The following is a 56509-nucleotide window of genomic DNA, read 5'->3' on the forward strand; positions in this document are numbered from 1 at the left end:
CAGACGCCGACGGATTTCTTGCCCGGCTCGACGCCCGGGCCTTCATAGACGTCGAAGACCTCGGCGTCCGTAACGAGGGTCTTTTCGGCGCCGAGCGCCGCCCTCAGCACCTCGGCGGCGGGCGTCGCCTTTGCGACCACGAAGGCGAAGTCGCGCCGCACGGGCATCAGTTCGGCGAGGTCGAGCTTCGGTCTGGCCTTTGTCGGCTTCGATTTGGGCGAGGGTATGTCATCGAGCAGAAGCTCGAAGGCGACGATCGGCCCCTCCGCGCCAAGCGCCTCGAGCACGCGCGGATGCAGTTCGCCGAAATGGCCGAGCTTCGCCTTCGGGCCGAACTGCAGCGTGGCGCTGCGCCCGGGATGCAGAAACGCCGGGCCGCCCGGGACGGTCTGCAACCCGCCGAGCGGGGCGCCGAGCGCCGAAAGCAGCGCCAGCGCGTCGGCCTTGGCGTCGAACACGTCGACCTCGCCCGCGCCGCCGGCCCAGCTGCGCCCCGCGCCCGAAACCTTGGCCGAGCCCTGACGCAGCGCGGCGGCGGCGGTCTTCTGGCCGCGCTCCGAGGCGTCCCTGAAAATCTGCCCGACCTCGAACAGGGCGACGTCGCCAAAGCCCCGGTCGGCGTTGCGCCGGGCCGCGGCGAGAAGGCCCGGCAAAAGGCTCGGGCGCATGTCGGAAAGGTCGCTCGAGATCGGATTGGCGAGGCGCAGCCCGGCCGACCCGCCGCCGAACGCCTCGGCCTGCCGGCGCGAGACGAAGGACCAGGTCACCGCCTCGACGAGGCCCGCGGCGGCGAGCGCCCGGCGCGCCGTCTTGACGCGTCGTTGCGAAGGCGTCAGCGCCGGCGCCTCGACGCCCGGCTGCTCGCGCGCGAAGGGGCGCGCCGTCACGCGGTCGAGGCCGGCGATCCGGGTGATCTCCTCGACGAGGTCGGCCGGGCCCTCGACGTCCGGCCGGAAGCTCGGGACCTTGACGATGACGCGGTCGGAATTGCCGGGCGAGCCGCCGAGCTCGAAGCCGAGATGCTCCAGAATCCGCGTCATCTCGCCCTGTTCGAGATCGAGCCCGGTCAGCCGCGCGACCTCCGACAGAAAGAACTCGATGCGATGGTCGGGCTGCGGGATCTTGCCCGAGAGCGCGGCCGCGGAGGCCTCGCCGCCGCAGAATTCAAGGATCATCCGCGTCGCAAGGTCGAGCCCCGGCATGAGGAAGGCCGGATCGACGCCGCGCTCGAAGCGGTAGCGCGCGTCGGAGTTGATCCCGAGCCTTCGGCCGGTGCGGGCGATGTTGACCGGGTCCCACAGCGCCGCCTCGATCAGGACGTCGGTCGTCCCCTCGTCGCAGCCCGACGCCGCCCCGCCCATGATTCCGGCGAGCGACAGCGGGCCGCCTTCATCGGCGACGACGATCGCCTCGGGGTCGAGCGCATAGGTCCGGCCGTCGAGCGCGGCGAGCGTCTCGCCCGCGGCCGCGCGGCGCACCGTCAGCGCGCCTCTGACCTTGGCGGCGTCGAACACATGCAGCGGGCGGGCGCGGTCGAAGCTCAGATAATTGGTCACGTCGACGAGCGCGTTGATCGGCCGCAGGCCGATCGCCTTGAGCCGCCGGCGCATCCATTCCGGGCTCTCGCCGTTCCGCACGCCGCGCACGAGGCGCAGGGCGAAGGCCGGGGCGAGCCGGGCGTCTTCGGCCGAAAGCTCGATCCGCGCCGCCTCGGGCGCCGCAAGGCGCGCCTCGACCGGCCCGATCCCGCGCCCCTTGAAGCGCCCGAGGCCGGCGGCGGCGAGGTCGCGCGCGACGCCCTCGACCCCCATGGCGTCCGGCCGGTTCGGCAGCAGGTTGAAGTCGACGACCGGATCGGCGAGGCCCGCGACCTCGGCGAAGGCGGCGCCGACCGGCGCGTCCCCGCCAAGCTCCAGAATGCCCTCGGACTCGGCCGAAAGGCCAAGCTCGGCCCCCGAGCACAGCATGCCGTTCGACTCGACGCCGCGGATCACGCCCTTCGCCAGCGTGACGTTCCTGGCCGGAATGACGGCGCCGGGCGGCGCGAACACGGTCTTGAGGCCGGCGCGCGCGTTGGGCGCGCCGCAGACGACCTGAACCGGCTCGCCCGCGCCGACGTCGACGCGGCAGACCTGCAGCCGGTCGGCGTTCGGATGGCGTTCCGCCGCCACGATCAGCGCGACGCGGAAATCCTTCAGCGCCTCGGCCGGATCGGCGACATGCTCGACCTCGAGGCCGATGCGGGTCAAAGCCCCGACGACCTCGTCGAGCGAGGCCGCGGCGTCGAGATGGTCCTTGAGCCAGGAGAGCGTGAATTTCATGTGCGTTCCGAATGCCGCGCGGCGCGGGCCCAGATGCGCCGCGCCTCAAGTCAAAGTCCGGTCTTCTCTAGCTTCTTCGGACGCCGTCAGGAAACCCCCGCGCGCCGGCCATGGCGCGCGGGGCTTGCGAAACCCTGGTTTTGCGGGCAATCCTGCGCGCGCCGCGCCAGAGCTTCAGCCCGCGGCGACGAAAGGCCCGACATGACCCGCGCTCCGCTCAAGGCCCTGCCGCTTCTGGCCGTTTTCGCCATGGCGACGTTCGCCGGCGCGGCGCGGGCCGCCGATTATTCGGCCGCCCCGGGCGCGCCGCAGGAGGGCGTGCCCTGCTCGATCGGCCAGCCGTTCTGGGAGCCCTCGAAGGCGACCGCGCAGGAGCTCGCCGAGCGCGACGGCTGGCCCGCCGTCTATTACGGCCATTTCTCGGGCGGGCGCCCCTATCAGGACGCCTCCGGCCAGAACCTCGTCGACTGGCGCGACGAGCACATGTGCTTTCCGTCGAGCCGCCAGTGCCAGGACTGGGTCAGATCGTCCCATGCGAGCCATCATGACCCCGAGGGCTGGCGCGGCTGCCTGCTGCTGCGCTGAGCGCAAGGCGGCCGCTCTCAGAAGTTTGATCGCGCGTGGTTAACAGGACATTTACCCTACGGGCGCCAAGGTCGGGCGACGTCCGCAGGAACCGAAGCCATTGCCCCAGACCGACGATTTTCGCGCCGCCGCCCGTCCCGTCACGCTCGTCACCGGAGCGTCCGGCGGCATCGGGGCCGATCTCGCGCGGGTGTTCGCCGAAAAGGGCCATGACCTCGCCCTTGTCGCGCGCGGCGCGCCGGCGCTCGAGGCGGTCGCCGCCGAGATCGAGGCGACGGGGCGCCCGCGCCCGCTGACCTTCGCGCTCGACCTCGCTGAGGCCGACGCCGTCGACCGGCTCGAACGCGCGCTCAGGGGCGCCGGCGCGCGCGTCGAAATTCTGGTCAACAACGCCGGATTCGGCCTCGTCGGCGAGGTCGCCGAGCTGTCCGAGGCCGGGCAGCTCGCCATGATCGACCTCAACGTCAGGGCGCTGACGCAGCTTTGCGTGCGCTTTCTCGCCGACGTGAAGGCCGCGCGCGGCAAGATTCTCAACGTCGGCTCGGTCGTGTCCTATTTTCCCGGCGGGCCCGGCATGGCCGTCTATTACGCCTCGAAAGCCTATGTGCTGTCCTTCACCCGGGGGCTGGCGCAGGAATTGCTTGGCACGGGCGTCACCGTGTCCGCGCTCTGTCCCGGCGTCACGCCGACGGGGTTTCAGGCGCGGGCGGGCTTCGCGTCGGGCCAGCTCGACCGGATCCCGGCGACCTCCTCGCGCAGCGTCGCCGAGGCCGGCTATGGCGGGCTGATGCGCGGGCGACGCGAGATCGTCCCCGGCGCCTTCAACCTGATGGGCGCCTGGCTCATGCCCTTCGCGCCGCGCGGCGCGCTGTTGCAGGCGGTGCGGCGCGCGCAGATGGGGCGCCGCTGACAGGAACAGGACCACAGACCCTTTCAACGAGGCGCGTATTTCCGACGATGGCCATAGCGCACCGACCCAAAGCCGAACCTTCTCCGCGCAAAGCTGAAGCAGCTCCGCGCAAGGTGCTGGTCGTCCTGCACCAGCAGTGCTCGAGCCCGGGCCGGATCGGCCGCCTGCTCGGCGGCTTCGGCCATGAGCTCGACATCCGCCGCCCGCGCTTCGGCGATCCCCTGCCGAAAAGCCTCGCCGACCACGCCGGCGCGATCATCTTCGGCGGGCCGATGAGCGTCAATGACGAGGACGACTGGATCCGCCGCGAGATCGACTGGATCGGCGTGCCGCTGCGGGAAGAAAAGCCGTTCATCGGCGTCTGCCTCGGCGCGCAGATGCTGGCGCGCCATCTCGGCCATCGCGTCCGCGCCCATCCGCAGGGGCGCGTCGAGGTCGGCTATTACCCGATCGACCCGACCGAGCACGGCCATCTGCTGTGCGAGCGCCGCTTCCCGGACCGCGTCTATCAATGGCACCGCGAGGGCTTCGACCTGCCGAACGGCGCGACCCTGCTCGCGCGCGGCCATGATTTCGAGGCCCAGGCGTTCCGCACCGGCCCCTGCGCCATCGGCCTCCAGTTCCACCCCGAGGTCACCCTGCCGATGATCTGCCGCTGGTCGGCGCGCACGCAGGAGCGGCTCGACGCGCCGGGCGCGCGGCCGCTGCACCGCCATTTCGGCGGCTGGCTGCGGCACGACCGCGCCATCTCGCGCTGGTCCTCGGCCTTTCTGCGCCGCTGGATCGACGGCGCGCCGCCCGAGCGGCCGAAAGCGCAGGGCGCCGAAGCCTGCGCCCTCTCCTGAGCCCGGCCGGGGCGTTTTGGACGCCTTCGCGCGATTCCGTGCGATAGCGCACGGCGCCGAATCGGACCTTCGCGCGTTAAGCGTGGCCAGGGCGCGGCGGAAGGCGCCGCGCCCGGCCAAGCTCAAGGACCGTCACATGGGCATGTTCAGCAACATCATGTCGAAGCTTTTCGGCCATTCCTCCGCCCAGGCCGCGCCGGCTTCGGGCGGCGCGCAGGCTCCAGATCCCGCCGGCGCGGCCTCGACCGGCCCGGCGGCGACCCCTGCGGCCGGCGGCGTCGCCGCCTCGCCGACCGCCCTCGTCGACGTCGACGTCGCCCAGATTCTCGACGGCCTCGTCGCCCAGCATGGCCAGAAGCTCGACTGGCGCCATTCGATCGTCGACCTTTTGAAAACGCTCGACCTCGACTCGAGCCTGTCGGCGCGCAAGGAGCTCGCCCATGAGCTTGGCTACACGGGCTCGACCGACGACTCGGCCACGATGAACGTCTGGCTGATCAAGGAAGTTCTGAACAAGCTCAAGCAGAACGGCGGCAAGCTGCCGGCCGATCTCGTCAGCTGACCCTTCGCGCCTCGCGCGCGCGCCCTCCCGCAGCGCGATAAAAACATTCAGGCTGCGCGGATTTCATTCAGTCTGACGCGGCGCCGGTCAGATCCTGCGCCGCGTCGCCGCGCGCCGGCCGCGCGCGGCGCTGGAGCGGCTTTTGCAGGGCGGGCCCCCGTTCCCCACCGGAGGCCCGACATGGATTTCGTGAAACCCGGCGACATGGTCAACGCCATGGCCGATTCCGGCGCGACGCGTTCGCGCCTCAGCGTTCAGGACCTTCTGATTCGCGGCATGGTCGCCGGCGGCCTGCTCGGCATCGCCACGAGCCTCGCCGTCACCGGCGCGGTCCAGACCGGCGTCGCCTTCGCCGGCTCGATCGTCTTTCCGGTCGGCTTCGTGATGATCGTCTGCCTCGGGCTCGAACTCTCGACCGGCAATTTCGCCATTCTCGGCGTCTCCTCCCTCGCCGGCCGCAACGGCTGGGGCGCGACCTGGCGCAACTGGGGCTGGAGCTTTTTCGGCAATCTCGTCGGCAGCCTGATCTTCGCGCTGCTGCTCGCCGTCGCGCTGACCAACGCCTGGAGCACGCCGCCCGCCGGCGTGGCGCAGCGCATCGTCGAGATCGCCCAGGCCAAGACCACGGGCTATGCGGCCTTCGGCGCGGCCGGGCTCGTCACGGTCTTCGTCAAGGCCATGCTGTGCAACTGGATGGTGTGCATGGGCGTGACCATGTCGATGATGTCGACCTCGACCTTCGGCAAGATTTTCGGCGCCTGGCTGCCGATCTTCATCTTCTTCGGCCAGGGGTTCGAGCACGCCGTCGTCAACATGTTCGTGATCCCGGCCGGCATGCTGATGGGGGCCAAGGTGACGGTCGGCGACTGGTGGCTGTGGAACCAGATTCCGGTCACGCTCGGCAATCTCGTGGGCGGGCTCGTGTTCGTCGCCCTGCCCTGGTTCGCGACCTTCCGGCCGACCGCCGCGCCGCGCCCCGCCCCCCGCGAGATGGCCGCCTCCCCGGCCGAATGAGCGGTCAGCCGTCGCCGAGCGGATGCAGGTCGCGCACCATGGCCTTCATGCGCTCGTCGAGCACATGGGTGTAGATCTGCGTGGTGGCGATGTCGGCGTGGCCGAGCAGCTCCTGCACGGCGCGAAGGTCGGCGCCGTTCTGCAGCAGATGGCTGGCGAAGGCGTGGCGCAGCACATGCGGGCTCACCTTCGCCGCCGGCAGCCCGGCGGCGGCGGCGGCGCTCTTGAGCTCCCGCGCAAACGCCTGGCGCGTCAGATGGCCGCTTTCGCTGTCGGCCGGAAACAGAAACGGGCCGGCGGCGGCCGAGGGCCGCAGCCGCTCCAGCGCCGCGCGATAGGCGCGGATCTTCTCCCGCGCCCGCGTCGAGATCGGCGCGAGCCGCTCGCGCCCGCCCTTGCCCCTGACCGCGATCAGCGGCTCGCGCCCGCGCGCGACCGACTTCGGCAGCGCCACCAGCTCCGACACGCGCAGCCCCGTGGCGTAGAGAAGCTCGGTCAGGCAGGCCAGACGCAGGCGGCGCAGCGCCTCGCCAGGCCGGGCGTCGTCGGGCGCGTCAGCCTCGGCCGCGCCAAGCAGCCGGTCGACCTCGGCGACCGACAGGATCTTCGGCAGGGCGCGGCCGCGCCGCGGCCCGTCGACGATGGCGCAGGGGTTGTCGGCGCGCAGCCCGTCGGCCACGAGAAACCGGTGCAGCTGGCGCACCGCCGAGAGCTTTCGCGCCGCCGACGAGGTTTTGAGGCCCTGCGCCTCCAGCCTTTCGAGAAAGGCCGAGACGTTTTCGCTCGCGGCGTCGAGCGGGGTCTTTTCGCTGCGCGCCAGATGGCGGGCGTAATCGTCGAGGTCGCGCGCATAGGCGTCGAGCGTGTTCTTCGCCGCGCCGCGCTCGGCCGCGGCCATGTCGAGAAAGGCGTCGATCAGGGATTTGGAGCGGGCGAGCGGGGTCATCGCGCCTTTGTGCGCGCGGGCGGCTTAAAGGCCGGTGAAGGCTCTACCGGTTGAGCCGCTGCGGCGGGATCGTCTGCACGATCTCGCGCGGCTCGGGCTTCACCAGAACGACCAGCGCATACATGCCGGCGAAGGCGAGGCCCGCCAGAACCGCGACGACCGCGAGGAAGCGCAGAAGCGTCGGCATCAGCCTTCCCTTCCGCCGGCCGCGCCGAACGTCTCGCCTGAAACCGTCTCGCCCGAAAGCGTCTCGCCCGAAAGCGTCTCGCCCGAAAGCGCCTTGCCCTCGTCGCGCAGGGCCAGAAATTCGATCATGCGGCCGGGCGGCGCCCCGGGCGTGCGAAGAAGCGTGAAGTCGGCCGCCCGCGCATGGCCGCCGCGCTCGGCAAGCGCCGCAAAGCGGGTTCCGATCTTTTGCGCATGACGGCGCGCGAGCGCCTCCGCGCCTTTTTCGCGCAACCGCGCGGCGCGCGCCCTGGCTGCGGCCGGGTCGGTCTGCGGCATGCGCGCCGCGGGCGTCCCCTCGCGCGGGGAGAACGGAAAGACATGCAGGTAAGTCAGGCCGCAGTCCTCGACGAGCGCCAGCGTGTTGCAAAACTGCGCCTCGGTCTCGGTCGGAAAGCCGGCGATGAGGTCGGCGCCGAAGGCGATCTCGGGGCGCAGCCGGCGCAGCGCCGCGCAGAATTCGACCGCCTCGGCGCGCGAATGGCGCCGCTTCATGCGCTTTAAAATCAGGTCGTCGCCCGATTGCAGCGACAGATGCAGATGCGGCGCAAGCCGCTCCTCCTCGGCGAAGGCCGCGAACAGCTCGGCGTCGGCCTCGACGCAGTCGATCGACGAAAGCCGCAGGCGGTCGAGCCCCGGCGCGGCCCTGAGGATCGCCCGCGCGAGCCCGCCGAGCCGCAGCCCGCCGCAGTCATAGGAGGTGAGGTCCACGCCGGTCAGCACGATCTCGCGGAAGCCGCGCGCCGACAGTTTTCGCGCGGCGTCGAGGATTTCATCGGGCGGCGCCGAGCGCGACGGCCCGCGCGCATAGGGAATGACGCAGAAAGTGCAGCGATGGTCGCAGCCCGTCTGCACGGCGAGAAAGGCGCGGGTGTGGTCCTCGACGCCCTGCGCGAGCGGGAGCGGCGCGGCCGGCCGCTCCATCACGCCGGGCGCGGCGGCGTCGCGCCGCGACCAGACGACGGGGTCGGATTTGGCGGCGTTGCCGAGCACGCGCGCGACCTCGGGCATGGCGCGGAAACGGCCGGGCTCGACCTCGGCGGCGCAGCCCGTCACCACGATCTCGGCGCCGGGGTTTTCACGGGCGAGGCGGCGGATCGTCTGGCGCGCCTGCCGCGTCGCCTCGGCGGTGACGGCGCAGCTGTTGACGATGATCAGGTTTTCGCGCCCCGCCGCCAGCGCCGCGCGGCGCATCGCCTCGGATTCGACGAGATTCAGCCGGCAGCCGAAGCTTTCGACCCGCACGCCGAACGGCGTTTCGGCCGGCGCGCTCACGCCGCCTCGCCCTCGAACGTCGCGGCGTCGAGCACGGCCTCGAATTCGAATTCGACCGGGCCGGTCATGACCACGCAGTCATCCGCGCGCCACACGATCTCGAGCTCGCCGCCGGGCAGCGCCACGGTCGCGCGCCGGCCGGTGAGGCCGCGCCGCGCGGCGGCGACGAGCGTCGCGCAGGCGGCCGAGCCGCAGGCGAGCGTCAGTCCCGCGCCGCGCTCCCAGACCCTGAGCTCGACGCGCTCCGGCGACACGACTTTCGCGAGCGAAATATTGGCGCGCTGCGGAAACAGCGGGTCATGTTCGAGCTTCGGCCCGACCGCCGCAAGGTCATAGGGCGAAAAATCCGCCACGAAGAAGATCGCGTGCGGATTGCCCATGTTGACCACGGCGGGCCCGCTGAGCGGCGGCGCGCCCGCGACCTCGAGCGCGAGATCGACCGCGCGCGTGTCGGGCGCCGGCCGCGACAGCGGGATCTCGGCGGCCGCAAGGCGCGGTCGGCCCATCTCGACCGAAAAACGCGTCGGCCCGAGCCGCCGGCAGGCGAGCCGCCCGGCCGAGGTCTCGACCTCGACGGCGTCTTCTTCGGCGCCGCGCAGCAGCGCGAAGGCGACGCAGCGCGTGCCGTTGCCGCAGGCCGCCGACTGCGAGCCGTCGGCGTTGAAGATGGTCATGAACGCGGCCGCGCCCGGCGCGCGCGGGTCTTCGAGGACCATGAGCTGGTCATAGGAGAGGCGCGGCGCGGCGGCGAGGGCGCGCGCGTCCTGCGGCCGCACGCGAAGATTTGACCCGCGCAGGTCGAGAACGAGAATCTGGTTGCCGGCGCCGTTCATCTTCCGGCCGCGCCGGCCGGCGAGGGGTGACTGCATGGATCGTCTTGCTGGCGCGGGCGCGGGACGCGCCGCCGCGATGGAGAAAGCCGCTTCTGATATAGGAAAACCGCGCCGCCGCGGCCATCGTTTTATCGGCCGGCTCATCGGCGCGTGCGGCGGCGCCGCGACGCCGCTTGCGGGCGTGCGGGCGCCGGTTTAATCCGGTCTTGCCGGACGGCCGAGGGGCCGCGGGCTGCGAGCGGGGTCGGCCATGGTCATGTGCGGTCGGGTTCAACGGTTTCTTGCGCTGTCCCTTGTCGCCGCCGCGGCGCTGTTCGCAGGCCCTCATTTCGCGCCGACGACGGCGCTGGCCGCGGCCCAGGGCGAGCCGGCCGCGCCCGCTCCGCCCGCGGCGTCAAGCCCGCCCGCGGCGCTTCCCGCCGAGCCGGCCTCGCCCGACGCCGACGCGACGGCCCCGGGGGTGGCCGCCGACGCCGCCGTCGAGACCGTCGACGTGCCGCCCCGCCCGGTCGCGCTCATCGCCGGCGACGCCAAATGGGCCGAAGGGTTCCACGCCATCAGGGGCGCGATCGAAACGGTCAAGGCGGCGATCGCCGCGGCCGGGCTGAAGCAGGCCGGGCCGCCCTTCGCGGCCTTTCTGTCGACCGACGACGAGAGCTTCCATTTCGAGGCGATGGTGCCGCTCGCGGTCAAGCCCGAAGGCGTCAGCGACCTCAAGGACGGGGTCAAGCTCGGCTCCTCGCCCTATGGCCGCGCGATCAAGTTCATGCATCGCGGCGCCTATGACGACATCGACTCGACCTATGACCTCATCACCGCCTATCTCGACGAGAAGGGCCTCGATTCGCGCAATCTGTTCATCGAGGAATATCTGACGCCGACGACCGACCCCGACGACGCCGCGCTCGAGGCCGACATCTATGTGTTCCTGAAATAGCCCGCCTTGTTCGCGCCCGATTCAGCCGCAAAGCGGAAAGGCCGCGCCTTGCGGCCGCGCCGCCAGGGTCCCTATCGTCGGCAGTCGGGCCGGCCTCGGGCGCGCGGCCCCGGGCGCCGAACCGCCAATCTTCCGCGCCGCTCCCGCCGCGGCGCTCACGGAGCGACGTAATGAGCCATCTGCCCGCGGCGCGCGCCCTCGCCTTCGCCGCCGCCTGCGCCCTTCTTCCCGCCGCCCTTCTTCCCGTCGCCGCTGCGGCCGAGAGCGCCGCGCCCGCCCGCCCGCCGCAGTCGCCGGCCGAGCTGCGCCTGTCCTTCGCGCCCGTGGTCCGGAAGGCCCAGCCGGCGGTCGTCAACGTCTACGCCTCGCGCGTCGAGAAGCGTCCGCGCAACCGGCTGTTCGACGACCCGCTGTTCGAGCGCTTCTTCGGCGGCGGGCCGGGCGGCGGGGCGGCGCGCTCGCTCGGCTCCGGCGTGCTGGTCGACCCGTCGGGGCTCGTCGTCACCAATTATCACGTCATCGACAACATGACCGACGTGAAGGTGGCGCTCGCCGACAAGCGCGAATTCGACGCCGACATCGTGCTGCGCGACCAGCGCAGCGACCTCGCCGTGCTGCGCCTCAAGGGCGGCTCGCATTTCCCGGCGATCGAGCTTGGCGACTCCGACGCGATCGAGGTCGGCGACATCGTGCTCGCCATCGGCAACCCGTTCGGCGTCGGCCAGACGGTGACGCAGGGCATCGTCTCGGCGCTGGCGCGCACCCAGGCCGGCATTTCGGATTCGGGCTTCTTCATCCAGACCGACGCGGCGATCAATCCCGGCAATTCGGGCGGCGGCCTCGTCGACATGCAGGGCCGCCTCATCGGCGTCAATTCGGCGATCTTCTCGCAGACCGGCAGCTCGGTCGGCATCGGCTTCGCCATTCCCGTCAACATGGTCAAATCGGTGATCACCGCGGCCAAGACCGGGCAGAAGCTGCGCCGGCCCTGGCTCGGCGCGAGCCTGCAGGCGGTCTCGCCCGAGATCGCCGAGTCGCTCGGGCTCGACCGGCCCTCGGGCGCGCTCGTCGCCGAGGTGGTCAAGGGCGGGCCGGCCGACAAGGCGGGGCTGAAAAACGGCGATCTCATCATGGCCGTCGACGGGCGCCCCGTCGACACGCCGGAGTCTCTCGGCTACCGGCTGTCGTCGCGGCCGGTCGGCGAGACCGCCGCCCTGTCGCTGACCCGCTCCGGCAAGCCGATGACGCTGAAGCTCGACCTCGTTCCGGCGGCCGAGATTCCGCCGCGCGACACGGTGAAGCTGCGCGGCGGCTCGCCCTTCTCGGGCGCGACCGTGGTCAATCTCTCGCCCGCCGTGATCGAGGACATGGGGATCCAGGGCGCGAGCGAGGGCGTCGTCGTGACCGACGTCGAGGAGGGCTCGCCGGCGGCGGAGGTCAATTTCCAGAAGGGCGACCTTGTGCTCGGCGTCAACGGCACGCAGATCCACACCACCCGCGACCTCGAACGCGCCGCGGCCGGGCGGCGCGGCTACTGGAAGCTCGACATCGGCCGCGGCGGCGAGGTGATGACCACCGTGCTCGGCGGATGACCCTGCGGCCCGCCCAGGAAAGCCGCCGATGAGTGACCTCTTTTCCGCCGCGGGCCTCGACAAGTCGGCGCCCCATCCGCTCGCCGACCGGCTGCGCCCGACCGAGCTGTCGCAGGTCGTGGGCCAGGATCATCTCGTCGGGCCGCAGGGCGCGCTGACGCGCCGGCTCGCCTCGGGCTCGCTCGGCAGCCTGATCTTCTGGGGCCCGCCCGGCACCGGCAAGACCACGGTCGCGCGCCTGCTCGCGCATGAGACGAGCTACGCCTTCGTGCAGGTCTCGGCGATCTTCTCCGGCGTCGCCGACCTCAAGAAGCTGTTCGAGGAGGCGCGCGCGCGGCGAAAGATCGGCCAGGGCACGCTGTTGTTCGTGGACGAGATCCACCGCTTCAACCGCGCCCAGCAGGACAGTTTCCTGCCGCTGATGGAGGACGGCTCGATCACGCTCATTGGCGCGACCACCGAGAATCCGAGTTTCGAGCTCAACGCCGCGCTGCTCTCGCGCGCCAGCGTGCTGGTCTTCCGCGCGCTTGACGAAGCGGCGATCGAAAAGATGCTGGCGCGCGCCGAACAGGCCGAGGGGCGCGCCCTGCCGCTCGACGCCGCCGCCCGCGCCGCGCTTTTGCGCATGGCCGACGGCGACGGGCGCGCGGCGCTGACGCTCGCCGAGGAAGTCTGGCGCGCCGCCGCGCCGGGCGAAATCTTTTCCGCCGAAGCGCTCGCCGAGATCGTGCAGCGGCGCGCGCCGATCTACGACAAGGCGCAGGAGGGCCATTACAATCTGATCAGCGCGCTGCACAAGGCGGTGCGCGGCTCGGACCCCGACGCCGCGCTCTATTACCTTGCGCGCATGTTCGACGCCGGCGAGGACCCGCTGTTCCTGGCGCGGCGCGTGGTGCGCATGGCGGTCGAGGACATCGGCCTCGCCGACCCGCAGGCGCTCGTCGTCGCCAACGCCGCCAAGGACGCTTATGATTTTCTCGGCTCGCCCGAGGGGGAGCTCGCCATCGCGCAGGCGGTGATCTATGTCGCGACGGCGCCGAAGTCGAACGCCGCCTACAGGGCCTATGGCGCGGCGCGGCGGCTCGCCAAGGAGCATGGCTCGCTCATGCCGCCGAAAATCATCCTCAACGCGCCGACGAAGCTGATGAAGTCCGAGGGCTATGGCTCGGGCTATGTCTATGACCATGACGCGCCGGACGCCTTCTCGGGCCAGAACTACTGGCCCGACGCGCTCGGGCGCCAGAAGCTCTACGCGCCGACCCGGCGCGGCTTCGAGCGCGACCTGTCGGAGCGCCTCGCCTACTGGGCGCGGCTGCGGCGCGAGCGCGACGGCGGCGGGCCGGACGGCCCGGCGCAGGACGCCGGGCCGCAAGAGGCGCCGCAGCAGGAGGCGCCGCAGCGGGAGGCCGCGCCAAAAGCGCCCGCCCGCGCGCGAAAAGGCGGCGACGCCGGAAGCTGAGGCGAGCCCGGCCCGGGCGTTTCGCGCTTTCGGCGCGCCTGTTCATGCGATATCGTCGCGCATATATCTGGAATCGGCCGCCACGCGGCGCCCGATCGCGCCTCGGTGTTTCGTCATGCGTCATTTTTCGCGCCGCGCGGCGCTGTGTCTCGCCGGTCTCGCCGCCGTCGCCGCCTGGTCGGACGAAGCCGCCGCGCAATGGCGCCGCCGCGCGCAGCCGAAGCTTCACGTGCTCGCCGCCGCCAGCATGCAGACCGCGCTCGACGCCGTCGCCAGGTCGTGGACCGCGGGCGGCAGGCCGCGCCCCGTCATCATCTACGCCTCCTCCGCCGTGCACGCCCGCCAGATCGAGCATGGCGCGCCGGCCGACGTGTTCGTCTCAGCCGACGAAACCTGGGCCGACCATCTCGAAAAGGCCGGGCTGCTCGAGCCCGGCACGCGGCGCAATCTCGTCAAGAACGACCTTGTCCTGATCGCGCCGGCCGATTCGAAGGCCGAGATCAAAATCGAAAAAGGCTTCGACCTCGCCGGCGCGATCGGCGACGGGCGTCTCGCGGTCTGCACGATCGGCTCCTGTCCCGGCGGCGTCTATGCGCAGGAGGCTTTGACCAGCCTCGGCGTGTGGGACAAGGTCGAGCCGCGCCTCGCCCAGGCGAGCAATATTCGCGGCGCGCTCAACCTCGTGGCGCTCGGCGAAGCGCGGTTCGGCGTCGTCTATTTGACCGACGCCAACGCCGAGCGGCGCGTGCGCGTGGTCGGCGTGTTTCCGGCCTGGACGCACAGCCCGATTGTTTATCCCGTGGCGCTCGTGAAGGGCGCGCGCCGCCCCGAGGCCCAGGCTTTTCTCGATTATCTGTTCTCGCCCGCGGCGCAGGCCGCTTTCACCCGGGAAGGGTTCACGCTGATCGCCAAATGAACGGCGAAGCGGCTCGGCGAATGAGCGGCGCGCGGCGCTTGACGCTTCGGCCGCCGAAAGCGGCCAAAGCATTGGCGCGCGGCCGGCGGCCGGCGGGGTCGCCTCAGAACTGGTAGCGCATGCCGCCGACGACGCCATAGCCCTCGATGGTGCTCGAGAAGCGGTAGTCGCCGCGCACGAAGCCGAGCAGCCCGGTCTTGAGGATCTGGCCCGAGACGCCGAAGCCGACCTGGCCGAAGGTGCCGATGCGCGTCACGCTCAGCGGGATGGTCACGCCGTTCGACGAGAAATCGGTGTAGGTGTCGCCGGCGAACTCATGCCACACGCTGCCCGTCAGGAAGGGCTGCAGCGCGAGTTGCGCCTGGTCGAACACATAGGTCGTGCCGACGCGCACGCCGACGCGGCCGAGCGCGCTCTCGAACGGGTTGAACTGGAGCGTGCCGACGGCGCCGGGCCCGAGCGGCACGGGCAAATCGTCGACATAAAGCTTCGAATAGATGAAGGCGAGCGAAGGTTCGAAGAAATAATTGTTCGGCAGGTCGATGCGGTAGCCGAGCGAGCCGTTGACGCCGAGCGCGCCGCCGCTGGTCGAGGCGCCCGAGAGATTGGCGAGCGGCGTGTTGAGGCTGAGGTTCAGGAAATCCTTGCGGATCTGCACGTCGGCGAAGAAATTGTGCCCGGTGACCGCGGCGTAGAGGCCGACGAAGGGCACCGTCGCATAGCCGTTCGAGCTCGGCCCGATCAGGTTGAAGGTGCGGATGCCGACCTGGCCGGCGGTCACGCCGAGATGCGTGTTCCAGCCGCTGTTCTGGATGTTGGCGACGCCGAGGTCGACGCCGGTCTGGAAGCCGTCGAAGTCGGCGCGCACCTCGGAGAGGCTCGAAGCCGCGCCGTTCGGGTTGAACGCCGTCGCGGTCGAGGTGACGTCGTTGCGGCCGTTGGCGACGCGGATCCAGGGGCCGCCGTTCCAGCGGTTGGGCTCCGGGTCGACCGGCTCCGAGATGAAGGCGCTGGCGTTCTGGAAGAAGCCCGTGTTGAGCGCCGAAAGCATGGCGTCGATGCCGGACGGCGCGGCCGAGGCGGCCGAGGTGTTCAGCGTCGAGATCAGGTTGAAGGTGTTGCCCGACTGCTCGATCTCGTAATTGACGATGCCCGGATTGTTGCCGACGAGAAGGCTCGCGCCGGGCGCGACGTTCGCCGCCGAGACGACCGGGATCGGCGTCGCGATCAGGCCGGCCGCGCCGATCGAGTTCAGCTGCAGCGTGGTCGAGCCGCTGAAGGTCCCGACCTTGAGCAGGTCGGCGCGCTGGCCCGCGCCGTTGACGTTGACGTCGATCGCGAAGGCGCCGCCCTGGCCGACATAGTTGGCCGGGCTGAACACGTCGGTGGTCTTGTTGTTGACGAGGCTCAGCACGCCCGCGTTCTGGAAGGTTCCGATGGTCCCGCCGAGCGCGCCGGGCGCCGAGAACACGCCCGTGTTCTGGAACAGCGGCGTCGTCACCGAGCCGCCGGCGATGAACAGCCCCGCGTTGACGATGGCGTTCGAGGCCGTCAGCGTTCCGAGGTTCGAGACGGTCCCCGAGTTGGCGACGTCGGCGACGTTGACGACGCCGCTCACGGCGGTCTCGAAGGCGCCCGCGTTGTTGATCGAGCTCGCATTGCTGATCGAGCCCGAGACGATCAGCGTCGCGCCCGCGGCGATGTTGGTCGCGCCGGTATAGGTGTTCGCGCTGGCGAAGGTCACCGACCCGCCGGCGCCCGTGTTGACGATGTTGATCCCGCCGGGCGTTCCCGCGACCGCGTCGACGAAGGGGCTCGCGAAGATCGAGGTGGAGCCGAACTGGTCGATCGTGTTGGTGCCGGAATTGTCGAGCGTGAAGGTCAGCGCGTAGAGGCCGGTCTTCTGGTCCATGCGCAGCGTGCCGCCCTGGAAGATCGGGTTCAGCGTGGAGCCGAGCGCGCTGGCGAGATGGAACGGCGCCGAAAGGTCGATGTTCTGGCCTTCGATCGGCTTGTCGTTGATCTGCAGCCCGGCGAAGGCGAGGCCGGACTGATAGGCCGTGTCCGACCAGTTGGTGACGCCGAAGACAAGCACGTAATTGCCCGAGCCGATGATCTCGTAGATCGAGTTCACCCAGCCGGTGTAGCCGCAGCCCGCCGCATAACAGGTGTTCGAGGAGGAGCCGAGCTGCTCCCAGGCGGGCGCGCCGGGAATGATCGGCACCGAGGGCGGCGTCAGCGTCGCCGTCACGCCCGGCAGGCCGAAGCCCGGCACGATGGTGCCGGTCGGCTGCGTGCGCGCGGTGAACAGCGTGGTCACGACGTCGCCCGAGGCGGTGCGCAGCTGCGCCCACGAATAGTCGGCGAAGCCCGAACCGTCCGAAGTCACGTAGTTGAAGTCGAATTTCAGCAGGTCGCCGGCCTTGGCGGCGAAAGCGGCCGACGAGAAGGTCGAGCCGTTGGAGCCGCCGACGCCCGGCAGGGAGCCCGCGCCCGAGACGCCGTTGAAGGTCGAGACGTAATTGTAGTTCGGCGTCGTCGTGGCGTTGGGCGGCGTGGTCACGACGCCGTTCGGGGCGGCCTCGCCGCAGTTGCCGACGCAGATCTGGGCCGCGGCCGGGCTCGCCGCCGAAAGCGCGCCCGCCGCGAGAAACACGGCGGCGAACTCCGACCGGAAGCCTGAGGACAATAGGCGCGGAAAATCGCGGCGCGGCGACGCGGCCTTCCGGCCGGCCGGCTTCGGCGTCAACAGCGTCCTGACCATCTCGCGGCTCCGCAACTTGTCCGCAAAAGTCTTAAGCCGCACGAGGATGTGATGGCAATCGCGCCGCTCACGCCGCAGTTGCGGGATAAAATCCCACAAGTCGCCGGGCAGCCATGAGCGCCGTCCGCTCCCCATGAAAATACAATCGGTTAACCACCCCGGCCGGCGCCGGCGTCGAACGCTACGAAAGCGTCGCGTTCCTGGCGAAGACGCTTTTCCCGACCTCTGTTGCCGGCGCGACACAGGCCTCGGCGGCGGGCGCGTCGCGCCGTTTCGTGGAGTAATGCGAGGCGGCCCCGCGCCCGCTCGCCGCGTCGCGGGCGAACAGGATGAGATGATGCGCGATGAGCCCGGTCGAGACGATCGGCTCGATCCGCCGTTCGCGCAGGCGGCGCAGCGCGAAACGCCAGAAGACGCGCCTGTAGTCGCCGCGCAGGCCGACGCGCCACAAAAGCCGCGCCAGCACGACGAGGCCGAAGCCGACGGCGCGCGGCGAGAGGCGCTGGCGGCTCCAGGGGCGCGGCAGGCGGTTCGGCCGCGTCGCCCGCGTCTGGCGCTCGAACCGGGCGTAGAGCGCCTCGGGGGCGTAGGCCCGCGCCATGGCGTCGCGCCACATGGCGAGCGTCTCGTCATAGGGCGCCTTGAACACGACGTTCGATTCGCGCGCCGGGTCCTCGTCGATCCGCCCCTCGCGCGCGAGCCGCTCCCACAGCGGCGTCTTGGGCAGCGCCTGCAACAAATTCATGGTGGCGAAGGGCACGCCGGCCGCCTCGATGAAGGCGAGGATGCGTTCGCCCGTGTCCGGGCGGTCGGTGTCGAGCCCCATGATCACGCCGCAGACCACCTCCATGCCATGGGCGTTGATGGCGGCCACCGCGTCGAGGATCGGCACGGCCATGTTGTGGCTCTTCTGGATCGCCTTCAGGGCCTCGGGCTCGGGCGTCTCGAGGCCGCAGAAGATGGTGTCGAAGCCCGCCTCGCGCATCAGCTTTAAAATGTCGGGCGAGCGGGCGATGTTGAGCGTCGCCTCGCAGGCGAAGCTGACGGCGTAGCCGTTGCGCCGCTGCCAGTCGATGAGATGCGGCAGCAGCGCCAGCAGGGCCTTGCGGTCGCCGACGAGGTTGTCGTCGACGAAATAGACCGTGCCGATCACGCCCTCGGCCAGCAGCGCGTCGAGCTCGGCGAGGAGCTGGCCCGGGCTCTTGAGGCGCGGGACGCGCCCGTAAAGCCCCGGAATGTCGCAGAATTCGCACATATAGGGGCAGCCGCTCGAAAACTGCACATTGCTCAGAAAATAGCTGCGCATCGCGGCGAGGCGATAGGCCGGGACCGGAAACTCCGACATGGGGCGGCGCGCGACCGTCGTGAACGCGACCTGCGCCGCGGGCCGCGCGACGTCGCGCGCGAGGCGCCCGATCAGCGCGTCGGTCGCGTCGCCGAGTTCGCCGACATGCAGATAGTCGAAGTCGGGATAAAGCTCGGGCGCGGCCGAGACCGAGGGGCCGCCGAGCGCCGCGGGCTTTCCGGCGGCGTGGGCGCGCGCGCAGATGTCGTGCAGCTCGCGCTTCTGGATATGCATGCCCGAGGCGAACACCGCGTCGGCCCAGTCGAAATCGGCGGGCGACGCCGCCTCCACGTTCTCGTCGAAGAAGCGCACCTCCCATTCGGGCGGCAGCGCCGCGGCGACGAGCAGCAGACCCTGCGGCGGCATGAAGCCCGTCACGCCCGGGGCCAGCGGCCGCGCATATTCGAAGGTCGCGAAAGACGGCGCGTAGCGCGGAAAAACGCACAGGATCCTGCGTCTGGCGCGCGGCGCGGCGTCGAAATCGGGGTCGGCGCGGGTCAAGGGCGGCGTCCTCCAGGAACTGCGTCGTCTTTCGTCGCGCGGGGACATGCGGGCGTCCCCGCCGCCCGCCCGGCGGGAACGCCCGCGGGAGCAAGACGCCCAGCAGGAACGAGGATCAGGGCGAAGATAAGGGCGTGCGCCGCCGCCGCCAAGCGCGGCCGCACGCCCCTGCTTGTCGCCCCTGCTTGTCGCCCCTGCTTGTCGCCCCTGCCCGGCGCCCGCGCCGGCATTGCGTTCCGCCGGATTCGTGCGACCTTCCCGCTGAGCTTTCCGCCTCCGGCGATTCGTCGGCGTCCGCCCATGCGCGCGTTCCTCCTGCTTCTCGGCCTTCTCGCGGCCTTCCCCCCCGTCGGCGGGGAGCCTCTCGCCGCGGCCGAAGCCTCGCGCGCAAACGTCTGGCGCGCAAACGTCTGGAGCGCGAACGTCTGGAGCGCCGAAGCCCGGCCCGCCGAAGCCCGGCCCGCCGAGAAGGCGCGCGGGGGCGAGGCGCTGCTCGTCGCGGAATCGGGCTACGGCGGCGGGGCGCTCGGCCCTGCGCCCGGCGCCGGCGCGCGGCTCCTTGCGCGTGAGCTTGACCGGCTCGGCTTCGCGACGCGCGTCGAGACCGACCTCGACGCCGCCGCCCTGCGCCGCGCGCTCTCGGGCTTCGCCGGGCGGATCCGGCCGGGCGCGCCGGCGCTCCTGTTCTTTTCGGGCTACGCCGTCACCGCCAGGGGCGCGGTCGTGCTCGTTCCGCTCGGCGCCCGCATCTGGACCGAGGCGGACGCGCGCGCGCAAGGGGTCACGCTCGACGAGGCGCTCGCCGCCATGGACAAGGCCGGGGCCGCGCAAAAGATCGTGATCCTCGACGCCTCGCGCCGAAACCCGTTCGAGCGCCGCTTCCGCAGCTTCTCGGCCGGGCTGACGGGCTTCGACCCGCCGCCGGGGACGCTGCTCCTGTCGGCCGCGGGCGACGGCGAGATCGTCGCCGACGCCGCGCCGGGCGACGGGCCGGCCGGCCTGTTCGTCTCGGAGCTCGTCAAGGAGCTGCGTGCGCCCGATTCGAGCCTCGACGACGCCTTCGCGCGCACGCGGCTCGGGGTCGCGCGCGCGAGCGGCGGGCGCGAGACGCCGGCGTTCCGCTCGACGCTCGACGCGCCGCTGTTCCTGTCCGCGGCGCAGATGGGGCCGCTCGCCTCGCCGATCGTGCATGAGGACAATCCGGCGACGCTCGACGCGGGCCGCTTCGGCCCGCCCGAGGGGCTGCGGCCCGGCGTCGCCTTCCGCGACTGCGCCGACTGCCCGAGCCTCGTCATCGCGCCGGCCGGCGAATTCCTGATGGGGTCCGAAGAGTTCGCGGCCGAGCGCCCGGTCCATGCGGTCAGGATCGCGCGGCCCTTCGCCATCGGCCGCTTCGAGACGACGCTCGGCCAGTGGGCCGCCTGCGTCGCCGACGGCGGCTGCGGCGGGCGCAGGCTCGGCGACGGCCCGAAGGACGCGCCGGCGGCGGGCCTGAGCCGGACCGACGCCGAAGCCTATCTCGCCTGGCTCTCGAAAAAGGCCGGCGCGCGCTACCGCCTGCCGAGCGAGGCCGAATGGGAATATGCCGCGCGCGCCGGATCGACGACGAAATTCTGGTGGGGCGACGAGCCGGGGACCGGGCAGGCCAACTGCCGCGGCTGCGGCGGGCCGGGCCGCCCGACCGTGGTCGGCGCCTTTCCGGCGAATCCGTTCGGCCTTTACGACGTCGCCGGCAATGTCGCCGAATGGGTCGCCGACTGCTGGCGCGACTCCTACGCCGCCGCCCCGGCCGACGGCGCGCCGGCGCTTGTCAGGGGCTGCCGCCTCGGCGTCGCGCGCGGCGGCGCCTTCGACGCCGGCCCCCGTTTCGTGCGGTCCGCCTCCCGCCTTCCGGCCGATCAGGAGCTGCGCTATTATGCCAACGGCTTTCGCGTCGCGCGCGACCTCTATTGACCCCGCCCCGCGCCGGGCGAAGGCCGCCCGCCCGCACCCGCCTCTCCCGCCCGCGACGATCCATGCGCCCTGACTCCAAGACCCGCCGCCTCGCGCTCGCCGCGCTCTGCCTCGCGCCGGCGCTCGGCCTCGCGCCGGCGGCCGCCGACGACGCGCCGCGCGAGGGCGCCGGGCGCGCCGGGGAAAACGCGAGGCAGGGCGTCCCGGTCGAGGTGGCGCAGGCGTCGGCCGGCTGCTTCTCCGAAGCGATCCGCCTTGGCGCCTATCTCCAGCCGCGCGCCGACGCCGTGGTCGTCGCGACGCTCGACGCCTACCAGGTCGCCGAAGTGTTCGCGCGCGAGGGCGACGCCGTGGCCGAGGGCCAGCCGCTGGCGCGGCTGCAGCGCGTCGAGGGGCCAAACCCCTATCCGCCGGGCATGGGCCCGCCGGCCGCGGGCCCGCCGCTGCCGGCCTCGATCGTGCTGCGCGCGCCCGCCGCCGGGACGATCATCGAGACGCGGGCCGGCGTCGGCGCGACCTCGCTGCCGCAGACGCCGCTGTTTCGCATCGCCGTCGACGGCCTGATCGAGGCCATGGTCCAGGTTCCGAGCGTGCATCTTGGCGTGCTGAAGCCCGAGCAGCCGGCCGTGGTCGTGCTCGAGGACGGGCGCGAGCTCGAAGGCCGCGTGCGCCGCATCGGCGGCGCGGTCGACCCCAAGACCCAGATGGGCGAGGCGCGCGTCGCCTTCGCGCGTGACCCTGCGGCCCATGTCGGCCGGCTGGCGCGGGTCAGGATCGAGGCCCGCCAGAGCTGCGGCGTGGCCATTCCGGGCTCGGCGATCTTTTACTCCAACGAAGGCCCGAGCGCGCAGATCGTGCGCGGCCGCGTGGTCGAGACGGCGCGGGTGCGGCCCGGCCTGCGCGCCGGCGCCGACGTCGAGATCCGCGAGGGGCTGCGCGCCGGCGACCTCGTGGTGCTCAACGCCGGCGGCTCGCTGCGCGACGGCGACGTCGTCTCGCCCATCCTCAAGGCGGAGCCAAGGGCCGCCGCGCCGGAGCGCAACTGATGGCGGTCAACGTCTCGGCCTATTCGATCCGCAATCCGCTGCCCGCGGTGGTGCTGGCGCTGGTCCTGCTCGCGCTCGGCCTGACGAGCTTCATGCGGCTGCCGATCACCCTGCTGCCCAACGTCGACCAGCCGATCGTGACCATCGCGGTGGCGCAGTTCGGCTCGGCCCCGGCCGAGCTCGAAACCCAGGTGACGCGCCCCGTCGAGGACGCCGTCGCCGGCGTCGAGGGGGTGCGGCACGTCATCAGCCAGGTGAGCGACGGGGTCTCCGTCACCACGGTGACGCTGGCGCTCGGCGTCGACGTCGACCATGCGCTGAACGACGTCAAGGACGCGGTGACGCGCATCCGCGGCTTCCTGCCGCGCAACATCTCCGAGCCGCTGATCCGCCAGGTCGGCGTGGTCGGCGCGAGCATCCTGACCTACGCCGCGCTCGCGCCCGGCAAGACGCCGGAGCAGCTCTCCAATTTCGTCGACGACGTGGTCAGGCCGCGCCTGCAGGAGACGCGCGGCGTCGGCCATGTCGAGCGCGTCGGCGGCGTCGACCGCGAGATTCTCGTCTCGCTCGACCCGGCGCGGCTCAACGCCTTCGGCCTCACCGCCTTCGACGTGTCGCGGCGGCTGCGCGGCTTCAACCTCGACCTCGCCGGCGGGCGCGCCGAGCTTGGCGGCCAGACGCAGGCGATCCGCACCATCGCCGGCGCGCGCACGCTCGACGAGCTCGCCGGCCTCGTCATCGCCCTGCCGCGCGGCGGCGCGGCGCGGCTCGACGAACTCGGCCTCGTCACCGACACGGTGGCCGAGCCCGCGGCCTTCGCCCGGCTCGACGGCGAGCCGATCGTCGCCTTCTCGATCCAGCGCTCGAAGGGCGCGAGCGACGTCTCGGTCGCGGCCGAGGTCGAGAAGAAAGTGGCCGAGCTCGTCGCCGCCAATCCGGGCGTCGAGCTGAAGCTGATCGACTCCTCGGTCGCCTATACGCTCGGCAATTATCATTCGGCGATGAGCACGCTGTTTGAGGGCGCGATCCTCGCCGTGGTCGTGGTGTTCGTGTTCCTGCGCGACTGGCGCGCGACGATCATCGCCGCCGTCGCCCTGCCGCTGTCGATCATCCCGGCCTTCTTCGTGATGGACGCGCTGGGCTTCACGCTGAACCTCGTGAGCCTGCTCGCGATCACGCTCGCCACCGGCATTCTGGTCGACGACGCCATCGTCGAGATCGAGAACATCGTCCGCCACATCCGCATGGGCAAGACGCCGTTCCAGGCGGCGATCGACGCCGCCGACGAGATCGGCCTCGCCGTCGTCGCGATCAGCCTGACGATCGTCGCGGTGTTCGCGCCGGTCAGCTTCATGAACAACATCGCCGGGCAGTATTTCAAGCAGTTCGGCCTCACCGTCTCGGCCGAGGTGCTGTTCTCGCTGCTCGCCGCGCGGCTGATCACGCCGATGCTCGCGGCCTATTTCCTGACCTCCCACGGCCACGCCGAGGACCGCGAGGGCCCGCTCGTCTCGCGCTACGCCGGCCTCGTCGCCTGGTCGGTCGAGCGGCGCTATCTCACCGTCGCCGTCGGCTTCGTGCTGTTCGCGCTGTCGATCCTGTCGGTCAGGCTGATCGGCACCGACTTCCAGCCGACGCAGGACGCCGGCCGCTCGCATCTCGCGATCGAGCTGCCCTCGGGCTCGACGCTGGCCGACACGGAGGCGCTCGCCGACCTCGTCCAGAAGCGGCTGCGCGCGCGGCCCGAGATCGCCCATGTGTTCGTCGACGGCGGGCGCATTCCGCCCGCGACGCGCGACGTGCGCAAGGCCTCGATCACCGTCAATTACGTGCCGCGCGGGGCGCGCTCGAAATCGGTGCGCGCGCTCGAGGACGAGATCGCGGCCGAGCTCGCCGGCGTGCCCGACGTCCGCGCCTGGTTCGTCGACGACTACGGCCAGCGCCCGGTCTCGCTGATCGTCACCGGGCCCGACGCCGTCACCGTCTCGACCTACGCCGCCGAGCTCGCCGCCGAAATGAGCCGCATCCCCGCGCTCGCCAACGTCATCGCGGCGACCTCGCTCGAGCGGCCCGAGCTTCTGGTCAAGCCCGACCGCGAGGTCGCGGCGCGGCTCGGCGTCTCGACCGAGGGGCTGTCCGAGACGCTGCGCGTCGCGACCATCGGCGACGTCGGCCCGGCGCTGTCCCAGTTCAACGTCGACGGGCGCCAGATCCCGATCCGGGCCAAGCTCGACGCCGAGGCGCGCTCGCAGAAAGACATGCTCGAGGCGATCGGCGTCTCGACCGGGGCCGGGCCGGTGCTGCCGCTCGCCGCGATCGCCTCGGTCGAGCTCGGCCAGGGCGAAGCCGCGATCTCGCGCTTCGACCGCCAGCGCCAGGCGCAGATCCAGTCGGCGCTGGCCCCGGGCGCGACGCTCTCCGACGCCGAGGCGGCGATCTGGGCGCTGCCGCTGATGCAGAACCCGCCGCAGGGCGTGCGCGTCGGCAAGTCGGGCGACGCCGAGGCCATGGCCGAGCTGATGTCGGGCTTCTCGGAGGCCATGCGCAACGGCCTCATCATGGTCTACGCCGTGCTCGTGGTGCTGTTCGCGAGCTTTTTGCAGCCGATCACCATCCTGTTCTCGCTGCCGCTCTCGATCGGCGGCGCGATCCTCGCGCTGCTCATCACGCAGCGGCCGATCTCGATGCCGGTGATCATCGGCATCCTGATGCTGATGGGCATCGTCACCAAGAACGCGATCATGCTGGTCGACTTCTCGATCGAGGCGATGCGCGAGGGCATGGCGCGCACGCGCGCCATCGTCGAGGCCGGCAAGAAGCGCGCGCGGCCGATCGTCATGACGACCATCGCCATGGTCGCCGGCATGGCCCCGAGCGCGCTCGGGATCGGCGCCGGCGGCGAGTTCCGCTCGCCCATGGCGATCGCCGTGATCGGCGGGCTGATCGTCTCGACCGTGCTGTCGCTGCTGTTCGTGCCGGCCTTCTTCGCCATGATGGACGACGCCGGCAAGGGCGTGTTTTCGCTGTGGCGCCGCTACGCCGGCGGCGCGCGGGACAAAAACGCGCGGGAGCCGGGCCAGACCTTCATGAAAAAGCCCGCGGACGAGCCGCGGGCGTGACCGGCTCGGGCGGCCCCGGCCTCACCAGAGGCCGGGCCCGGCGTAGAACGGCGAGGAGGTCCAGCCGCCGTCCTGCCCGTACCAGCCCGCGAAGAAGGGCGTGCCGACGCCGTCGATCGGGTTCATCACGCCATAGCGATAGGGCGCATTGCCGACGACGCCGTAATAATTGGCGCGCAGCGCGTCCGACATCATGGCGAAGCGCACCGGATTGCTCCAGCGCGGCGCCCGCTCCCCGCGCGCGGCGTAGCGGGCCGCCCCGGCGCGGACGCCGGCCGGAAGCGCGTAAAAACCGAGCCCGGAGCCGGGCGCGCCGACGAGCGGCGCAAAGCCGGTTCTCCGCCCCGGCCCATAGTCGAGCCGGCCGCCGGCGCGGGCGACGCTGCGCCCTTCGGCGATGCGGCCGCGCCGCGCCGCGACCCGCGCCTGCGGCGCGACGGATTTCTGCGCGCGCGCCTGCGCGGCGCGGGGCGCGGCCTCGGCGCGCGAAGCCAGCGCGTCCGAAACCGTCAGCGCGCCCGTCGCCGCGGCGGCGAGGGCGAAAGCGAAGATCGAAGGTCTTGAGACGACCCGCAGGCTGGAGGCTGGATGGCTGGACGCTGGATGGCTGGACGCTGGATGGCTGGACATGGGTCCGCTCCCTTGAGGGCGCGCCGCCTGGGGCGGCCGCCCTTTCGTCTACATACATGGAGCGTGCGCCGCGCCGGTTCCAGACCCGGATACGGCGCAGGCGCGCCGGGCGACGAACGTCGCGGCGCAAAAAAGCCCGCGGCGGGCGCGGGCTTCGCTTCGTGCGGACCGGATTAAAGCGCGCCGGCGCTCACCAGCCGTCGAAGGGCAGGTCGGGCGAGCCCGCGCCCGGGGCCGACATATTGCCGCCGCCCGTGGCGTAATAGCCCCCGAAAAAGGGCGTTCCCACGCCGTCGTTGGCGTTGAACACGCCCTGCCGCGCGCCGCTCATGGGACCTGCCGGCACGAAGTTCGCGTCGTCGACCGCGCCGGCCGTTTCGGCGTAGCGCACGGCGTTGTTGCGATAGGTCGCCGGCGGCGGGCCGGGCGGCAGATAGCTTTGCGCGCCCGGCGAGCTGCCATGGCCGCCGACGGTGGCGAGGGCGCCTTTCGCGCCGCCCGGCAGCGCATAGAAGCCATAGCCGGATTCAGGGTCGCCCTGCAGCGTCTGATAGCCCGAGCTCGGGCCATAGGAGACGCGGCCGCGCCCCTGCGCCGCCGCCGGCGCGCAGACGGCGAGCGCGCCCGCCGCCGCTCCGGCCAGAGCCAAACCCGCCATGCGCAGCCTCATCCGACCCTCCGCCGCGGCCGATCCCGATCCTCGATCGAAACTCGCGCCCGCCCGAGGCGCAATAGCGCGGAACGGCCGCAAAATCCAGCGCCTCTCGCCTCACCCCCCGAGCATGGCCCCGGCGAGGGCGCGGCCGGCGCGCAGCTCGGCCTCATGCTCGCGCACCGGGTTGAAGCGCGCCGGCACGGCGGCGAGATCGTCGTAAAATTCGCGCTGCGTCGTCTTCAGCCGGCGCATCAGCTCGCGCGGGCTCGGCGTCAGGCGCTGGTCGTTGTCGAGGAATTTTTCGGGCCGCCGCAGCGGCTCGTCGTCGTGGCCGCCGAGCAGGCCCGCGAGGTTGCGCTCCGACATATAGATGTTGGTCACGACGATCGCGACATATTCCTCGAAATTGTCATAATCCCGGTAGTCGTCGCCCGGCGCGTTCGGCTCCTGCAGGCCGCGCGCCTGTCGCGCCGCGTGGACGAGCTCGTGAAAGATCACGACGTCCGGCTGGTCGGCGTCGGCCTTCGAGTTCGCCGCGCGGCCCGGCCCCCACAATTGCGGCGTGTAGCGGATCAGCGAATTGGTCCCGCGCCCGGTCCCGACGCGGCGCCGGCCGCCGGACCTGAAGCGCACGCCGCGCGCCGCGGCGTTGACCGTGTCGTCGACGCCGGAGCGCACGCTCGCGCGCGGGATCGCGTCGGCGTTGAGCGGATCGTCGATGTTCCAGTTGGGGACGAAGCGCGCGACATGGCGCGAGCGGCCGATCTCGGCCAGCACGGCGCGCCCCGCCGCCGCGCGCGGCAGCGGCTCGAACTGCCGCGCGAGCCGGGAGCGGAAATCGGCCGCGTCGCGCCGGTAGCGGTGGACGAGCAGGCGGAAGGCGCGGTCGTCGAGCGTCTGGTCGAGCCATTCCATCCAGTCGCCCATCGGCCAGAACGGCGCGGCGACGGCCGGAAAGCGCGGATCGACCGGCGTGTCGGGCGGCTCGACGAGATCGCCCGTCTCGTCGATCGTGGCGTGGCGCTCGATATAGTCGTCGATCCGCCAGCGCGGCCACATGCCCATCGCCGCCTCCCTTCAGCGCCCGGTCGCGCGAAAAATCTCAGCCGGCCGACCGCGTCGGCGCGGCGTCCTCGGCAAGGCCCAGGATCTGATAGGCCTCGATCGGGCGGCGGAACCCCTTGAGCGTCATCGGTTCGAGCGCGCGGGCGAGGAACAGCCCCTCGTCGAGAGCGTGATAGGCGCGCGCGGCGATGACGATCTCGCCCGACTTCGCTTCATCGCACAGGCGCGAGGCGAGGTTTGTGACGCTTCCCACAGCGGAATAGTCGAAACGGCGCTCGAAGCCGATGCGCCCCAGTGTGGCGTAGCCGCTGGCGACGCCGATGCCGAAGCCGAGCTCATGGCCGAGCTTGCGCCAGACCTTGGCGCGCGCGGCGATCGCCTCCATCATGTCGAGCGCCATGCGCACGGCGCGCTCGGTGTGCTTTTCGCAGGGCAGCGGATCGTTGAACAGGATCAGCATGCCGTCGCCGGCGAAGCGCTCGAGCGTCGCCTCATAGCGGTCGATCAGCGCGCCGAGCGTCTCGTGGTAATCCTTCAGCACGCGCATCACCTCCTCGGGCTCGGCGAGCTCGGTGAAGGCGGTGAAGCCGCGCAGGTCGCAAAACAGCACGCTGACCTCGCGGCGGTGGCTTTCAAGCAGGCCCTTCGCCTCGTCGCTCGCGGCGATGAGGTCGGCGATCTGCGGCGAGAGAAAGCGCTTGAGCCGCCCCATGCGCTCGATCTCGCCGACCTGGTCGACGACGCGCCGCTCGAGCGTGGCGTTGAAGGCCGCGAGCTCGCGCGTCTGCTCGGCGAGCTTGCGCGCCTGCGTCTGGGTCAGGTCGTGCAGGCTCTTGATGCGCAACATCGAGCGGACCCGGGCGACGAGCGCCGCCTGGTCGAAGGGCTTGGTCAGATAGTCGTCGGCGCCGGCGTCGAGCCCGGCCACGACGTCGGTGCGGTCGGCCTTGGCGGTCAGCAGGATCACCGGAATGAAGCCGAGGCTGTCGTCGCGCTTCAGCTCCCGGAGCACGGCGACGCCGTCGAGCTTCGGCATCATGATGTCGAGCAGGATGAGGTCCGGCAGCTCCGAGCGCGCTTTGGCGAGGCCCTCCTCGCCGTCGCCTGCGGTGATGATGCGGTAGCCATGCGCCGCGAGCCGCACGACCACGATCTCGAGGTTTTCAGGCACGTCGTCGACGGCGAGGATCAGCGGCGGATCATGCATGTGCGTTCAGGCTTTCTCAGGCCGCCGCCTTCTGGCGCTCGACGCGGATGGGAATGAGGATGGTGAAGCGCGCGCCCTCGCCGAGCTGCGAGGCGACCGAGATCGAGCCGCCGTGCATGTCGATGAAGCGCTTCGAGATCGAGAGGCCGAGGCCGGTGCCGCCCTTGAGCCGCGTCGCCGTGTTGTCGCCCTGCTGGAACGCCTCGAAGATGCGCGCCTGGTCCTGCGGCGCGACGCCCGGCCCGGTGTCGGCGACGACGATCTCGAACAGGGCGTCGAGCGTGCGCGCGCTGATCTTCACCGAGCCCACGTCGGTGAACTTGATGGCGTTCGAGAGGATGTTGATCAGCACCTGCGTCAGCCGGCGCTCGTCGCCGCGCCCGAGCGGCATGTCGTCCTCGATCTCCTGCTCGAACGCGAGCCCCTTGCCCTTGGCCAGCGAAAAGGTGGTGCCGACCGCCTGCTCGACCACGGCGCGCAGCGAATAGTCGTCGAGCGCGAGCGCGAGCTCGCCGGCCTCGAGCTTCGACAGGTCGAGCACGTCGTTGATCAGCCCGAGAAGATGCGCGCCCGAGCTCTCGACGCGCTCGAGCACCGGCCGCGCACGCTCGGGCAGCTCGCCGTAGAGCCCGTCGCGCAGCAGCTCGGCGTAGCCGAGGATGGCGTTGAGCGGGGTGCGCAGCTCATGGCTCATGTTGGCGAAGAAGCGCGACTTGTGCTCGCTCGCGAGCGCCAGCTGGCGCCCGTTCTCCTCGACCGCGCGGAACAGGCGCGCGTTGCGCATGGCGAGCACGGCCTGATGCGCGAAGGTCTGCATCAGGCTGATCTTGTTCGCCGCGAAGACGCGCGGCCTGAGGCTTTCGACGACGAGCGCGCCGAGCGCGCCGTCATGCGCCACGAGCGGCACCACAAGGGCCGAGCGGAAGCCCGCGGCGAGCGTCGCCGCGCGCAGCGGAAAGCCGGGGCAGTCGGCGATGTCGGCGACCTCGACGGTGCGGCCGTGCTCGGCGACCTCGCCGAGCAGCCCGTCGAGCCGGGTCAGATGCACCTCGCGCATGGCGGCGACGAAGGAGGGGTCGAGCCCGTGCGCCTCGGCGAGATGGAAGGCGCAGCGCTCGCGGTCGAAGGCGTAGAGCGCGCCGCCGTCGGCCTCGGCGAGCTCGACGGCCCGGGTCAGCGCGGTCTTGAGCACCAGCTTGAGGTCGAGCGAGGCGGCGAGCGCGCGGCCGATCTCCTCGAGGGCGCGCAATTCGCGCACCGAGCGGGCGAGATCCTGGGTGCGGTCCTCGACCTTCTGTTCGAGCCGCGCGTAGAATTCGCGCAGCTGCGCCGCCATCCGGTTGAACTCGTCGGCGAGCATCTCGATCTCGTCGCCGGTGCGCACCTCGATCGCCTGGCCGAAGTCGCCCGAGGCGAGCCGCGCCGCGCCCTGCTGCACGGCGTGCAGCGGCGCCGTCATGCGCCGCGCGAGCAGCACCGCGGCGCCGACGCAGAGCGCGAGGCCGAGCGCGAACAGCCACAACAGGCGCAGCAGCAGGCCGCCGACCGGCTTCAGCGCGTCGGACGCCGGCTGCTCCACGAACACGCGCCAGCCGGTATAGGGCGTCACGGCGACCGCCGAGAGCACGGAGGCGCCGTCGGGCGTCTCGCCGGCCTCGACCGGCGCGTCGCGGAGCGCGGCGCGCACCTGCGGCAGCGCCGGATAGCCTTTCGCGCGGGCGAGCATCGCCGCCTCGGTGTGGGCGATGAGCAGGCCGTCCTGCGTCGTCACATAGATCGAGAGGTCCGGCGTCGCCTGCGCCCTCGCGCGCACGGCGCGCAGCGCGTCGGTCAAAAAGTCGAGATCGACCTCGGCCACGGTGAAGCCGCCGTCGCGGCCGGCGTGGGCCATGGCCACCTGCATGCGCGGCGCGCCCTCGGCCGGAAAGGAGACCGGGCCGAACCAGGCGGCGTCGGGCCGCGTCTCGCGCAGCGCGGCGGTGAGCTTCCAGTCGTCGCCCGAAAAGGTCGCGCCGGCGCGGGTGAGCGTCGCCGTCTCCTTGCCGGCGCGGTCGATCTGGGCGATCTCGACGATCGCCGGGACGGCGGCGAGAATGCGGCGGTAGTCTTCGAGCCGGCGGTCGGGCGCCGACGCGCTGGCCCGCGTCGCCCAGCTGATCTGGCGCTCGATCTCGCCCATGAACTGGCCGATGCGCCGCGCCGTCATGTCGGCCTTCTCGGCGTCGGCGCGCAGGATGGCGCCGCGCGCGTCGCGATAGGTGATCCAGACGTCGACCACGCCGCTGATGGTCAGCACGAAGGCGACGAGGCCGACGAAATAGGCGATATATTTGCCGGACAGGCTGCGCCGGCGGAAGTCGGACGCCGCGCCGGCGGGCGCGCGTCCCCCGGCCCGCGCGCGCGCCGGCCCGGGGGAAGTGTTTTGCGCAGGCGTCGCCGGCACGCTCGTCATGTCGCGCGTCATTCCCCTTCGCGGCCCGCCCCGCCCCGCCCATGGGCGTGGAGCGGCTGCGCCTTCAGGCCCGGCCCGACGCCCGAAAGCTCACTTGAGGCGCGACCAGCTCTGTCCGCCGCAGATCACGCCGCCGAGCACGCAGCCCTCGACCTTCAGCGTCTGCTCGCCGCGCATCGAGATATAGCCGTTATATTTGGTTCCGCTGCGCGCGTCGACGATCACGCCCGCCCATTGCTCGCCCGAGGGCTTCATGGAGAGGAGCACGGGGCGCCCGACCATGGCCGGGTCCTTGGCCGTCGCCACCGCGCCGCAGAGCGCGCCGCCGCCGCAGCCGCGGATGCGCACGCTCGCCGAGCCGTCCGCGATGCGCCAGTCGCCGATGGGGTCGGCAAGCGCCGGCGCCGCCGCGAACAGGCCGCAGGCCGCGACGACGGCCGGAAAAAACGCGACGCGGCCCTGCGCGCGAAAGGCCTTAGGTCCGAATCCTGGCAAGGTCATGGGCGATCTCGTGAGGGCAGGTCTGTTGGCGGCGGTCTGTTGGCGGCGGTCTGTTGGGGGCAGGTCTGTTGGGGGCAGGTCTGTTGGGGGCAGGTCTCTTGGGGGCAGGTCTCTTGGGAAAAAGTCTCGGGCCGGCGGCTTTTTGAAAACGGTTGTTGAAAGCGGTTCCTGCGCCGCCTTCCGGCGGCCGCGCCGATCGCGGCCGGCCCGCAGTCCCGGCCCTCGCCAGCGACGACGATAGCGCGCGGGGCGAAGCGCCATGTGCGGGGCCGCACGCGCCGCGCCGCCGCCGCAACGCCCGCGCCAGTGTAGCATAGGGCGCCGGCGCGCAAAGCCCGCCGCGCCGCCGCAGGGCCGGCCCCGCCGCCGCCTGTTCGCCGTCACTTTTTCGTGCGGGCGGCAAATCCGCTTGGAGAGCAACTTGGAAGTCTTCTAGACGCGCCGCCGCGCGCGACGCTCGCCCGCGTCGCGCATGTCGATGTTTTCAAATGCGCTTCAGCCCTATGCGCAAAAAAACTGGAATAGGTCGAGAGTGCGCGCGAAGCCTTGGCGCCGACGCCGCGCGCATTATGGTCCGCGCCGACGGCGTTGACGCGCCGCCTTCTCCAACGTCTTCAAGGATGAACGCCGATGCGCGCGAAATTCCTCATGGGCGCGGCCGTCGGGCTCGTCGGGCTCGCCGGCTCGGCCTTCGCCGACGCGCCGAAGCCGCGCGCCGTGATCGTGCATTACGCCGATCTCGCCAACGCCATGTATGATTCTTCCTATCTCGCCGCGAAGGAGATGCAGGCGGCGGTCGACGCCTTCCTCGCCGCCCCGAGCGCGGCGACGCAAAAAAAGGCGCAGGACGCCTGGAAGGCCGCCCGCGTCTATTACCAGCAGACCGAGGCCTATCGCTTCGGCAACAAGGCCGTCGACGCCTGGGAAGGCAACGTCAACGCCTGGCCGCTCGACGAGGGCCTGATCGATTACGTCGACAGGGCGTCCTATGGCGAGTCGTCCGACGAGAATCCGCTCTACACGGCGAACATCGTCGCCTCGAAGAGCGTGCGCGTCGGCAAGAAGACGATCGACGTCTCGAAGATCACCGGCAAGCTGCTGCATGAGCTGAATTCGGCCGGCGGCGTCGAGGCCAATGTGGCGAGCGGCTGGCACGCGGTGGAGTTTCTGCTGTGGGGCCAGAACCTGCACAAGGAGGGCACGGTCGCGGGCGAGCGCCCCTACACCGACTACGACCTCAAGAACTGCACCCATGACAATTGCGGCCGCCGCGCCGAATTTCTGAAGGTCGCGACCGCGCAGCTCGTCGACGACCTCAAGGAGATGACGGAGTCCTGGGCCCCGAAGGGCGAAGCGCGCGGAGAACTGCTCAAGAAATCCGACAAGCAGGCGCTCGCGGCGATCTTCACCGGCCTCGGCTCGCTCTCCTATGGCGAGCTCGCCGGCGAGCGCATGAAGCTCGGCCTGATGCTGCACGACACCGAAGAAGCGCATGACTGCTTCTCGAACAACACCCAGAACGCCCATTATTATGACGAGATCGGCATCCGCGACGTCTATTACGGACGCTTCACGAAGCCCGACGGCGCCGAAGTGACCGGCCCCTCGGTCGCCGACCTCGTGCGCGCCGCGGACCCCAAGATCGCCGACGAGATCGACGCCAAGTCGAACGCGGCGCTCGCCGCCCTGAAGGCGCTGAAGGACACGGCCGATTCGGGCGAGATCCTCTACGACCGCATGCTGGCCGAGGGCAACGCCAAGGGCGCCAAGCTGATCCAGGACGGCGTCGACGCGCTCGTCGCCCAGGCCCACGCCATCGAGCGCGGCGTGGCGGCGCTGAAGCTGCAGGTCAAGGTCGAGGGCTCGCAAAGCCTCGACAATCCCTCGGCCGTCGGCAAGAAGAAGTCCTGAGGGAGCGGGCCCATGATCTCGCGGCGCGGCCTTCTTGCGGGAACGGCGGCTCTTGGCGCGGGGGCGGCGCTCGGCGCCGTCGCCGCGCCCGCGCTGGCGCGCATGGCCAGCGGCGCGGCGGCCGCGGACGGGCTCGCCCCTGACGCGCCGACGCGGCGGCTGTCGCTCTTTGCGGGCGAGATGGACGCGCCCCTGCTCGGGCCGGGCAAGCCCCTGACGAAGCGTTTCTGCGCCTATAACGGAACGCCGCTCATGAGCTGGCGCGCGCCCCAGGGGACGCGCCTGCTCGTCGATTTCGAGAACCGCCTGCCGTCCGCGACCACCGTCCACTGGCACGGGATCCGCACGCAGAACGCCTTCGACGGCGTCGCGCCGCTGACCCAGAAGGCGACGCCGGCCGGCGGGACCTTTCATTATGAAGTGCCGCTCCTCGACGCGGGCTTCTATTTCATCCACCCCCATTGCGACGAGACCGGCCAGGTCGGGCGCGGCCTCGCCGGCCTGCTCATCGTCGACGACCCGAAAGAGACCGCCGTCTTCGACCTCGAACATGTGGTCGTGGTCAAGGACTGGCGCCTTGGCGAAGACGGCCAGTGGCTCGCGCCGATGTCGACCGACGACGGCGCCTCGACCGCCGGCACCTTCGGCACGGTGCGCGCGACCAACGCCTCGACGACGCCCGCCCGCGTCGAGGCCCCGGCCCATGGCGACGTGCGCGTGCGCCTGCTCGTCGCCGATTCGACGCGGATCATCGACTTCGGCTCCGACGCCAAAGACATGGCGCTGATCGCCTGCGACGGCCATGCGCTGCCGCCGGTCCATTTCGACGACCTGCCTGACGGGGTCTGGCGCATGGGCCCGGCGATGCGCGTCGACGCGCATCTGCGCATGCCGGGCCCCGGCGAGGAGGCGAAGCTCTACGACTACCGCAGCGCCGAGCCCTATCTGCTCGCGACCTTCGTCGGGGTGGAGGCCGGACAGAAAGCGGCGCGCCCCTTCAGGCCGCAGGCGCTGCGCCCCTGCGCGGCGCCGCAGGCCGATCTCGCCCATGCGCGCACATTCGACTTCACGGTGCAGACGGCGGCCGGCCCGACGACGCTCGCCCCGCCCCTGCCCGACGACGATCCGCTGGCCAAGGCGCTCGTCTCGTCCTTCTGCGTCGGCGCGAAAACCTTCTGGGCGATCAACCGCACCTCATGGGCCGCCGGCGACGACCTGCGCCTGCCGCCGCCGCTGGCGCGGCTCAACGACGGCGAAAGCTGCGTCTTCTCGATGTTCAACGCCACCAAGCACGCCCATCCGATGCATCTGCACGGGCATGTGTTCAAGGTGCTGTCCTCGAACAGGAAGCCGAAGCTGCCGCATTTTTACGGCGACACGGTGCTCGTCGAGCCGAACGAGACGGTCGAGATCGCCTTCCGCGCCGCGCGCGGCGACTGGGTGTTCCACTGCCATATCCTTGAACATATGGACACGGGCATGATGGGCTGGCTTGAAATCGCATGAGACGCGCGGCCCGCCTCGCGCCGGCCTGCGCGCTGCTCATCGGCCTTGGCGGCGCGGGCGCGGGCGCGGATTCGGGGCTCGACCTGAAGATCGGCGCGGCTTTGTTCAAGCGCGCCTGGGCGCCGGCGCCGGCCTCGACCCGGGCCGACGACGGGCTCGGGCCGCTCTATGACGCGCGCTCCTGCGCCTCCTGCCACCCGGGCGCAGGCCGGGCCGCCGCCCGCTTCGATCCTGACGGGACGGCGAGCGGACGCGGGCTGGTCCTCGTGATCGCGCGAGCCGACGGCGCGCCCGACCCGGTCTATGGCCGCCGCCTCCAGATCGACGCCGTCCCGGGCCTTGCGCCCGAAGGAATCGTCGCCGTCGCCGACACGACGCTTCCGGACGGGCGGCGCGCCCGCGCGCCTCAGGCGCGCGACCTCGCCTATGGCCCGCTCGACCCGCAAAGCCGCCTGTCGCTGCGCGTCGCGCCTGACCTGCGCGGGCGCGGCGCGCTCGAAGCCGTCTCCGACGCCGCCCTCCTCGCCGTCGCGGCCGAGCAGGCGCGAGCGGGCGGGCCGGTGCGCGGAACGGCGCGCCGCGTCGTCCTGCCCGACGGGCGGACCGTCGTCGGGCGCTATGGCTGGAAGGCCGGAGAGCCCGACGTCGCGGGCCAGACGGCCGAGGCCTTTTCGCTCGACCTCGGCCTTTCGACACGCCTGCGCCCCGAGCCCTGGGGCGACTGCACGGCGCGCGAGCCCGCCTGCCGCGCCGCGCCCCATGGCGGGCGCAGCCCGCTTTCGGGCGGCGTCGAAATCTCCGACCCGATTTTTTCGCGCGTCGTGGCCTATGTGACCTCCCTGCCCGCGCCCGAAGGGCCGGCGCGGGACCCGGCCGGCGAGAAGATTTTCGCGCAGACGGGCTGCGCGCAATGCCACCGCCCGCGCCTGCCGGGAGCCGACGCCGCGCTGTTCACCGACGCGCTGCTGCACGACATGGGCGAGGGCCTCGCCGGCGCGCCCGAGCCCGGCGCCTCGGCCGCGCAATGGCGCACCGCCCCGCTCGCCGGCCTCTCCGACGCGCTTTCGCGCGAGACCGGCCTGCTGCATGACGGGCGCGCGCGCACGCTCGACGAAGCGGTCGCCTGGCATGGCGGCGAGGGCGCGCAAAGCGCCGCCCGCTTCAGCGCGCTGACCCCGGCGCAGCGCGCGGCGCTTTCCGCCTATCTGTCGAAGCTTTAGAAGCTTGAGCGCGAAGGCCGCCTTTTTGCGCCGAGGCGTCTAACATGGGGCGCAAATCCCCGAACCGGAGCGTTGCGAGCCCGCCATGACAAAAGCCCCAAGCCCCCGCGCCGCGACGTTTTTCGCGCCACGCCGCGTCGCCCTTGCAGCCTTTATTCCGCCGATTCTGGCCGCGGCGCTCCTCGCCCAGGGGGCGCGGGCCGCGCCAAAACTCGATCCGGCGCCGCTCGTCGTGGAGTGGCTCATGCCGCGCTACGACACGCTCGCCGCCGCCGCCGCCGACCAGAAAAAGGCGTGGGCGCAATTTTGCGGGCGGACCGAGCCCGCCTCGCTCGACACGCTGAAGAGCGCCTTCATCGTGACCGCGAACGCCTGGAACGCGGTCGAATTCGTCACCTTCGGCCCGGCCGCCCGGTCGCTGCGCGCCGACCGTTTCAGCTTCTTCCCCGACCGGCGCAACGCGGTCGCGCGCGGGCTCGCCGACCTCGTCGCCGATCCGAGCCCCGACCGGCTGGAGCCGCAGCGCTTCGCGGCCCTGAGCGCCGCCGTGCAGGGCCTGCCGGCGCTGGAGCGGCTGCTGTTCGACGAAAAAGCCGCCGCCGCGCTGGCCGCGGGGCCCGAATCGAAGCGCCGCTGCGCGATCGGGCAGGCCGTCGCCGGCAATCTCGCCACGATCGCGTCCGAGATCAGATCGGTCTGGGGCGACCGCACGCAGGGCCTCGTCGCCGACCTCGCCGCCAAAAAGGGCGATCCCGACTACTTCCCCGACCCCGACGCCCTGCCCGGCATGATCCTGACCGATCTCGCCGGCGCCTATCAGCGCGTCGACGACCAGAAGATCGCCCCCGTGATGGGCGATTCGGCCGACGAGGCGAAGCCGCTCGCGGCCGACGGCTGGCGCGCCGGGCGCTCGGGCCAGGTCGTCGTCAACATGATCGAAAGCGCCGACGCGCTCCTGCGCGAGGCGGCGTTGCAGACGCCGGACCCCGCGCGCCGCAGCCTCGCGCTCGCCGCCGACGCCGCCGACGCCGCGGCGAAGCGCTTCCCGCTCGATCTCGGCGCCGCCGCAAAGACCGCGGAGGGGCGGGCCGACGTCGCCGCCGCCGTCAAGGCGTTCAAGGCGGCGCAGACCGCGGTCGTCAACACGCTCGCGCCGAGCCTCGACGTCACGCTCGGCTTCAACGCGCTCGACGGAGACTGACATGGACCCCGAGCGGCCCGCGCGCGCGGCCCTTGACCGGCGCGGCTTTCTGGCCGGGGCGGGCGCCGCGCTCGCCAGCCTTGCGGCCGGCCCCTTCGCCGCCGCTCTCGCGGAAAGTCCGGACGCGCCGCGCTTTCTGGCGGCGGCGGGCGAAGGCGAGGGCTACGCCGCCCTCGTCCTCGACGCCGGGCTCAAACCGCAGGCGCGCGCCGCCTCGGCCCAGCGGCTGCACGGCTTCGACGCGCAGGGCGGGCGCGCCGTCGCCGTCGGGCGCAGGCCGGGCCATGTCGCGCTCGTGCTCGACCCGCTCACCGGCCGGGGCCTCGGCGATTTCGCGCCCGCCCCGGGCCGCGTGTTCTCCGGCCACGGGCGTTTCTCGCCCGACGGAACGGTCTTTCTCGCCAATGAGATCGAGCGCCCCGAGGGCGGGCGCGGCATGGGCCGCGGCACGGTCAGCCTGCGCCGCCCCGACGCCGGCTTCGCGATCGAGGCCGAATGGCCGAGCGGCGGCGACGGGCCGCACGACCTGTTCTTCGCGCCCTTTGGCCTCGTCGTGGCGAACGGCGGGATCGAGCCCAACACGCCCGAGGCGAAAGACGCCGAACGCGCCGGATCGAGCCTCGCCGTGCTCGACCCGCAAACCGGCGCGGCGCGCGCCGAGGGGCGGCTCGCCGAGCCGCTCGCCAGCCTGTCGCTGCGCCATCTCGCGCTGTCACGCGAGGGCGCGCTCGCGGTCGCGGCGCAGGACCTGCTCGCCGACGGCGAGGCGCGGCCGCTCCTGTTCCGGGTTTCGGCCGCGGGCGCGCTCACGGCCTTCGAGGCGCCGGACGCCGAATGGCGGGCGCTGCGCGGCTATGTCGGCTCGCTCGCCTATGACCGGTCCGGCCGCTATCTCGCCTGCGCCTCGCCGCGCGGCGGGCGCGTCAGCGTGTTTCGCGCCGAGGGCCGGTTCGTCGGCGCCGTCCCGCTCGCCGACGGCTGCGCCCTCGCGCCCGCCGGCGCGCCGGGCCGCTTCGTCGCCGGCGGCGGCTATGGGCAGACGCTGCTCATCGGCGTCGAGGACGAGCGCGTCGGCGTGCTGGCGCGCGGCGCCGGCGGCCCGCGCTTCGACAATCACTTTCTGGCGCTGCGCTGAACCTGCGCGTTCTGGCGCTGCGCTGATTCTGGCGCCGCGCCGGGCCGTTCAGAACGAAAGCTGCGCGCGCAGGCCGAACACGAGCGCGTTCGGCAGCCTGAGCCCCAGCCCATCCTCCTGCGGCGCCGCCGCGCCCGGATGGATCACATAGGTCGCCACCGGCAGAATGTTGAAGCCCGGCGCGATCAGCGCGTTATAGACCGCCTCCAGCATGATTTCGTCGCGCCGCCCGTAGAGACTGCGCGCGGCCGCGGCCTCGTCGCGGCCGCGCGCGGCGGCCGAAATCTCGGTGTAGGCGAGGGCGACGCCGAAATCATCGTCGGGGCGGCCGGGGACGAGCCCCGAGGTCACGACGCCGGCGTCGGCGTAAAAGCTGACTTCGTTGCGGTCGGAGGGCGCCGTGAAGACGCGGGCGAACACGCCGACGCCCTTCTTGAAGTCGGGGTCGTTCGGCTTTCTCCAGAGCATCTGGTCGATCACGCCGTAAAAGCCCCAGTCGCCGTCGAGCATCCGCGGCGCGCCGCTTTCGGACAGCGCGAGAAGCCCGCCCGCGGCGTCGAAGCGCTGGTCCTCGAACGCGCCGAAATGGCGCCAGCCGCCGAATTTGATCCGCCCCGCAGGCGCGGGCGCGTCGGCGCTCTGGTTATAGGCGTAGGCGGCTTCGGCCATCACGAACGGCGGCCCGTGCAGACCGAAGCGCGAGCCGCGCGGCGCGAAATCATAGGGTTCGCCGTCAAAACCCGCCCCGGTCGGGTCGCCGTTGAACACGGCGCCCATCAGCGTCAGCCCTTCGATCGGGCGCAGCAGGAGCCGCGCGGCGGGCGTGGCGTAAGGGTAGGTCGGGCCGCCGCTCGGCAGGTCGGCCGCCATCAGCGTCGCCCAGCCGAAGGTGGCGTTGGTGAACAGGCCGTCGAATTCGGAGGTCGAGAATTCGCTGTCGGCGGCGAGCTGGCCGACGCGCAGCGAGGCGAGGCCGTTAAACAGGCTCTGCTCGGCCCAGAACTCGAACAGGAGCAGGGCGGGATGGGCCGAGACGTTGGAGACGGCGGCGAAATTATAGACCGCGCCGTCGGTCGCGCCCTGCCCGGCGATGGCGAAGCCGTTGGCGTGGAAGCTCGCGCCCCTGAGGCCCGCGAGCGTTTCGAGATCGACGAAGACGCCGGCCTCGACGCGCTGGTCGTAGAAGGCGGCGCGGCGCGCCCCGCCCGCGGCGACGCCAAAAACTTCGCCGATATAGGCGCCGTAGAAATTGACGCCATGGCCGCACAAAAAGGTCTTGAGGTCGGAAAGGCCCGGAACGGCGACGCTCGACAGGATCGAGGGCGGCCCCGCGCAGACGTCGGCGGGCGCGGCGCGCGCGCCGCTCCCGCCCGCCGCAGCCGCGGCGAGCGCCAGGATGGCGCAGACGAACGATCCCGCGCGCCGACGGCGCGCCTTCTGGCGCATGGCGCACGCCCCGCCGCCGCGCCCATTGTCGCGGCGCGGCTCAAGCCTTATTGAAACGCGCATAGCGCCTCCGCGCGACGATTCCATGACGCCCCACCCAACCGAACCCGACGCAATCCTGCTCGAAGCCGGCGCGGCGCGCGCCAGCGTGAGCCGGCGCGGCGCGGAGCTGACGCGCTGGCGCGTCGGGACGGCCGAGCTTTTGTGGACGAAGGACCCGTCCGTCTGGGACGCGACGGCGCCGATTCTCTTTCCCGTCGTCGGCCGGGCGGCGGGCGGCGAGATCCGCGTCGCCGGGAAGGCCTATCCGATGGGCGTCCACGGCTTCGCCGCTGCGGCGGCGTTCACGGCGAAACGGCTCGGCCCCGCCGGCGTGAGGCTCACGCTCGAAAGCTCCGACGACACGCTGGCGTGCTACCCGTTCCGCTTCGCGCTGCATGTCTCCTACAGGCTGGCGGCGCGAAGCCTTTCGGCCGAGATCGAGGTCGAAAACCGCGGCGACGGCCCCATGCCCTACGCCTGCGGCCTGCATCCCGGCCTGCGCTGGCCTTTCGCGGGCGGCGCGCCCCAGGACTATGGAATCGAATTTGCGACGGCCGAGTCCCCGTTCGTGCCCGAGATTTCGGGCGAGGGGCTGTTTCGCCCCGCGCTGCGCCCGGTCCCGCTCGAGGATGGGCGCCGCCTCGCGCTCGCGCCGGAGCTTTTTGCGGCCGAGGCGCTGTGTTTTCTCGGCGCGAACAGCGCGAGCCTGCGCTTTCTTGGCCCCGGCGGCGCGGCGCTGGGCCTCTCGACCTCGGGATTCGATCATGTCGCGCTGTGGTCGCGCGGCGGCGCGCCCTTTTTATGCGTCGAAAGCTGGACCGGCCATGGCGACCCCGTGGGCTTTGCGGGCGACCTGTTGGAAAAGCCCTCCATGCGTCTTCTGCCGCCGGGGGGCCGCGCCCGCCATGCGGCGGCCTACGCCTATGAGCCGCCCGGCGCCTGAGGTCCGGCCGCGGCCGCGCGAAAAATTCGTCCTCGACAAATTCATCTTGGCGGCGGCCAAAATAATTTTGGTGTTCGCCGGGGGCGCGGCGGACTATTTTCCCCTCGCCGCCGAGACGGCGCCCCGAACGCGCGCCGCGCAAAAACAAACTGGAGGATCCCATGTCCGTCGCAGAGCTGCCGACGACCGCAACCGAAACCGGGGTTCTGCGCTCCTCCTCGGGCAAGGCCCTCCTGATCGACGGCAAGCGCGGCTCCGACGAAGTGCTGGCCGAGATCGCCGAAAAGGTGAAGAAGCTCGACGGCAAGGTGCAGCCGGGCCTTGCGGTCATTCTCGTCGGCGCGGACCCGGCGAGCCAGGTCTATGTCGGCGCCAAGGGCAAGGCGGCGAAGGCCGTCGGCTTCCATTCGGTGCAGCACGACCTGCCGGCCGAGGCGACCGAGGAGGAGATCCTCGCCGTCATCCACAAGCTCAACGCCGACCCGAAGATCCATGGCATCCTGCTGCAGCTGCCGCTGCCGGGCGGGCGCGACGCGACCCACATCATCGAGAGCATCGCGCCCGAAAAGGACGTCGACGGCCTGCATCCGATGAATTCGGGCCTGCTCGCCATCGGCGACGTCAAGCGCGCCCTCATCCCCTGCACCCCGGCGGGCAGCATGATCCTGCTCGAAAAGGCCGCCGCCGCGCTGAACTTCAAGCTTTCGGGCGCGGAAGCCGTGGTCGTCGGCCGCTCGAACCTCGTCGGCAAGCCGATCGCCCAGCTCCTGCTCGGCCAGAACGCCACCGTGACCATCGCCCATTCGCGCACCAGGGACCTGCCCGAAGTGGTGCGCCGCGCCGACGTGCTGATCGCCGCCGTCGGCCGCCCCGAGATGATCCGCGGCGACTGGATCAAGCCCGGCGCCATCGTCATCGACGTCGGCATCAACCGCGTGCCGAACACGAACCCCGACGCCAAGAGCAAGACCCGCCTCGTCGGCGACGTCGCCTTCGCCGAATGCCTCGACAATGCGGCGGCGATCACGCCGGTGCCGGGCGGCGTCGGCCCGATGACCATCGCCATGCTGATGAGCAACACGCTCAAGGCGGCGATGAACAGCGTCGGCCTGACCGAAAGCTGATCTCCTCCGCGTCGTGACCCCCCGGCTCGGGCCTCCGGCGACATCCGCCGGAGGTTTTTTCATGCGGCGCCGACGGGCGTCCCATAAGGCGAAGCTCGCGCTCCACAGGCTGTGAAGAGCGCATTAACCACTCCGAAACCATAAAGGGCGTCTCCTGAATTCGTGAATTTGGGAGCCGCCGATGCAAGAGCGCGAATTGTCCAAGCCCGCCTCGGTCGGGCCTGCGCGCGCCGCCCGCCTGCGCCTCGCGGGCCCGGCGTTCGGGCTCGCGGCCCTGTGCGGCGTGCTGGCGCTCGGCTGCGGCGCGCTGTTCGTCGCGGCGGGCGCGGCCTATCCGGCGCAATATCGCGCCGAGACGCGGGTCTTCGTCGCGGCCCCGGCGGGCTCGCAGGCGCCGCTCGACCAGGCGGCGGCGATGATGCTCTCGCGCGACATCGCCCGCGACGCGCTCTCGGGCCTCGGCGCCTGGGGCCGGCCCGAATTCGCCCGCAATGACTCGGAGGTCGCGCGCGCTCGAAACGCTCGCGCGCTCGACCCCGACCGCGACGCGCGCAGAGCGCGCGCTCACGGCCTTCGCGGCGCGCCTGTCCGTCGCCGCGCTGCTGCGCGAGCGCCAGCTTCTGGTCGGTTTCCGCGCCGAGGACGCCGATTTCGCGCGGGCCGCAAACCCGTCGCCGCCCTGTTCCCTCGCGGCGCGCGCCGACGCCGAGCGCGCCGCGGCCGCGGCCGACGCCGAGACGCCCGACCTTGCGCCGTCGGCCGCACCCGCGGGCGCGGCGAGCGATCGTCGTCCCGGCCGTCCCGCCCGCCCATGCGCTCGCGCCGGATTCTGGGCTCGCGTTCGGCGCGGCGGGGCTTTCGCCGCCGCGCTCGCCGCGCTCGGCGGTCGGCGCGGCGCGGGCTGGGACAGCGCGCCCGGAGCGCCGCCCGCTCGGCTCGAAGGCGCGATCCTGCAAACCCCATGGCTTCGTCTCGGCGCGGCTCGGCGCTGGGAGACCTGGCGAGGCGGCCGCGGCGCGCAACGCCCGCGCCCTCGAAGACGCCGCGGCGCGCATCCTGAAGCGGCGCGGGCCGGGCCGGCGCGCATCTTCGCGGCCATTTTGGCGTGGGCGCGGTTTTGGCGCGAGCGTGCCGCGCGGCTCGACGTGGCCCTGGCGCTGGCGCGGCGCCTGTCCGCCGAGGGCCGCTCGATCCTGGTCGACCTCGGCGAGCTGTCGCCTGCGGGTTTCCAGGCGCGGCGCGGGCGACGCGCCGGGCCTCGCCGAGCTCATCGCCCATGAGGCGCGCTTCGAGGAGGCGATCCGGCGCGACGGCGAGTCGCGCCTGCATATGGTCTCGCGCGGGGCGGCGCCGCTGCCGGTCGAGGCGCTCGCGGCCGGCGCCGAGCTTTCGATCGTGCTCGACGCGCTCGCCGGCGCCTATGACTTCATCTGGGTCAAGGCCGGCGTCCCCGCCGAGGACGAGCTGTTCCGGGCGCTCGCGGCCGAGGCCGATCTCGTCGTGCTCGCCGCCGCCCCCGGCGAGCCGAGGGCCGAATCCGCCGCGCGGCCAGGCTTCGGCTGGCGCGCCCGCGACGTTCTGGTGATCGGCTCGGCGCGGCGCGCAGCCTGAGCCTCGCGCGGTCGAGCCGCCAGAAACGGCGTGGCAGGAGGCGAAGCGCGGCGAAGCCGGCTCAGGCGCGCCGTGGACGTGATGATGGTAGTCGGTGAAATTGAAGCAGTGCGACATGGGCGCTTCGCGGCTGGTTTCGCCAGCCCTGCTTTCCGCTGTCTTTGCGGCGCTCACCGCCATTTTCGCCAAGCTCGGCGTTCAGGGGGTCGATTCCGATCTCGCCACTTTGATCAGGACAGCGATCATCCTCGTCGTGCTGTCCGCGTTCGTGGCCTGCGCGGGGAAATGGACGAACCCCCTGACTCTGTCGCCCGGAACCTGGCTTTTCCTCGGGCTGTCCGGCCCGGCGCGTATGCCAGCGGTGCGCTACTTCCGCAGGCTCAAGATCGGCGACGCGTCCAAAGTCGCGCCCGTGGACAAGTTCAGCCTCGTGCTGACGGCGGCGTTCGCTTTCACCTTTCTGGGCGAACGTCCCTCGCTCAGGGAATGGTCCGGAATCGCGATGATCGCCTGCGGCGTCGTGGCGCTGGCTTTCAGGCGATGACCGGCGGGACGCGCCTTTGCGGCGGCTCCCGGACTGGCGCGCGGGCGCCATGATCACCCCTGCGAATCAGGCTTCTGCATCCAGCGGATCAGCGGCATCAGCGGAAACACCCAGATCAGCCCCAGCAGCGCGTAGCACAGCACCTGCACGCCCGACGAGGCCTCCTGGATCGGCCGCGCCTGCGCCAGCGCCATGGCGACCAGCGCATAGATGGGCACGAAGGCCAGCATGACCATCGCGCCGATGAATTTCCGCACCCGCATCCGCATGATGAGCCGCGCTCTCCCCGTCTCCGCCGCGCCGTTAAATCCCGCCCGGCGTCGGGGCGCAAGCGGGCTTGAGATTTCGCCCCGTCTGTGGGAGGCCAGAGCGCCTCTCAGGAAACCGCCGATGGTCTGGGTTTACGATCCTCCCGCAGCCGTCGTTCCGGCCTTCGCCGCGCGCCGGAACAACGCCGTCGCGGCCTGGCTCTGGAGCCTCGCCGCGCTCGTCTTTCTCATGGTGCTCGTCGGCGGCGCGACCAGGCTCATGGAGAAAATACGCAGCAATGGAGGTACGCTGACCGGCGTGGTCCCGCCGCTCTCGCAGGCGGAGTGGCTCGCCGAATTCGAAAATTACAAGCAGATCCCGCAATATGCGCAGGTCTTTCCCGACATGACGCTGGCGGGCTTCAAAATCGTCTATTTCTTTGAATGGGCCCACCGCCTGCTCGGCCGGCTGATCGGGGCGGCCCTCGCCCTGCCGCTGGTGATCTTCTGGCTGCGCGGCGACCTCTCCGCGCGGCTGAAGCCGCAGCTTCTCGGCCTGCTCGCGCTCGGCGGCCTGCAGGGCTTCGTCGGCTGGTGGATGGTGAAATCGGGGCTCACGCTGCACACCGAGGTGGCGCAGGAGCGCCTCGCCGTTCATCTGCTGCTCGCCAGCGCAAGCTTCGTGTGGATCCTTTGGCTCGCGGCCGGCGAGACGCGGCGCCTGCGCGCGCCGATCCTCGCGCCGGCGCGGCGGCGCGCGCTGCTCGCCTTCTCGCTCGGCCTGCTCGCGCTCCTGTTTGTGCAGATCGGCTTCGGCGCGCTGGTCGCGGGGCTCAGGGCCGGGCGCGTCTACATGAGCTGGCCCCTGATGGAGGGCCGCTGCCTGCCGCCCGCCGACGAGATCTGGCGGCTTTCACCCGCATGGGCGAACCATTTCGACAATCCGATGACCGCGCAGCTCCAGCACCGGCTGCTCGCCTACGCCCTGCTGCTCGCGCTGGCCCAGGCGCTCTACGCCTATGTGAAGCTCGGCGACGATCCGGCGACCCGGCGGGCGATCGTGCTGGCGCTGCTCGTGTTCGCGCAGATGGCGCTCGCTGGCATCGACGCTGCTCGCCGTCCCGGCCTCCAAGGGCCTGGCGCACCGTGCGCTGGGCTTGACCGCAGCTGGCCGCCGCCGCGCTCGGCGCCGAGGCGGTTTGCGCGCGAGGGGGCGCGAAGACCTGAGGCGCGGCCCGGCCGGAGCGGGGCTCAGCCGAGCCCGAGCCGGCCATAATCGATCTTGGGGCAGCGGTCCATCACGGACCGTGACGCCCTGCGCCCGGCCAGCGCGGCGGCCGGCTCGTTGACGACGCCGATCTGCATCCAGATCGTCTTCGGGCGCCAGGGCAGGGCGAGCGCCTCGTTGACGATTTCGCCCGCCGCCGCCGAATTGCGTGGAGGTCGTCGACTGTCACCGGGGCCGGCAGGTCGGCGAGCTTCGCCACGACCGGCGCGCCGAGAATCTCGCGCCCGGCGAGGCCCGGATTGACGCCCGTGACCGCAAAGCCGCGCGACAGCAGAAAGGCCATGACCTCATAGGACGGGCGGTCCGGATTGTCTGACACGCCGACGAGCGCGATGCTGCGCGCGCCGCGCAAAATGGCGCGGAGCTCGTCGTCACGCGCGCCGGCGGCCAAAACCTCGTTCGTCATGTGCGTCTCCGTTCGCGCCTTTATCTCAATGCGCGAGGCCGCGCGCGGTTGCGCTTGGGCGGGAACAGGCGAACCCTGCGCGCGGGCCGCCTTGGGCGCGGCCGATCCTATCGCGAAAGCTCCGTCATGACCAAAGACGCCATTTCAGGGGACGCCGCGTCCGACAGGCCGGCGCGGACGAAAATTCTCCGCTTCCGCGCGCTTCGACCTGCTTGCGCTCGCGCGCGGCTTCCCGGCGAGCGCCGACACGCTGCTGCTCGACCGCTACCTGACCAATGAGCCGGGATCGAGCGCCCGCGTGTTCAGGGTCTATCGCGGCACGCCGGCGCATTACCACGAGGGCTCCGACGAATATCTTTACGTGCTCAGCGGGCGCGGGACCTTCTGGATGAACGACCCCGCGGACCTGCGCGAATTCCGCCCCGGCGACCTCCTGTTCTTCCGGCGCCGGATCGTTCACGCCTGCCTGACATGTGCGCGGAGCCGACTGCCTTCTTGGTCGACGCGCCGCGCCGCGACCCGAAGGACATCGTCTTCGTCGATCCGAAGGACGGGACCCCGGAGAGCTTCATCGGCCGGGCGTATTGCTGAGGGTCAGTGATACCTTGAGCTTTTTGCGACGGCGCGGAAACGCCTTTTTCGGCTTCGCGCTTCGACGGCGCGCGCGGGCCGGGCTAAGAGCCGCGCTCGCGCCGCCGGATCGCCCCTGTTTCCCTTCGGGAGACCTTGGCCTGCCCGCCGGCGGACAACGCCAGGAAACGATCATCGCAATGTTCGGCAAGACTTCCATTCCGCGAAGCCCGCGACATCGAGAAGAAATGGTTCTGATCGACGCCTCTGGCCTCGTCGTCGGGCCGGCTCGGGGCTCGCTCATCGCCCTCCAGCCTTCGCGGCGCAGCACAAGCCCACCACGCCCCATATGGACGACGGCGACAACATCGTCGTCATCAACGCCGAGAAGGTGGCGTTCACCGGCCGCAAGCGCGACCAGAAGGTGTATTTCCACCACACCGGCTATCCGGGCGGCATCAAGGAGCGCTCGGCGAAGTTCATCCTCGACGGCCGCTTCCCCGAGCGCGTGATCGAGAAGGCGGTGGAGCGCAGGTCCCGGCGGCCGCCTGCTCGGCCGCGGCAGATGGGCAATCTGCGCGTCTATGGCGGGCTCGCAGCATCCGCATGAGGCGCAGCAGTCGAGCTGCTCGACGTCGCGAGCCTCAACAAGAAGAACGCGAGGACGATCTTGACCATGGCCGAGACTTCTCTTCGCCCAGGGGACTTCAAGCCGCGACCGCCCTGCCGCAGCAGGAAGGCCCGGTTTACGTCCAGCAGCTCGACGCGCAGTGGCCGCGCCTACGCCACGGGTAGCGCAGCGGACGCTGTCGCCCGCGTGTTCTGGACAAGCTTCCGCCCCGGGCAAGATCGTCAACGGCCGCCTCGGTCGAGACCTATTTCGCCCGCCTGCGTTGCGCACATGACTCGCCCAGCCGCTCGGCGTCGCCGGCCGCGCGAACAGTACGACCTGATCGTCACGGTCGCCTGGCGGCCTTCGGCCGTGCCGGCGCGGTGCGCCACGGCCTCGCCAAGGCGCTCGTGGCGTTTGAGCCCGACCTGCGCCCGATCCTCAAGAAGGAAGGCTTCCTGACCCGCGACTCGCGCGTCGTCGAGCGCAAGAAATACGGCAAGAAGAAAGCCCGCCGCAGCTTCCAGTTCTCGAAGCGCTGAGCGTCTTCTTACCGACGAGATCAAGGCGGCCCAGGCCGCCTTTTTTTCTTTGCGCCGGTTTTTGGCTGGCGCGCGGCGCGAAAAAGACGCGTCTTCGCCGCCCTGTCGCAAAATCATGCCGTCATCCCCATAAAGGGCGAGGGCGCCCCGGAGCGAATGAGGCCATGCAGGGAAAGATCTTCATCGACGGCGAGGCCGGCACCACCGGCCTTGGCATCAAGCAGCGCCTTTCCGCCGAACCCGGCGTCGAGCTGAAAAGCCTGCCGTCCGAACAGCGCAAGGATCCCGCCGCCAAGGCCGCGCTCCTGCGCGAGATCGACGTCGCCATCCTGTGCCTGCCCGACGACGCCGCCAAGGAGACCGTCGCGCTCGTCGAGTCGCTGGGCGAGGCCGGCCCGCGCCTGCTCGACGCCTCGACCGCGCATCGCACCGCGCCCGGCTGGACCTATGGCTTCCCGGAGCTTCGCGCCGGGCAGGCCGAGGCCGTGGCGCGCGCGAAAAAGGTCTCCAATCCCGGCTGCTACGCGACGGGCGCGATCGCGCTTGCGCCTGGCTGATCGACGCCGGTTCATTTCGCTCGATTTCCGCCTCTCGATCAACGCGGTCTCGGGCTACAAGCGGCGGCAAGGCGATGATCGCCGAGCATGACGCCGGCACGGCGCCGGCCTTTGAAATCTACGCGCTCGGCCTCAACCACAAGCATATTCCCGAGATCGAGGCCTACGCCATGCTGACGCGTCGGCCGATCTTCGTGCCCTCGGTCGGCAGCTTCGCGCAAGGGATGCTGGTGTCGATCCCGCTGTTCCTCGACGCGCTGCCGGGCAAGCCGAAAGCCGCCGACCTCGAGGCCGCGCTCAAGGCGCATTACGCCGGCCAGACTTATGTGCGCGTGATCCCGGAGCTCGACCCCGGCCGGATCGAACCCGAAAAGCTCAACGGCACCAATGAGCTCGAACTCGTCGTCTTCGCCAATGAGGCGCGCCGGCAGGCGGTCCTGACGGCGCGGCTCGACAATCTCGGCAAGGGCGCGTCCGGCGCGGCGATGCAGAATCCGGCGCTGATGCTTCGCTAACCTCTTGCGGCCGCAAGCTCGGCCGCGAAGGCGCTACGAAGCTCGCCGCCGGCAGGGGCGCGAGCTTCGCGCCCTGCCCGGCCCATTGCGCGCCAAACCCCGTTTCGCCCGCGGCCTTCGCCGCGGCGTTGAGCGCCTTGCCGGCGTCATAGGCCATGGGATAGGCCGGACTCTCGTCAGGCCGAACCGCCTCGCCGAGCATGGTGAAGGCGTTTTCGAGGCAGCGCGCCGGGCGCCCCGAAATGACCCGCGTCAGGCGCGTGCGGCGCGGCCCCGCAAGCAGCGCCGCGCGATAGGCGGCGTCGGCGGCGGATTCCGGGCAGGCGACGAAAGCCGTGCCGAGCTGCGCCGCCTCGGCCCCGAGCGCCAGGGCCGCGGCGATCCCCGCCCCGTCCATGATCCCGCCCGCGGCGACGACCGGAATGTCGAGGGCGCGCGCAAGCAGGCGCGTCAGCGGAAGGACGCCGAGCCCTTCGTCGGGCGCGTTTTCGTCGAACACGCCGCGATGGCCGCCGGCCTCGATCCCCTGCGCGACCACGGCGTCGGCCCCGGCCGCCTGCGCGGCGAGCGCTTCCTCAAGACAGGTCGCGCTGGCGACAAGAAGGGCGCCCGCGCCTTTCAGCGCGGCGATCTTCTGCGGCTGCGGCAGGCCGAAATGGACGCTGACGACGGCGGGCTTTTCTTCGAGCAGCATCGCCAGCATGGCGTCGTCGTCGCGGAAGCTTCGATAGATCTCGCCGAGGCTTTCGGGCGGCTTCGCGCCGAAGCGGGCGAATTCGGGCGCGAGCCGGTCGAGCCAGGCCGCCTCGCGCGCCGCGTCGCGCGGGCCTTTCGCGTGGCAGAACAGATTGACGTTGAAGGGACGCGCGGAGAGCGCCTTCGTCTCGCGGATCATGTTTCGCGCGGCGGCGGCGCTCGCCGCGCCAAGCCCGAGCGAACCGAGCGCGCCGGCGTTCGAGACGGCGGCGGCGAGCGCCGGCGTCGAGACGCCGGCCATCGGGGCCTGAACGATGGGCGAAGCAAGCCCCAGTCTTTCGGCGAACATGGCGAATCCTCCGGCGATTTTCCGCTCGCGGCCGTTCCCGGGGCCAGAGGCGCGGCCCCGCCCGCGGGCGCGCCGTGTTTTACGACGCAGGGCTAAAAAGCGGCAGGCTTTTCGCCGGGCGCCGCGCAAAACGTCTTTTTGGGGAAACCGCCGCGCTCAAGCGGCGGCCGCCTGGAACCTTCGTCGCCGTCGCGCCGTTTTCCATGCGGGCGCCGTCGCGCCCCGGACCATGAGCCATGAACTGGGCCGCGATCGCGCAGGGCCTCACGCTCGTCTTTCTCGCCAATGGCGCGCCGCTGCTCGCGGCCCGCCTGCTCGGGCCCGTCGGCGCCTATCCGATCGACTTCCATCTCAAATTCGCCGACGGCGCGCGCGTCCTTGGCGCGTCCAAGACCTTTCGCGGCGTCGGCGCGAGCCTTGTGGCGACGACGCTGGCCGCCCTCGCCATGGGGCTTCCCTGGCACGCCGGCGCGCTCGCCGCCGCCGGGGCGATGGCCGGGGACGCGTTTTCGAGCCTGTCAAGCGGCGCCTCCAGGTGCTCCCCGCAGGCATGGCGCCTCCGCGTCGACCAGGCCCCGTTTTCCGGGTCCCGCTGCTTCTGCTGAAAGGCGAGCTCGGCCTTCGCCTCGTCGACGTCGCCGTCGCCGTGCTGCTGTTCTGGATCGGCGCGCTGCTGCTGTCGCGCACGCTCTATGCGCTCAAGCTGCGCGAGCGGCCCTACTGAGCGTTTTCGCGCGCCGGACCTTCGTCGCGACGCAGAACATGCAGCGTGACCTCGGGCGGGCAGTTGAGGCGCACGGGCAGCACGCTCGACCCGGCGCCGACGGAGGTGTAGCCGCTCATGCCGCAATAGCGCCACGCCCCCGCGCCGAAGCGGCGCGGCAGGCTGGAGTCGAGCGTGACCGGAATCCCCCCGGGCAGGCAGATCTGGCCGCCGTGGGTGTGGCCGCTCAGGATGGCGTCGAAGCCCGCATGGGCCGCCTGGCGGTAGATCTCGGGCGTATGCGACAAAAGGATCGAAAACGCCTCGACCGGAATGTCGGCGGCGGCCTTCTCGATGTTGTCGACGCGGAAGAAATGGGCGTCGTCGACGCCGGCGAGGTGGATTTCGGCCCCCCCGCGCGCGAGGCGGACCGATTCGTTGAGCAGCATGACGACGCCCATGTCCTCGAGCGCCGGCGTCATCCTGACCGTGTCGTGGTTGCCGAGCACGCCATAGATCGGCCGCCTGAGGCTCGCCACGACGGTCTCCATGCCTTCGAGCGCCGCCCTGAAGCCGCCGAAGGTGCGGGCGCGGTAGTCGCCGGTCATGACGCAGAGGTCATAGTCGAGGCCGGCGACGATTTCGCGCAGCCGCGCCATCGCCGCGCCGCTCATTTCGACGTGAAGATCGGACAGGTGCAGCAGCGTGAAGCCGTCGAAGTCCGCGGGCAGGCGCGCCGACCTGATCTCGTTGCGGCGCACGACGAGCCGCGCGGCGTTGCGCCGCCCGCGCCCCCACAGCCCGCAGGCGGTGAGCGCGAGGCGCATCATGGCGTGGACCGAATACCAGTTCTCGACATGGAAGAAATTGAGCCCCTGGCCGAACGCCTGGGCCTCGTGCTCGGCCTCGATGCCGACGCGCTGGCGGGCGTGGACCTCGCCGAGGCGGCGCGCGAGGCGCAGGGCGACGGCCGTCTCGTCCGACCCGTCGAGGGGCCGGGCCGCCGGGGCCGGCGCGGCGGCCGGGTCGAAAGGTCTGGACAAGCGGAGCGCCTTGAGGGATGCGTCGTGGCCGGTCGGGAAGCGCCCGAGATTCGGCGCGCGGCGGCGAGGGTTTGGCTCAGGGTTGCGGTGCGGGCGTCTTGGCTCCATTTTGGCGTCGAAGCGCGGCCGCCGCAAGGATCCGCGTCGGGGATCGACGCCAGGGAGAAACGGGAATGGCGGAACTCTACGGCTTGAGCCCAAAGGAAGCCAGGCCGGGCGCGGAGGCGGGCGAGGACGCGGGCCTCGTCAAGACCGCGACGACCGCGAGCTTCGGCGCCGACGTCGTCGCCGAATCCGCGCGCCAGCCGGTGCTGGTCGATTTCTGGGCGCCCTGGTGCGGCCCCTGCAAGCAGCTCGGCCCCTTGCTTGAAAAAGTCGTGAAGTCGGCCGGCGGCAAGGTCAAGCTCGTCAAGATGAACATCGACGAGCATCCCGAGATCGCGGCGCGGCTCGGCGTGCGCTCGATTCCGGCGGTGATCGCCTTCCAGCGCGCCCAGCCGGTCGACGGCTTCATGGGCGCCCTGCCCGAATCCGAGCTGCGCGGCTTCATTGAGCGCCTCGTCGGCCCGCTCGGCGCCGACGACCCGCACGCCGAAGCCGAGGCGCTCGTCGCCGAGGGCGACGTCGTCGCCGCCGCCGAGATCTACGCCGGCCTGCTCGCCGAGGACGCGGGCGACCTTGACGCGCTGTCGGGCCTCGCCCGGCTCCAGATCGACGCCGGCGACCTCGTCGAGGCGCGCGGGCTTTGTCGCCGGCGCCGGCCGGCTGCGCCGAGAAGAACCCCAGGATCGCGGCCGCGCTCGCCGCGCTCGAACTCGCCGAGCAGGCCGGCGCGCTCGGCGACCTCGCCGACCTCAGGCGCCGCTTCGAGACCGACGCGAACGACCATCAGGCGCGCTTCGACTATGCGCTCGGCCTCGCCGCCGCGGGGCTGCGCGAGGAGGCGGCGCTGGCGCTGCTCGACCTCATCCGGCGCGACCGCGCCTGGAACGACGACGGCGCGCGCAGGCAGCTGCTGCAGTTCTTCGAGGCCTGGGGGCCGGCGGACCCGGCGACCGTCTCGGCCCGCAAGAAACTGTCGGCGGCGCTGTTTGCGTGAGCGCGGCGGCCAAGCCCAGGGAATGACCCGATGAGCAGCAACCGAGTCTATGAAGGCGCGCAGGACATGCCGGCCGCGCTGCCGCTCTTTCCGCTGGTCAAGGCGCTGCTGCTGCCGCGCGGCGAGCTGCCGCTCAACGTGTTCGAGCCGCGCTATCTCGCCATGATCGACGACGCGCTGAAGGGCGAGCGGCTGATCGGCATGATCCAGCCCGACCTCGAGAAGGGCGACGCGCTGTTTCACGTCGGCTGCGCCGGCCGCCTGACCCAGTTCGCCGAAACGGGCGACGGGCGCTATCTCGTGACCCTGACCGGCGTCGCGCGCTTCCGCCTGCTGCGCGAGCTCGACGCCGGGACCCCCTACCGCCAGGCCGAAGTCGATTACGCGCCCTTCGGCGTCGATTTTATCGCGCGGGCTGGAGAAGATCTCGTCGACCGCGAGGGGCTGCTGTCGACGCTGCGCAGCTTCGCCAGCACCAACGGCCTCCAGCTCGACTGGGACAGCATCGACGAAGCCCCCAACGAGGCGCTGGTCAACGCGCTCTCCATGATGAGCCCGTTCGGCGTGCGCGAGAAACAGGCGCTGCTCGAGGCGGCCGACCTCAAGGGCCGCGCCGACGTGCTCGTCGCCATCACCGAAATCGAGCTCGCCCGCGGCGGCGAGGCCAAGACCACGCTGCAATGACGCCGCCGCCACCGCCTCTGCTTCACCGACCCCGCCGCACCGACCCTGCCGTACTGACCGCGCGAGAAAAACTCATGACCGAAGCGAAGGACCAGCCCCGCGGGCCGGACGCCGACGAGCCCGGGCGCGTCGACCCGCGCCTGCTCGAAATCCTCGTCTGCCCGCTGACCAAGACGACGCTCGACTATGACGCGGCGCGCGGCGAACTCGTCTCGCGCGCGGCGCGGCTCGCCTATCCGATCCGCGACGGCGTGCCGGTCATGCTGCCCGAGGAAGCCCGCCCGCTTGACGACTGACGGCGAGGCCCCGCGCGAAAATCCCGATCTCGTCGCGGCCTCGAGCGCGGCGCTGCCGACGCTGCTGCGCCTGCTCGACGTCGAGGAGATCGATTCGGGCCTGTTCCGCGCCGAGGCGCTGAAGGCCGGCCAGCGCATCTATGGCGGCCTCGTCGTGGCCCAGGCCCTCGTCGCCGCCGAGCGCACGGTCGAGGCCCGCGTCCCCCATTCGCTGCACGGCTATTTCCTGCTTCCGGGCGATCCTTACGCGCCGATCGTCTATGAGGTCGAGACGCTGCGCGACGGCGGCAGCTTCTCGACCCGCCGCTGCCGCGCGACGCAGCACGGCAAGGTGATTTTTACGCTCGCGGCCTCGTTCCAGATCGAGGAGGACGGGCCGGAGCATGCGGCCGCGCCGCCGCCCGCGCCCGACCCCGACACGCTGCCCGGCGAGGCCGAGCTCGCGCGCCGTTTCGCCGCGGTGCTCGGCGAGCCGCTGCGGCGCTATCTCGAAAGCCCGCGCCCGGTCGAGATGCGCCCGGCCGACCCCGAGGCCTATTTCCGCCGCGCCGAGGGCGCGGCGGCGACGCAGGCGATCTGGATGCGCGCGGCGGGCCGGCTGCCCGACGACCCGCGGGTCCACCGCGCCCTGCTCGCCTACATGTCGGACCTGACCCTGATCGACACCGCGCTGCTGCCGCATGGACGCATGGTCGTCGCCTGCGACCTGCAGCTCGCGAGCCTCGACCACGCGCTCTGGATGCACCGGCCGTTCCGCGCCGACGAATGGCTGCTCTACGCGCAGGAGAGCCCGACCGCCGGCGGCGCGCGCGGGCTGACGCGCGGCCATGTCTTTTCGCGCGACGGACGGCTCGTGGCCTCGAGCATGCAGGAAGGGCTGATGCGTCCTTCGCGGCAGGCCGGCCGGCGCTGACTCAACGCCCCCGCAAAACGCGCCGTCCGGCGCGCCGTTTCGCCTGATTCGACGTCCGCCGGACCGCGAGCGGGGCGAAAACGCGTGAAGATCGGCCGAATTCTTCACGCGTCGCGACCAGGCCGAAAGACGCGGCGAGCGACGCCCCTTCGCCGGCCTGTCTTTCTTTGCCTTTTTTTTCGGCGCCGCCTGCCTATCGACGCGGCGCTCGCGCGCCAATATGCGCGCTGGCGCGGCGGTTTCGCCCCGGTCGGCGCGGCGGAGCGGGAGACCGGCCAAAGCCGCCGCGCGCGGCCCGCGGCCACGACGCAGCTAGAACATGACAAATCCTCGTGTTCGCGCGTAAAAAGAGCGCCCCAGGCCGTATGAGGCCCGCGGTTTGCTAAGCAGCGCCCGGCGAAGACGCGCATCAGGAGCGTTCGACCCGCAAGCGAGGCGTCCGCGGGCGCTTTTACGGCTTTCGGACAGACGCAAACGGGAAAAACCACATGAAAATCGTTGCCGCGATCATAAAGCCGTTCAAGCTCGACGAGGTTCGCGACGCGCTGACCAGCGTCGGCGTACATGGAATGACGGTGACCGAGGTCAAGGGCTACGGCCGGCAGAAGGGCCATACCGAGATCTATCGCGGCGCCGAATATGCGGTGAGCTTCCTGCCGAAGCTCAAGATCGAAGTCGCGGTTCCGCCGGACCTCGTCGGACCGACCGTCGAGGCGATCGGCGCCGCGGCCCGCACCGGCCAGATCGGCGACGGCAAGATCTTCGTGTCGAGCCTCGACCAGGCCATCCGCATCCGCACCGGCGAACGCGATCTCGACGCTCTGTGAGTCGCGAATCTTTCAGCCTTTGAGGGAGAATAGAATGAAGTTTGCGTTTCCACCGCCGCTGCGCGCGGTCGGATTAGGGCTGCTGCTTGCGGGAGCGGCGGCCGGCGCCGCCCTGGCGCAGGACGCCGCCCTGGCCAAGGACGCCGTCGCCGCGGCGCCGGTGCCGCAGAAGGGCGACGTGGCGTGGATGCTCACCTCCGCCGCGCTCGTGCTGTTCATGTCGGTGCCGGGCCTCGCCCTGTTCTACGGCGGCCTCGTCCGCTCGAAGAACATGGTCTCGGTGCTGTCGCAGGTCTTCGCCATCGTCGCCCTCGTCGCCGTCATCTGGGTCGTCTACGGCTACTCCTTCGCCTTCACCGAAGGCGGAAGCGGCGCGGTCCCCGTGCTCGGCGCCAACTGGAACGCCTTCGTCGGCGGCTTCGACCGCCTGTTCCTCAAGGGCGTCGACGCGAACTCGACCGTCGGGACCTTCTCGAACGGCGTGGTCATCCCCGAGCTCGTCTTCATCGCCTTCCAGATGACCTTCGCCTGCATCACGCCGGCGCTGATCATCGGCTCCTTCGCCGAGCGCATCAAATTCTCCTCGCTGCTCGTCTTCACCTTCCTCTGGGTCACGCTGATCTACTTCCCGATGGCCCACGCCGTCTGGTACTGGGCCGGCCCTGACGCGGTCGCCGAAGCCGCCAAGGCGCTCGCCGCCGCCACGACCGAAGCCGCCAAGGCCGAGGCCCAGGCCCATCTCGACGCCGTCAACGCCAACGCCGGCTATCTCTTCCAGCTCGGCGCGCTCGACTTCGCCGGCGGCACCGTCGTCCACATCAA

The 56509-nt window shown here is 71.4% G+C and carries 47 protein-coding genes and 6 pseudogenes (2 of these 53 cut by a window edge); 34 read left to right on the top strand and 19 right to left on the bottom strand.

Annotated elements, in window-relative coordinates; all coding sequences use genetic code 11:
• Positions 1-2321, bottom strand: the 5' portion of a protein-coding gene (pheT, locus tag ACILRB_RS01810; RefSeq protein ID WP_395664593.1) for a phenylalanine--tRNA ligase subunit beta. The gene continues 112 nt to the left of window position 1, outside the view; the window shows 2321 of its 2433 coding nt (coding positions 1-2321); the start codon lies at positions 2319-2321; the stop codon falls past the left edge of the window.
• A gap of 201 nt (positions 2322-2522) precedes the next feature.
• Here pheT and ACILRB_RS01815 point away from each other — a divergent pair, with 201 nt between their 5' ends.
• From ACILRB_RS01815 to ACILRB_RS01835, 5 genes are all read left to right on the top strand, one after another.
• A complete protein-coding gene (locus ACILRB_RS01815) occupies positions 2523-2906 on the top strand; it encodes a hypothetical protein (RefSeq protein WP_395664594.1) in 384 nt (127 codons plus the stop codon).
• A gap of 100 nt (positions 2907-3006) precedes the next feature.
• Positions 3007-3816 carry an SDR family NAD(P)-dependent oxidoreductase gene (locus ACILRB_RS01820; RefSeq protein WP_395664595.1) on the top strand — a complete coding sequence of 270 codons (810 nt, stop codon included), beginning with the start codon at positions 3007-3009 and terminating at the stop codon, positions 3814-3816.
• 47 nt (positions 3817-3863) lie between these two features.
• Positions 3864-4661 carry a glutamine amidotransferase gene (locus ACILRB_RS01825; RefSeq protein WP_395664596.1) on the top strand — a complete coding sequence of 266 codons (798 nt, stop codon included), beginning with the start codon at positions 3864-3866 and terminating at the stop codon, positions 4659-4661.
• A 136-nt stretch (positions 4662-4797) separates the two neighbouring features.
• Entirely contained in the window at positions 4798-5223 is a 426-nt protein-coding gene (locus ACILRB_RS01830) for a DUF3597 domain-containing protein (protein ID WP_395664597.1), read from the top strand.
• Positions 5224-5403: 180 nt separating this feature from the next.
• A complete protein-coding gene (locus ACILRB_RS01835; protein ID WP_395664598.1) occupies positions 5404-6237 on the top strand; it encodes a formate/nitrite transporter family protein in 834 nt (277 codons plus the stop codon).
• 4 nt (positions 6238-6241) lie between these two features.
• On the opposite strand, the gene ACILRB_RS01840 is transcribed toward ACILRB_RS01835, so the two are convergent.
• Genes ACILRB_RS01840 through dapF form a run of 4 tightly spaced genes read right to left on the bottom strand, consistent with a single transcriptional unit; the run spans position 6242 to position 9552 of the window.
• Entirely contained in the window at positions 6242-7183 is a 942-nt protein-coding gene (locus ACILRB_RS01840; RefSeq protein ID WP_395664599.1) for a site-specific tyrosine recombinase XerD, read from the bottom strand.
• A 43-nt stretch (positions 7184-7226) separates the two neighbouring features.
• Positions 7227-7370, bottom strand: a complete 144-nt coding sequence (locus ACILRB_RS01845; RefSeq protein WP_395664600.1) for a histidine kinase — start codon at positions 7368-7370, stop codon at positions 7227-7229.
• The gene (gene mtaB / locus ACILRB_RS01850) at positions 7370-8683 is read right to left on the bottom strand and encodes a tRNA (N(6)-L-threonylcarbamoyladenosine(37)-C(2))-methylthiotransferase MtaB (RefSeq protein WP_395664601.1); all 1314 of its coding nucleotides are present in this window, start codon (positions 8681-8683) and stop codon (positions 7370-7372) included. The genes ACILRB_RS01845 and mtaB overlap by 1 nt, the downstream gene beginning before the upstream one ends.
• Positions 8680-9552 carry a diaminopimelate epimerase gene (gene dapF / locus ACILRB_RS01855; protein WP_395664602.1) on the bottom strand — a complete coding sequence of 291 codons (873 nt, stop codon included), beginning with the start codon at positions 9550-9552 and terminating at the stop codon, positions 8680-8682. Before dapF ends, mtaB begins: the two co-directional genes overlap by 4 nt.
• 220 nt (positions 9553-9772) lie before the next feature.
• On the opposite strand from dapF, the gene ACILRB_RS01860 reads away from it, so the two are divergent.
• The 4 genes from ACILRB_RS01860 to modA all read left to right on the top strand — a co-directional run bounded on the left by ACILRB_RS01860 (position 9773) and on the right by modA (position 14420).
• Positions 9773-10453, top strand: a complete 681-nt coding sequence (locus tag ACILRB_RS01860) for a GyrI-like domain-containing protein (protein WP_395664603.1) — start codon at positions 9773-9775, stop codon at positions 10451-10453.
• Between the two features lie 170 nt (positions 10454-10623).
• Positions 10624-12045, top strand: a complete 1422-nt coding sequence (locus ACILRB_RS01865) for a DegQ family serine endoprotease (protein WP_395664604.1) — start codon at positions 10624-10626, stop codon at positions 12043-12045.
• 28 nt (positions 12046-12073) lie between these two features.
• Entirely contained in the window at positions 12074-13504 is a 1431-nt protein-coding gene (locus ACILRB_RS01870) for a replication-associated recombination protein A (RefSeq protein ID WP_395664605.1), read from the top strand.
• A gap of 115 nt (positions 13505-13619) precedes the next feature.
• Positions 13620-14420: a molybdate ABC transporter substrate-binding protein gene (gene modA / locus ACILRB_RS01875; RefSeq protein WP_395664606.1), complete on the top strand. Its 801-nt coding sequence runs from the start codon at positions 13620-13622 to the stop codon at positions 14418-14420.
• A gap of 103 nt (positions 14421-14523) precedes the next feature.
• On the opposite strand, the gene ACILRB_RS01880 is transcribed toward modA, so the two are convergent.
• Positions 14524-17076, bottom strand: a complete 2553-nt coding sequence (locus ACILRB_RS01880) for an NF038132 family protein (protein WP_395664607.1) — start codon at positions 17074-17076, stop codon at positions 14524-14526.
• Positions 17077-17365: 289 nt separating this feature from the next.
• On the bottom strand, positions 17366-19078 hold the full coding sequence (locus ACILRB_RS01885; RefSeq protein WP_395664608.1) for a B12-binding domain-containing radical SAM protein: 1713 nt from the start codon (positions 19076-19078) through the stop codon (positions 17366-17368).
• A 252-nt stretch (positions 19079-19330) separates the two neighbouring features.
• Here ACILRB_RS01885 and ACILRB_RS01890 point away from each other — a divergent pair, with 252 nt between their 5' ends.
• From ACILRB_RS01890 to ACILRB_RS01900, 3 genes are all read left to right on the top strand, one after another.
• Positions 19331-20983, top strand: coding sequence for an SUMF1/EgtB/PvdO family nonheme iron enzyme (locus tag ACILRB_RS01890; protein ID WP_395664609.1), 1653 nt, complete (start codon positions 19331-19333; stop codon positions 20981-20983).
• Positions 20984-21045: 62 nt separating this feature from the next.
• Positions 21046-22029: an efflux RND transporter periplasmic adaptor subunit gene (locus ACILRB_RS01895; protein ID WP_395664610.1), complete on the top strand. Its 984-nt coding sequence runs from the start codon at positions 21046-21048 to the stop codon at positions 22027-22029.
• The gene (locus ACILRB_RS01900; protein WP_395664611.1) at positions 22029-25148 is read left to right on the top strand and encodes an efflux RND transporter permease subunit; all 3120 of its coding nucleotides are present in this window, start codon (positions 22029-22031) and stop codon (positions 25146-25148) included. The genes ACILRB_RS01895 and ACILRB_RS01900 overlap by 1 nt, the downstream gene beginning before the upstream one ends.
• A 21-nt stretch (positions 25149-25169) precedes the next feature.
• Here ACILRB_RS01900 and ACILRB_RS01905 read toward each other — a convergent pair whose 3' ends face one another.
• The 6 genes from ACILRB_RS01905 to ACILRB_RS01930 form a co-directional block, all read right to left on the bottom strand.
• Positions 25170-25778: a hypothetical protein gene (locus ACILRB_RS01905; RefSeq protein WP_395664612.1), complete on the bottom strand. Its 609-nt coding sequence runs from the start codon at positions 25776-25778 to the stop codon at positions 25170-25172.
• 190 nt (positions 25779-25968) lie between these two features.
• Positions 25969-26448, bottom strand: a complete 480-nt coding sequence (locus ACILRB_RS01910) for a hypothetical protein (RefSeq protein WP_395664613.1) — start codon at positions 26446-26448, stop codon at positions 25969-25971.
• Positions 26449-26547: 99 nt separating this feature from the next.
• Complete coding sequence (locus ACILRB_RS01915; protein ID WP_395664614.1) at positions 26548-27498, bottom strand: M91 family zinc metallopeptidase; 951 nt, start codon at positions 27496-27498, stop codon at positions 26548-26550.
• A gap of 37 nt (positions 27499-27535) precedes the next feature.
• Complete coding sequence (locus ACILRB_RS01920; protein WP_395664615.1) at positions 27536-28705, bottom strand: adenylate/guanylate cyclase domain-containing protein; 1170 nt, start codon at positions 28703-28705, stop codon at positions 27536-27538.
• Positions 28706-28721: 16 nt separating this feature from the next.
• Complete coding sequence (locus tag ACILRB_RS01925) at positions 28722-31169, bottom strand: ATP-binding protein (RefSeq protein WP_395664616.1); 2448 nt, start codon at positions 31167-31169, stop codon at positions 28722-28724.
• A gap of 78 nt (positions 31170-31247) precedes the next feature.
• The gene (locus tag ACILRB_RS01930) at positions 31248-31658 is read right to left on the bottom strand and encodes a DUF2147 domain-containing protein (protein ID WP_395664617.1); all 411 of its coding nucleotides are present in this window, start codon (positions 31656-31658) and stop codon (positions 31248-31250) included.
• A 630-nt stretch (positions 31659-32288) separates the two neighbouring features.
• Here ACILRB_RS01930 and ACILRB_RS01935 point away from each other — a divergent pair.
• The 5 genes from ACILRB_RS01935 to ACILRB_RS01955 all read left to right on the top strand — a co-directional run bounded on the left by ACILRB_RS01935 (position 32289) and on the right by ACILRB_RS01955 (position 38631).
• On the top strand, positions 32289-33569 hold the full coding sequence (locus ACILRB_RS01935) for an imelysin family protein (protein ID WP_395664618.1): 1281 nt from the start codon (positions 32289-32291) through the stop codon (positions 33567-33569).
• A 12-nt stretch (positions 33570-33581) separates the two neighbouring features.
• The gene (locus tag ACILRB_RS01940) at positions 33582-35075 is read left to right on the top strand and encodes a multicopper oxidase family protein (RefSeq protein WP_395664619.1); all 1494 of its coding nucleotides are present in this window, start codon (positions 33582-33584) and stop codon (positions 35073-35075) included.
• Positions 35072-36295, top strand: coding sequence for a di-heme oxidoredictase family protein (locus ACILRB_RS01945; RefSeq protein WP_395664620.1), 1224 nt, complete (start codon positions 35072-35074; stop codon positions 36293-36295). Before ACILRB_RS01940 ends, ACILRB_RS01945 begins: the two co-directional genes overlap by 4 nt.
• 85 nt (positions 36296-36380) lie before the next feature.
• Positions 36381-37496 carry an imelysin family protein gene (locus tag ACILRB_RS01950; RefSeq protein WP_395664621.1) on the top strand — a complete coding sequence of 372 codons (1116 nt, stop codon included), beginning with the start codon at positions 36381-36383 and terminating at the stop codon, positions 37494-37496.
• 1 nt (position 37497) lies between these two features.
• Positions 37498-38631 carry a DUF1513 domain-containing protein gene (locus ACILRB_RS01955; protein WP_395664622.1) on the top strand — a complete coding sequence of 378 codons (1134 nt, stop codon included), beginning with the start codon at positions 37498-37500 and terminating at the stop codon, positions 38629-38631.
• Positions 38632-38679: 48 nt separating this feature from the next.
• On the opposite strand, the gene ACILRB_RS01960 is transcribed toward ACILRB_RS01955, so the two are convergent.
• Positions 38680-40077 carry a carbohydrate porin gene (locus ACILRB_RS01960; protein ID WP_395664623.1) on the bottom strand — a complete coding sequence of 466 codons (1398 nt, stop codon included), beginning with the start codon at positions 40075-40077 and terminating at the stop codon, positions 38680-38682.
• Between the two features lie 85 nt (positions 40078-40162).
• Here ACILRB_RS01960 and ACILRB_RS01965 point away from each other — a divergent pair, with 85 nt between their 5' ends.
• From ACILRB_RS01965 to ACILRB_RS01980, 4 genes are all read left to right on the top strand, one after another.
• Complete coding sequence (locus ACILRB_RS01965) at positions 40163-41062, top strand: aldose 1-epimerase family protein (RefSeq protein ID WP_395664624.1); 900 nt, start codon at positions 40163-40165, stop codon at positions 41060-41062.
• A 161-nt stretch (positions 41063-41223) separates the two neighbouring features.
• Positions 41224-42186: a bifunctional 5,10-methylenetetrahydrofolate dehydrogenase/5,10-methenyltetrahydrofolate cyclohydrolase gene (locus ACILRB_RS01970; protein WP_395664625.1), complete on the top strand. Its 963-nt coding sequence runs from the start codon at positions 41224-41226 to the stop codon at positions 42184-42186.
• Positions 42187-43314: 1128 nt separating this feature from the next.
• On the top strand, positions 43315-43797 hold the full coding sequence (locus tag ACILRB_RS01975; protein ID WP_395664626.1) for a hypothetical protein: 483 nt from the start codon (positions 43315-43317) through the stop codon (positions 43795-43797).
• A 115-nt stretch (positions 43798-43912) separates the two neighbouring features.
• On the top strand, positions 43913-44341 hold the full coding sequence (locus tag ACILRB_RS01980; RefSeq protein WP_395664654.1) for an EamA family transporter: 429 nt from the start codon (positions 43913-43915) through the stop codon (positions 44339-44341).
• A 53-nt stretch (positions 44342-44394) separates the two neighbouring features.
• On the opposite strand, the gene ACILRB_RS01985 is transcribed toward ACILRB_RS01980, so the two are convergent.
• The gene (locus ACILRB_RS01985; RefSeq protein WP_395664627.1) at positions 44395-44610 is read right to left on the bottom strand and encodes a DUF2842 domain-containing protein; all 216 of its coding nucleotides are present in this window, start codon (positions 44608-44610) and stop codon (positions 44395-44397) included.
• Between the two features lie 121 nt (positions 44611-44731).
• On the opposite strand from ACILRB_RS01985, the gene ACILRB_RS01990 reads away from it, so the two are divergent.
• Positions 44732-45865 (top strand): COX15/CtaA family protein, encoded by a 1134-nt coding sequence (locus tag ACILRB_RS01990; RefSeq protein WP_395664628.1) that lies wholly within the window; start codon positions 44732-44734, stop codon positions 45863-45865.
• Here the strand turns inward: ACILRB_RS01990 and ACILRB_RS01995 are convergent.
• Complete coding sequence (locus tag ACILRB_RS01995) at positions 45841-46002, bottom strand: CoA-binding protein (protein WP_395664655.1); 162 nt, start codon at positions 46000-46002, stop codon at positions 45841-45843. The two genes, ACILRB_RS01990 and ACILRB_RS01995, sit on opposite strands and share 25 nt — an antisense overlap.
• A gap of 89 nt (positions 46003-46091) precedes the next feature.
• Positions 46092-46283: pseudogene (locus tag ACILRB_RS02000) on the bottom strand (CoA-binding protein); the annotation flags it as partial.
• A 208-nt stretch (positions 46284-46491) separates the two neighbouring features.
• Here ACILRB_RS02000 and ACILRB_RS02005 point away from each other — a divergent pair.
• The 4 genes and pseudogenes from ACILRB_RS02005 (at position 46492) to argC (ending at position 49077) form a co-directional block, all read left to right on the top strand.
• Positions 46492-46874, top strand: a pseudogene (locus ACILRB_RS02005) (cupin domain-containing protein).
• 328 nt (positions 46875-47202) lie between these two features.
• A complete protein-coding gene (locus ACILRB_RS02010; protein ID WP_395664629.1) occupies positions 47203-47463 on the top strand; it encodes an uL13 family ribosomal protein in 261 nt (86 codons plus the stop codon).
• A 113-nt stretch (positions 47464-47576) separates the two neighbouring features.
• Positions 47577-48005: pseudogene (rpsI, locus tag ACILRB_RS02015) on the top strand (30S ribosomal protein S9).
• Between the two features lie 164 nt (positions 48006-48169).
• Positions 48170-49077, top strand: a pseudogene (gene argC / locus ACILRB_RS02020) (N-acetyl-gamma-glutamyl-phosphate reductase).
• 73 nt (positions 49078-49150) lie between these two features.
• On the opposite strand, the pseudogene ACILRB_RS02025 reads toward argC, so the two are convergent.
• Positions 49151-50122, bottom strand: a pseudogene (locus tag ACILRB_RS02025) (NAD(P)H-dependent flavin oxidoreductase); the annotation flags it as partial.
• A gap of 236 nt (positions 50123-50358) precedes the next feature.
• Between ACILRB_RS02025 and ACILRB_RS02030 the strand changes: the two are divergent.
• Entirely contained in the window at positions 50359-50727 is a 369-nt protein-coding gene (locus ACILRB_RS02030; RefSeq protein ID WP_395664630.1) for a CDP-archaeol synthase, read from the top strand.
• Positions 50673-50846: a hypothetical protein gene (locus ACILRB_RS02035; RefSeq protein WP_395664631.1), complete on the top strand. Its 174-nt coding sequence runs from the start codon at positions 50673-50675 to the stop codon at positions 50844-50846. The genes ACILRB_RS02030 and ACILRB_RS02035 overlap by 55 nt, the downstream gene beginning before the upstream one ends.
• On the opposite strand, the gene ACILRB_RS02040 is transcribed toward ACILRB_RS02035, so the two are convergent.
• Positions 50840-51868, bottom strand: a complete 1029-nt coding sequence (locus tag ACILRB_RS02040; protein WP_395664632.1) for a metallophosphoesterase — start codon at positions 51866-51868, stop codon at positions 50840-50842. The genes ACILRB_RS02035 and ACILRB_RS02040 overlap by 7 nt on opposite strands.
• A 173-nt stretch (positions 51869-52041) precedes the next feature.
• Here ACILRB_RS02040 and trxA point away from each other — a divergent pair.
• The 6 genes and pseudogenes from trxA to ACILRB_RS02070 form a co-directional block, all read left to right on the top strand.
• Positions 52042-52967: pseudogene (trxA, locus tag ACILRB_RS02045) on the top strand (thioredoxin).
• Between the two features lie 30 nt (positions 52968-52997).
• A complete protein-coding gene (locus ACILRB_RS02050; RefSeq protein ID WP_395664633.1) occupies positions 52998-53651 on the top strand; it encodes an LON peptidase substrate-binding domain-containing protein in 654 nt (217 codons plus the stop codon).
• A 74-nt stretch (positions 53652-53725) separates the two neighbouring features.
• Positions 53726-53947, top strand: a complete 222-nt coding sequence (locus ACILRB_RS02055) for a Trm112 family protein (RefSeq protein ID WP_395664634.1) — start codon at positions 53726-53728, stop codon at positions 53945-53947.
• The gene (gene tesB, locus ACILRB_RS02060; RefSeq protein WP_395664635.1) at positions 53937-54860 is read left to right on the top strand and encodes an acyl-CoA thioesterase II; all 924 of its coding nucleotides are present in this window, start codon (positions 53937-53939) and stop codon (positions 54858-54860) included. Before ACILRB_RS02055 ends, tesB begins: the two co-directional genes overlap by 11 nt.
• A 488-nt stretch (positions 54861-55348) precedes the next feature.
• Positions 55349-55687, top strand: coding sequence for a P-II family nitrogen regulator (locus ACILRB_RS02065; protein ID WP_395664636.1), 339 nt, complete (start codon positions 55349-55351; stop codon positions 55685-55687).
• A 34-nt stretch (positions 55688-55721) separates the two neighbouring features.
• Positions 55722-56509 carry the 5' portion of an ammonium transporter gene (locus ACILRB_RS02070; RefSeq protein WP_395664637.1) on the top strand. The gene runs 745 nt beyond the window's last position, so 788 of the gene's 1533 nt are visible here — the first part of the coding sequence; its start codon is at positions 55722-55724; its stop codon lies beyond the right edge, outside the window.

Origin of the sequence: Methylocella sp. (genome assembly GCF_044226135.1) — a bacterium.
Taxonomy (GTDB): domain Bacteria; phylum Pseudomonadota; class Alphaproteobacteria; order Rhizobiales; family Beijerinckiaceae; genus Methylocapsa.

Bases quoted from the DNA above. Each gene is read 5' to 3' on its own strand.
- ACILRB_RS01815 (WP_395664594.1), top strand. From the start codon at position 2,523: ATGACCCGCGCTCCGCTCAAGGCCCTGCCGCTTCTGGCCGTTTTCGCC.
- ACILRB_RS01825 (WP_395664596.1), top strand. From the start codon at position 3,864: ATGGCCATAGCGCACCGACCCAAAGCCGAACCTTCTCCGCGCAAAGCT.
- ACILRB_RS01830 (WP_395664597.1), top strand. From the start codon at position 4,798: ATGGGCATGTTCAGCAACATCATGTCGAAGCTTTTCGGCCATTCCTCC.
- ACILRB_RS01835 (WP_395664598.1), top strand. From the start codon at position 5,404: ATGGATTTCGTGAAACCCGGCGACATGGTCAACGCCATGGCCGATTCC.
- ACILRB_RS01840 (WP_395664599.1), bottom strand. From the start codon at position 7,183: ATGACCCCGCTCGCCCGCTCCAAATCCCTGATCGACGCCTTTCTCGAC.
- ACILRB_RS01845 (WP_395664600.1), bottom strand. From the start codon at position 7,370: ATGCCGACGCTTCTGCGCTTCCTCGCGGTCGTCGCGGTTCTGGCGGGC.
- dapF (WP_395664602.1), bottom strand. From the start codon at position 9,552: ATGCAGTCACCCCTCGCCGGCCGGCGCGGCCGGAAGATGAACGGCGCC.
- ACILRB_RS01860 (WP_395664603.1), top strand. From the start codon at position 9,773: ATGTGCGGTCGGGTTCAACGGTTTCTTGCGCTGTCCCTTGTCGCCGCC.
- ACILRB_RS01865 (WP_395664604.1), top strand. From the start codon at position 10,624: ATGAGCCATCTGCCCGCGGCGCGCGCCCTCGCCTTCGCCGCCGCCTGC.
- ACILRB_RS01870 (WP_395664605.1), top strand. From the start codon at position 12,074: ATGAGTGACCTCTTTTCCGCCGCGGGCCTCGACAAGTCGGCGCCCCAT.
- modA (WP_395664606.1), top strand. From the start codon at position 13,620: ATGCGTCATTTTTCGCGCCGCGCGGCGCTGTGTCTCGCCGGTCTCGCC.
- ACILRB_RS01885 (WP_395664608.1), bottom strand. From the start codon at position 19,078: ATGTCCCCGCGCGACGAAAGACGACGCAGTTCCTGGAGGACGCCGCCC.
- ACILRB_RS01890 (WP_395664609.1), top strand. From the start codon at position 19,331: ATGCGCGCGTTCCTCCTGCTTCTCGGCCTTCTCGCGGCCTTCCCCCCC.
- ACILRB_RS01895 (WP_395664610.1), top strand. From the start codon at position 21,046: ATGCGCCCTGACTCCAAGACCCGCCGCCTCGCGCTCGCCGCGCTCTGC.
- ACILRB_RS01900 (WP_395664611.1), top strand. From the start codon at position 22,029: ATGGCGGTCAACGTCTCGGCCTATTCGATCCGCAATCCGCTGCCCGCG.
- ACILRB_RS01905 (WP_395664612.1), bottom strand. From the start codon at position 25,778: ATGTCCAGCCATCCAGCGTCCAGCCATCCAGCGTCCAGCCATCCAGCC.
- ACILRB_RS01910 (WP_395664613.1), bottom strand. From the start codon at position 26,448: ATGAGGCTGCGCATGGCGGGTTTGGCTCTGGCCGGAGCGGCGGCGGGC.
- ACILRB_RS01915 (WP_395664614.1), bottom strand. From the start codon at position 27,498: ATGGGCATGTGGCCGCGCTGGCGGATCGACGACTATATCGAGCGCCAC.
- ACILRB_RS01920 (WP_395664615.1), bottom strand. From the start codon at position 28,705: ATGCATGATCCGCCGCTGATCCTCGCCGTCGACGACGTGCCTGAAAAC.
- ACILRB_RS01925 (WP_395664616.1), bottom strand. From the start codon at position 31,169: ATGACGCGCGACATGACGAGCGTGCCGGCGACGCCTGCGCAAAACACT.
- ACILRB_RS01930 (WP_395664617.1), bottom strand. From the start codon at position 31,658: ATGACCTTGCCAGGATTCGGACCTAAGGCCTTTCGCGCGCAGGGCCGC.
- ACILRB_RS01935 (WP_395664618.1), top strand. From the start codon at position 32,289: ATGCGCGCGAAATTCCTCATGGGCGCGGCCGTCGGGCTCGTCGGGCTC.
- ACILRB_RS01940 (WP_395664619.1), top strand. From the start codon at position 33,582: ATGATCTCGCGGCGCGGCCTTCTTGCGGGAACGGCGGCTCTTGGCGCG.
- ACILRB_RS01945 (WP_395664620.1), top strand. From the start codon at position 35,072: ATGAGACGCGCGGCCCGCCTCGCGCCGGCCTGCGCGCTGCTCATCGGC.
- ACILRB_RS01950 (WP_395664621.1), top strand. From the start codon at position 36,381: ATGACAAAAGCCCCAAGCCCCCGCGCCGCGACGTTTTTCGCGCCACGC.
- ACILRB_RS01955 (WP_395664622.1), top strand. From the start codon at position 37,498: ATGGACCCCGAGCGGCCCGCGCGCGCGGCCCTTGACCGGCGCGGCTTT.
- ACILRB_RS01960 (WP_395664623.1), bottom strand. From the start codon at position 40,077: ATGCGCCAGAAGGCGCGCCGTCGGCGCGCGGGATCGTTCGTCTGCGCC.
- ACILRB_RS01965 (WP_395664624.1), top strand. From the start codon at position 40,163: ATGACGCCCCACCCAACCGAACCCGACGCAATCCTGCTCGAAGCCGGC.
- ACILRB_RS01970 (WP_395664625.1), top strand. From the start codon at position 41,224: ATGTCCGTCGCAGAGCTGCCGACGACCGCAACCGAAACCGGGGTTCTG.
- ACILRB_RS01980 (WP_395664654.1), top strand. From the start codon at position 43,913: ATGGGCGCTTCGCGGCTGGTTTCGCCAGCCCTGCTTTCCGCTGTCTTT.
- ACILRB_RS01985 (WP_395664627.1), bottom strand. From the start codon at position 44,610: ATGCGGATGCGGGTGCGGAAATTCATCGGCGCGATGGTCATGCTGGCC.
- ACILRB_RS01990 (WP_395664628.1), top strand. From the start codon at position 44,732: ATGGTCTGGGTTTACGATCCTCCCGCAGCCGTCGTTCCGGCCTTCGCC.
- ACILRB_RS02010 (WP_395664629.1), top strand. From the start codon at position 47,203: ATGGACGACGGCGACAACATCGTCGTCATCAACGCCGAGAAGGTGGCG.
- ACILRB_RS02030 (WP_395664630.1), top strand. From the start codon at position 50,359: ATGAACTGGGCCGCGATCGCGCAGGGCCTCACGCTCGTCTTTCTCGCC.
- ACILRB_RS02035 (WP_395664631.1), top strand. From the start codon at position 50,673: ATGGCGCCTCCGCGTCGACCAGGCCCCGTTTTCCGGGTCCCGCTGCTT.
- ACILRB_RS02050 (WP_395664633.1), top strand. From the start codon at position 52,998: ATGAGCAGCAACCGAGTCTATGAAGGCGCGCAGGACATGCCGGCCGCG.
- ACILRB_RS02055 (WP_395664634.1), top strand. From the start codon at position 53,726: ATGACCGAAGCGAAGGACCAGCCCCGCGGGCCGGACGCCGACGAGCCC.
- ACILRB_RS02065 (WP_395664636.1), top strand. From the start codon at position 55,349: ATGAAAATCGTTGCCGCGATCATAAAGCCGTTCAAGCTCGACGAGGTT.